Below are 57,671 nucleotides of genomic sequence, written 5' to 3'. Positions count from 1 at the left end.
TACGTTTCGACGACGACCTCGCCGACCAGCCACGTGGTGCCGATCGGCTACCACCCGGAGGAGTGGAACCGGTACGCCCGTCACCGCACCACCAAGCGTTCAGAGCGCGGCTTCGGGTACAAGAACGTCTTGATCTACACCCAGGGGGGAATCTCCGATTGGCCGAGTGCCGATCCGGCAGGACCGCAGCCGCCACGCCTTTATGTCAGCTCCGATTTCCGTACCGTGGAGGCGGATCCGGGCGGCAAGTGGATTTTCCTCAGCAACAACCGCACCTACATCGCCTGGCAACCGTCGGTCGGTCGTCCCGAGGTCGAGGAAGGCATGGATCCGCCGCGCGATGGGGGCGGCTTCTTCCTGCGGTCGAAAATCGATCTCGAGGATTTGACGGAAGCCGGCGAAACCTGCGTCCTGGAAGTCGGTGACGCCGATCTCTTCGACAGCTACGCCCAGTTCAAGCAGGACGTGAAGAGTCGCAATCCAGACTTCAATGGCCAGAAGTACTGGACCAAGGACGGCGATGAGATCAACTATCTGCCGGGTTCTTCTACTTATCAGTACAGCGTCAACGGCGAGTCCCCATTCACCCCCTCGACGGCCAACTGGCCGCGGGCGCAGATGGCCCATCTGCAGGACAACGAGCTGACCTTCGGCGACCAGGCCGCAACCTTCGATCCGACCGATTCCAACGGCGATGGCTTCTACCTGGAAGGCGACGTCGAGCGCCTCGAAGGCCACTTCCGGTTCGGTGATGGCGGCTGGGTGCCGCCGGACTCCGACGGTTTGGTGGTGTTGGGACCCCCGGACGTTGAGGTCCTGGAGGGGGAGGGTGCGGTCTTCCTGATCGCGGTCACCGGCGGCCAGCCTCCGTACCAATTCGCCTGGGAGTTTCAGGCCGCCGGCAGCGATCAGTTCGAGCCGGTGTCGGTCGGCGACGGCATCGAGGTTTTGCCCAGCGGCTCGTTGAGGATCGCTGCGGTCCTGCCGGTTCATCGCGGCAGCTACCGGGTGCGGGTCGAAGACGGCGACGAGGTTGCGGATTCGCGCCTGGCGTCGCTGACGGTCCGAGAACCGGTGCGGGTGACGGAGCTGCTCGATTCGGTGAAGCCGCTGGGCGGTCGCGCCCTGTTCTCGATTCGCGCCACCGGGGGCGACGGCCACTACGGGTTCTCCTGGCTGTTCAGCCCGGAAGAGGATGGCATCTACACCCGCCTGGACCAATCCGATCCGACCATCGACATCCAGCAAGCGCCGCTCCCGGACGGCGGCGAGATCTCGGTGCTGTTCATCGAGCCGGTGGCGCAGGATCACCTCGGCTGGTACCAGGTGATCGCCGACGACGGCATGCAGCAGGCGACCAGCAATCGCGCGACCTTGACCCTCGAGGAAGAGGCGCCGGCCCTGGAGCTGTCGTCGCCGGAGGACGCGGAGGGCCACGTGGGCTCGGCGGCGAGCTTCTCGGTGACGGCGAGTGGCGGCACCGGGGAGTACACCTTCACATGGTTTCGGCGCGATTCGGCCGGCGGCAGTTACCAGGCGATCGTGCCGGGCGGGGCGTTCCGGCTCAGCGGCGGTGGCCCCTTCTCGAAGCTCACCATCACGCCGCTGGAGGGCGATCATGCCGGTTGGTACAAGGCGGTGGTCGCGGACAGCGAGACCAGCGTCGAGTCCTCGGCGGCGCAGCTCACGGTGACGAGCCCGCCGGTCGAGGGGCCGCTGGCTTGGGACTCCTTCACCAACTCGGGGGCGGGCCGCCAGGTCGGGGAGCCCCTCGACGGGGTCGAGGTGCAGCACGGTCGCCAGCCCCTGCGGAGCTGGACGGCGGAGTCCTCGGTGATCTTCGGCAACAGCTCCGTGGCGCCCGTCGCCAGCGGCAGCCAAGAGGATCACGTCGCCAGTGTGCCGGTGCTCGCCAGTGACACCTCGATCGCGCCGGTGCTGACCTTGACCGCGGATGTCGTCGCCGGCACCCCGGGCCGCACCGATTGGGTGGCCGTCGGGTTCTGGGAGAGCGCCACCGGAGGCTTCCTCAGCAGCGCCGAAATCTGGGTCCTCCTGAGCCCGACGGGAAACGTGGCGGTCCATGTCCAAGGGACACAGTATGAGCTGTTGTCAGGCCACTGCGTCGACCTCGGGTGCGACTTCTTCCCCGGCGGGACGAACCGGCTGACCCTCGAGTACGACACGGCGAACGAGCGCGTCTCGGCGTGGGTGAACGGCGTTCGCGTGCTGGCCCTGGCCGAGCTGCCGGAAGTGGAGCTGCACCTGAACCACGCGGCCATCGACTTCAACAACCGCGGCTTGCCCGACCTGGCTCGGGTCGCGAGCTTCCGGTTGAGCGCCGAGCAGGAGACGGCGGTGCCGCCGCTGTCGATCTTCCCTCCCCAGAGCACCCAAGCGACCGAGGGTGAGAGCCCTAGCTTCTTCGTCACCGCCGAGGGGGGAAGCGGCGATTACAGCTTCCGGTGGCAGCGGAGAAGCTCTCCTGCGGACTCGTACTCGGACGTCAGCGGCTCCGAGTACGTGGTTTCGACGGACGGCGGTGAGTCGACCTTGACCATCGAGTCGGTCTCCCAGACCCACGCCGGGTGGTACCGGGTGAAGGTCTTCGACGGCATTCGAGAGCTGACCTCCGAGGGCGCCGAGCTGACCGTGTCCGAGGCGCCGGTCACGCTGCTGGCGAAGGACGATCCCGGCGACGGCGATCCGGGGCCGTTCACCTTTACGAAGCCGACCAACACCGGCGAGTACTGGCTGCGCCATCACCACGTTCTGAAGAACGATCAGCCCAATTCGGGCACCTGGGTGCTCGACCACTCGAATCCCTCCGTGGGGTCCCTGGATATGGGGTCCTGCAGCGTCTTCCAGTGCTTCTTCTACACCCCGCCGGAAGGATTCCTGGGAGGTGAAGTGACCTTCACCTACACGATGACCGACGACGGTACCCGGGAGTCGAACTCGGCAGAGGTCAAGCTGATCATTCCGGCGCACCTGCTGGCCAACCCGGATCCGGATCCGGAGACGCCGGAAGCGCTGACCTTCTGGTCCTACCAGGACGCCTACTGGATCTCCCATGCCGCCTTGCTGCGCAACGACGTTCCGAACGAGGACACCGAGATCTCATGGTGGTCCGATCCGCCGGGAGATCTCGAGCCGCGCTTCTGGGAGCAGGACCAGTCCTGGTACTTCCGCTACGACCCACCGCCGGGCTTCGCCGGCGGCGAGGTCGAGTTCACCTACAGGATGCGTCGCCGGAACACGACGCCGGAATCCGTCGAAGCGATAGTCAAGCTGCAGCTCCCGGCGGACCTGGAGGCGGTTCCGGATCCGGACCCCGCGGCGCCGCAGTCTCTGGCCTTCGACGTCTATCGGGATGTCTACTGGATTCCCCACGCGACCCTGCTGGCGAACGACATCCCGGCCGGCAATGCCTACATCTCCGACTGGATCGATCCCGAGGACGGCGTGATGTGGCCGGTGCTCTGGGAGGGTGACGGCAACTGGTACTTCTACTACGACCCGCCGACGGGTTTCGCCGGCGGCGAGATCGAGTTCAGCTACTTCATCGAGCGCCCGGACGTCGAAGGTCAGGAGTCCGAGGCCGCCCTGGTCAAGGTCCAGCTACCGCCCGATCTGGTGGCGAATGACGACTCGGTGGGCTTCGCGACCTACGCCGCGACCTACTCGTTCCCCCACGGGGATCTGTTGCTGAACGACATTCCGACCAGCGGAACCTGGGTCAGCTACTCCGGGCCGCCGACGGTCGGTGAGCTCGACTCGGTGAACCAGGTGTTCACCTACCTGCCTCCGCCGGGGTACCTGGGCGGGGAGGTGGAGTTCGACTACCGCATCCGGCGCCAGGGCGACCCGACGGAGACCGAGTCCGAGAACGGCAAGGTGACGCTGACGATTCCGCCGCCGCCGACGCCGGTGGCGCGCTTCTCGGCCCAGTGCCGTGGCCTCACTTGCCAGTTCGACGCCGGCGCATCAACCGGTCTCGGCTTGAGCTACCGCTGGTCCTTCGGAGATTCGACCACCGGATGCTGTCAGACCGCCCTGCACGACTACGGCTCCGTCGGCACCTACACCGTCGAGCTGGAGGTCACCGACAGCTTCGGGCAGACCGCGGAGTCCAGCCAACAGCTGCGGCCCATCGAGGCCCGGCCGGATCCGCTGTCGGTGGTCTTTCCGGGGCCGCTGGTTCTGTCGGCGGGCGATCTCTTGAACAACGATGCCGCGCCCCTCGGCGCCGACCTCGAGATCGGGGCGATCACTTCCTGGCCGACGCAGGGTCACTTGCAGATCGAGACGGCGACCTTCCCGGACGGGGCGATTCTCGCCCTCGAGTACGCCCCCCACGGTTGCACCGTCGACGACGCCTTCTCCTATCGCCTCTTGCTCGAGGGAGGGACCCAGAGCGAGGACGAGGGCTTGGTGACCGTCGACGTGTTGCCGGACGGTCGTCCGGCGGCGAGCTTCGCGGTGAGCTGTGCCGGCCAGACCTGCAGCTTCACGGACCAGTCGAGCGATGACAGCGGCTACGGCGTCTCCTGGGACTTCGGCGACGGCCACCACAGCACGGAACCGAATCCCGTCCACGAGTACGCCCCGGGCATCTACACGGCGACCTTGACCGTCGTCGATCTTTGCGAGCAGGCGGATTTCGCCAGCCGCGAGGTCGATGCGACGGGCGCGGGCTCGGGGCCCACCGAGCCCACCGTCTCGTGCCGTGGCCTCGAGTGCACCTTCGACGGCTCGGCTCTGCTGCACGGTGTCACCTCGCCGCGCCTCGAGTGGGCCTTCGGCGACGGTAGCCAAGGCACCGGCACCACGACGACGCACCGCTTCCCGTTGACCGAGGACGGGGTCTTCGAAGTGACCCTGGCCGTGACCGACAGCCTGTCGCCGAGTCGAGAGGAGTACGCGGTGACGGTGCAGGTCCTGAATCGCCGTCAGGCCCTCGTGCTCTGGCTCGACTAGGGCGGTGCGGTCGTCAGCACGAGGGCGGAAGCGTTCCATGTTCGATCCACGAACCCATCCCGTAGGAGACATGATCATGACGAGCAATCGATCACCCGTTCGACAGAGCTCTGCCGTGCAACGGCTCGGCGGCACCGCGGTGCGGCTCGCGGTGGTGCTGCTTCTCTTCGCCCTGCCGAGCGGCGCCCCGGCGGGCGCCCAGGAACCGGACCTCGAGGAGCATCACCGGCTGCTGCTGGAAGGCTCCGAGTCGGCGCGCGAAGGGTCCGATCCCGAACCGCCGACGGCGGTCATCGGCACGGCTGCCAATCCAGGCGACTGCGGCGGACTGGCGCCGGGGAACTGCCAGGCCGTGCCGGAGGACATCTACGGCGCCTGGATCCGTTTCGACAACGGTCAGGCGGCCTTCACACCGCGCCCCCAATTGCGCAGCGACATGGATCAACTGGGCTGCACCGACACCTACCTGAAGACCAAGTCTTCCCAGGCCGAGGCAACCGATCGCTGGGTCAAGATGCTGCTCTTCGCCGAGGCCTTCGGCGTCAAGGTGAGAATCGTCTACGGTCGAGACAGCTCGAGTAATCCCAACACCTGCTTCATCCGGTGGGTCTACCTGTTCCACAACTGAACCTCCCTTCGCTGAGTTCGAAGAGGGGTGTTCGTCGCAACCGGTGAAAGCTCTCCCTGAGCAGGAGGACTGTGGCATGAGAACGCGCGACCGATACACCGAGCCCGCCTCGACCCGGAGGTCTTGGAATCCGCTTTGTCTTTGGAGCTCCCTCGGGGACGAGAGGGAACGAGCCGTGATGCGAGGCTCCTCGCCCGCTTGGAGGGCCAGGTTTTCGACCGTGGGTGTCGCCATCGCCGTTGGGCTGGCGGTCGCCAGCGCACCGGCCTCGGCCCAGTCGACGGGCGATCCCGGGCCGGAGCACGAGCTGGTGGAGCGCGGCGCGACGCGCGAGGCGCTGACCTCCGTCGATAGCGTCAACTTCGCCAACGGCGGCGTGATCATCAACATCCCGATCGGAGTCCCGGTGCAGGTGGGCGGTGGCCTGAGCTTCGGCCTGAACCTGTTCTACAGCTCGAAGGTCTGGGATGTCGAGAGCAGCCGCCTGCAGGATCCGATGGACAGCGGTCCGGTTCCGCGGTCCTTCCCGAGCCGGAAATCCCGCGCCGGTATGGGTTGGTCGCTCAACCTGGGGGAGCTGATCCCACCGCGGACGCGCCCACTCAACACCAACGGTATCTACTGGCTCTACGTCGACCCTTCCGGCGGCAGTCACTACTTCTACGGCTTCGTGGAGGGGCCGGAAGATCCCGAGGTGGAGGTTTGGTACACGCGCGATTCCACCTACCTGCGGATGCGGCGGGAGAACGGCGACTACCACGTCGAGTTTCCCAACGGCGAGGTCCACGTCTTCGACGGCAACCTGCAACTGAGGAAGATCTTCAACCAGTTCGGAGGTCCCGGCGACAACCAGAATCACCTGATCATCGACTACGACCAGGAAGGCAGTCTGGACGTGCAGATCGTCGAGGACTGGCACGGCCGACGCTGGGAGATCCACTCCTCGCAGTACATCGTGCCTTGGAACAGTCCCGCCGTTCCGCCGGTGGAGGAGCGGACGATCCGGCAGGTCCACAAGGTGGTGGTTCCGGGGTTCGGGAACCAGGCGGCGGTCTACAACTTCCGCTATGAGGAGCCGGCTTTGGTGCTCGGATGTGCCTGGCTCGAGTACGATCCGGCGCAGCGCAGGGTCGTTCCTTTGCTGACTCGCATCGACCTGCCAATGGTCGATGGCGAGCGGCTGTTCTGGCAGTTCGAGAACTTCCCGGACGAGTCCGGGACCCACGGTGATTGCAAGCAAGGCCTGGTCAAGCGGGCCACCTTGCCTTCCGGTGGCTCGATCGTTTGGGACTACCGCAGTCTGGACATCCGAAGCCACTGCGACAACGGTGTCCCGACGTTCTACTGGGGCAAGAGTCCGGCGGTGCGGCGCCGTTGGTACTACGACGTCGGCGGAGGCGATCCGCTGGACACCAATCAGAACGACGACGGCGTCGGCCTGCTCGCCGACTGGGCCTACAACTACTGGGAGTCGCAACCGCCCCTCAACGGCGACGTGCACCCCCTGGAGCAGTGTGACAACAACTTCTTCGAACCGGCGTCCGAGACCCTCACCGTCGAAGAGATCACCCCCTCCGGGGATCGCATCTTTCGCCCCTACATGATCTGGCCCGGTCTCGGTGCGACGGCGACCGGAGCGAGCTGGGAGGATCACTTTCTGCCCTACATCCGGCACGGCATCGATCCGCGGGCCGGGGCGGAGTTCGATCGCGAGTTTCTCGAGGCGGTGCGCCTGATCGACAACGATCGATTCGTTTCGAAAGCGGTCTTCGATTGCAACGAGATGGGTCAGGCCTGCAAGCCCTTCAGCGTCGATCAGGTGCGCTACGACATGGGATCGCCGGTCAACTATGGCGACGGTTACCGCGGTGATCGCAACGCCCGCGTCGCCTCCGACGGCACGATCTATTTCGGGGCCGATCTCGGCGAGTGGTACCGCAAGACCACCGATCGCAGCGATTGGGACGGCTACGGCAACTACCGGCGCACCGAGAGCTGGAGCGATTTTCCGGGAGAGTACGACGCCGGCAGCTCGCGAGTGGTGACGCGGGACTACAACGCCCATCGCGGCTTCGGATATCCCCTCGGCGCCAGCGGCGGCCAGCTCGGAGCCTCCTTTCAGCCCTTCGGCTCGACGGACCCCTGGGTCCTGTCGACCTTTTCGGTGACCGATACGGAGGAGAACGGTCTCGGCAGCCGGGTGGAGACTCATTTCGACACCGACACCGGATTCCTCGAGCGCCAGCGGGTGTGGGCGGCGACCGGCTCTCTCTCCACGCTCAGTCGAGAGCCGAACGACGTGGTCACCGTTTTCGAGCACGACGCCGAGGGCAACCTGAACGCCGTGTCGACCTTTGGCGGCGATCGCCAGGCAGGGCTGCCGGATCAGGATCTGGCGGACTTGCCGCTGGCCTCCTGGGAGCATCGGCGGGAGAGCTCCTTCATCCACGGCTACCGGACCTACGAGGCCGAGGTCGGTCGCCATGGTGGCTCCGTCTTGCTCAAGGATGTGACGGTGGATCGCAATACGGGCCGGCCGGTCGAGAGTCGCGACGCCACCGGCTTGCAGACCGAGCTCGGCTACGATGCCTTGGGGAGGCTGATTCGCGTGACGCCGCCCTCGGATGCCGAAACGGTGGCGCAGTGGACGCCCCCTTCCGACACCAGCGGGCCGATCGTTACCTTGGTGCGCACCGCCGAGGGCGAGACCCAGCGGGAGAGGATCGTGCAGGACGGCTTCGAGCGCAACGTCCTGGAGCAGGTTCTGTTCCCCCTCGGGCAGTGGTCGTCGACGGTCCACGAGTACGGCCCCGACGGCCTCCTCCATCGCACCTCGACGCCGTTCTGGGCCGCCGACGGTTCCTCGAGCGCCGGCTGGACGGTGTACTCCGACTACGACCCGCTAGCGCGCCCGTGGCGGACGGTGGCTCCGGACGGCAGCGAGTCGCTGTTGACGGTGGATCGCGAGCACGCCTTCGAGACCTCCTCGAAGGTCGCGATTGGGACCATCGAAGACTCCGTGTCGACGGTGTTGTTCCAGGACAGCCGCGGCCGGACGGTGGCCGTGCGGGAGCACTCCGATGGCGCCACGCCGGTGACCACCACCTACGAGTACGACGTCGGTGAACGGCTGACCCGGGTGGCGATTCCCCGCCCCGGAGGCGGCTTCCAGGCGCGCCGGTTCGACTATGACAACCGGGGGTTCATGCGCAGCGAGAGCCATCCCGAATCGGGGGAGACGTCCTTCACGGCCTACGATTCGCGCGGCCAGGTGGGGACCCGGACCGACGCCGTAAATCGCCTCGGCTACCGGTATGACGAGTTCGGCCGCCTGGTTCAGGTTTGGGACGAGCCCGCCGGACGGCTGCTGTCGGAAGATTTTTACGGGCGCGACAACCGGCAGGGGGGTGACGACTACTCGCTCGGCAAGGTGGTGATGTCGCGGCGCCACAACTACCTCGCGGGCCAGCATCTGATCGTCACCGAGACCTATGCCTACGAAGATCCGCAAGGCCGACTGAGCGAGCTGAGGACCCGTTCGAACACCGGCTTCGATGTCGCCCAGGCCTTCGCCTATGACCGCTTCGGCAACCTGGATGAGCAGTGGTATCCCTTCCAGGATCTCCTCCCCGAGGAGGAGGATCCCGATCGCCGGCTGGTCTCGGAATTCGAGCAGAGTCGTCTGGTCGGGCTGACCACGGCCCTCGCCGGCGTCTCCACCGGAGTCGTCGACAGCGTGACCTATCACCCCCACGGATCGGTCGCGGCCCGTCTGCACGCCAACGACGTTTCGGACCGGGTGACCGTCGATGCCTCCGGCATGGGCCGGCCCGGCAGGATGTGGACCACCGGCGTGGCCGGCGGCGAAGACTGGGATTCCGGGTCCTACGGCTACGACGGGTCCGGCAACGTCAAGGCCATCGGCTCGACGCAGTCTTTCACCTACGATCGCGCCATGCGCTTGAGGACGGCTCGCGTCGAGGGCGTGGATCAGGCCTTCGGGTACGACCGCTTCGGCAACCTGGTGAACCTCGCCGGTCGGAGCCTGCCGGTCCAGGCCTCGACCAACCGCTTGCTCGGATTCGACTATGACGGTGCCGGCCGAGTGTTGACCGGTGGCGGTTTCTCTTTCAGCTACGACGCGGCGGGGATGGTGAGCTCGAGTGGCGATTACCGGTTCGTCTACGGAGTGGACGATGAGCGCATCGCCGTGATCGCGCCGGATGGTAGTGAGCGTTGGACCTTGCGGGATCCCCTGCAGCGGATCGTGCGCGAGTATTCGCGGCCACTGGGTGGTGGTTGGGTGGCGGAGCGCGATTATCTCTACGGCAACCGGCTGGTGGCCTCCTTGGGTCTCGCCGGCGGTTCCACTCCCGTCTTGGAACGCTATTACCACAGCGACCACCTGGGGAGCCCGCAATTGATCACCGATGGCGCCGGTGGCAAGGTCTCCGATCACACCTATCTGCCGTTCGGGGAAGAGCTCGATCCCGGCGCCGATGGGGAGCGCTTCAAGTTCACCGGCCAGGAGCGGGACTTCGCCGGTCTCGACTACTTTCACGCTCGCTACTACGGTCCGTTGCTCGGCAGATTCCTCAGCGCCGATCCGATCAATTCCGGCCGGCCGAGCACTCCCCAGAGCTGGAACAAGTACAGCTACTCCCTCAACAATCCGCTGGTTCTCGTCGACCCCGACGGCAAGTGCGCGGTGCCGGCGGGCCTCCTCGAAGGCCGGGTGGGGATCTGCGTCGAGTCGTTCATCGCGGCGAAGCGGATCGGCGGCTTCGGCTTCGGGGACAACCGGGGATTCGAGCCGCACGATCCGGACGCCACCTTCCGCAGCTCACTCCGCATGACCATGAACCCGGAGTCGGGCGAGATTCTCTTCTTTTCGGAAGAGGCTGGGGTGAGCGAAGTGGGGCTCTTCGGTCCCATCATGGGAATCCCTGGTGTCACGGATGTCCAGGGGACGATCGCTCCGGGGGAGGACGGCTCGCACAATCTGTCCGTCTCGATCACTGCGGACAACGGCTTCTCCGCCGTCAATTGGTTCGGCGAGATCGGAATTCAAGTCAATCTCAAGATCGATGGTCAAGGCAACGTCTCGGTCGATTCCTCGAGCACCACCAAGGGGTATCCCTCGATCGAGGGCTATGCCTATCGAATCGTCGATGGCAAGTTGGTGATCGAAACTCTCTTCCAGGTGAAGGAGAAAGATTCGGAAGATCTCAAGGGACTGATGGACCAGCCGTTGATCATCGAGTAGGGATGCGGGGGAACGGACCCCGGGCGGAGAAGCCGGCGACCGGGGTCGCGGACCCGACTGAGGGCGGCCCCGGGCCGGTGATGGCGGCCGGTGATGGCGGCCGCTGAACGCGGCCAGTGATCGTTGCAGGCCCATGCTAGTTTGATTCTCGGAATATCGACTTCTACCGGCTTGATCCTGCGGCCGGGAAGGAAATAGGCCGAGATGATTCGACGATTGGCCCAGCGACCGCAACGCACGCCTCGGCGCCGCGCCGCGCTCCTTTGCATGGTCGCGGTCTCGATGGTCGGCCCGTGGATCGTTGCCGGCATCGTCGAGGGTTCCCTGAACGACGAGATCTTCGTCAACGGTTTCGAGCAGGGCACCGTCCTGGGATGGTCGTCGGCGTTCGGCGCGGGTGCGCTGGTGCCTCCGATGATCTGCGCTCCGCCGATTGCCGCGGTGGATACCAGCGGCGCGACGACGGTCGGGACCGGCAGCCCCGGTAGCTGTACGGAAGCCGCTCTGCGCGCCGCCCTGGCGTCGAACAACGGCGCGATCCGCTTCGCCTGCGGGATGGCACCACACACCATCACCCTGGCGTCACAGCTCGAGATCGACTTCAATCTGGTGCTCGACGGCGGCGGCCTGATCACCCTGAGCGGCGGCGGCACGACGCGGATCATCGACTTCCGGCCGGCCTTCGAGCAGCCCCGCACTCTGACGGTCCAGAACCTGACCTTCCGCAACGGCTCCACGGCCAGTCTGCCGGGGACGACGACGGACAGCGGCGGCGCGGCGATCTACCGCGGCTCCTTCGGCACCCTGCGCGTCATCGCCTGCAATTTCTTCGACAACGTCGGCCCGGCGACCGGGCAGGACGTGGCCGGCGGGGCGATCTACTCGCGGGGCGCGACGCCGACCACCATCGTGGGCTCGGTGTTCCAGAACAACCGCTGCAGCAGCGGTGGCGCCTTGGGGCATCTGTTCGCCGATCTCGAGCTCTTCAACAGCATCCTCGATGGCAATCGGGCCACCGGCACCGGCGGCAATCCCGGCAACGGCGGCAACGGTGGCGGCGTTTACAGCGATGGCAACTCGCAGACCATGTCGGTGTGCGGGTCGGTGTTGTCGAACAACCTCGCCAACGCTCGCGGCGGCGGCTTCTTCCGGGTCTCGAACAACGGCGTCGGTCCGATGACCTTCGACCGCAGCACCATCCACGGCAACGAGGGCACCCTGCAAGCCGGCGGGCTCTATCTGCAGGGTCTCCAGGCGACGATCGACGACTCCACCATCTCGGGCAACCGGTCGCAGAGCCGGGGCGGCATGACGGTGTTCACCAATCCCGGCACCCAGACCCTCGACATGACCAACGTCACCCTGGCCGAGAACTCCGCCACCGGCAATCTCGGCGCGGGCATGGCGGTGGCCGACGGCATCACCGGCACCTTGAGCCACTTGACCATCGTGCGCAACGGAAATACTGGCGAGTTCTCCTTCGCCAGCGCCATCGCCGGCGGCGACGACCTGATCCTGCGGCGCAGCCTGGTGGTCGACAACGAAAAGGTCTTCGAGTTCGAGAACACCAGCTGTAACCGGACCCACGGCGGTCAGGGCAACATCCAGTGGCCGGCGGTCAACGCCGGCGGTCAGAACGAGCTCGCCTGCGCCACCGGCGTGACCTTCCAGGACGTCCCCCTCAGCCCGCTCTCGGATCACGGCGGTCCCACGCCGACGGTCGTGCCGAGCGACTCCAACATCCTCGAAAGCCTGAGCGGTTGCTCGGGCTCCGACCAGCGGGGCGTTCCGCGGGGGGCCACCTGTACCCCCGGGGCGGTCGAGCCTTAGACCGATCGCCCGACTTGAATCGACCATCGGAAACAGGAGACCTACTCGCCATGATTCGACAGCTTTTCCGACTCACCATTCTGTTTCTATTTCTCAGCCTGAGCGCCGAGGCCCGCTGGCTCGAGACCGTTCCGGTGGAGCTTTCTCCGGCCGACCGGGAAGAGATTCTCGCGGTCCTCGATCTGACGCTCCAGGAGGTGCGTTTCCTGCGCGGTTTCGGGGTTCCCAATGCCGAGGGTGTGGTGGACCGGCCCGCGGCCACGGTCAGTCGAAGGGTCGCGGCTCCGGCACTTCGGGTCGAGGCTGGACGCGAGATCCCCTGCTGGCAAAAGGCGGGAGCCTGGACCTGCAAGCCGGGCGAGGCGGTCGACATGCTCTATGTCCAGGTGCCGACGGACTGTCCTGTCAGGGACGCCTTGTTGAGGAGCGGTCGGGTAGAGCTTCGCATCCTCCGCTCCCAGGCGAGGTCCGCCTCGGAGGCCCTCAGCGTCGTCGAGTTCGCCTGCCATTCCAGCCTCCTCGCCAAAGAGGCCTGGTCCGCCGGTCACCGCCTGCAGTCCATCGGCGGCGATGGCGACGGTAGGTTCCGGCTCGACACCAGCCTGCCGGAGGAGTTCGAAAGCGGTTCGAGCTTCCATCTCGAGCAGCACTGTGATGTCGACGGCGTCTGCCGCTGGTATCTGCAGAAAATAGGTTCTTGGCACACCTGAGGTGAGGTGGCAGCTGTTCCGCTGCTGACCCTCGTTTCAGTCCTGGGACTCCCGGATCAGACCTAGCCGCAAGAGTCCTCCCGGCAGGGAACCGCGATCGGGTCTCGGAGTATTGACTTGAGTAAGTTTAATTGACATTATTGAATAATGGTCGACGTTGTGAGTATTACTTCCTAGTGCCCGATCTCGAGTGCGCAGACTCGATGGACTCAAGAGGCCAAGGATGATCGTCATCGTTGGGGAGCGCATTCGGAGTTCGCTTTTATACGGAGTTCTGCTCTTGTCTCTGGGATTCTCGGGATGGACCTCGTGCCTGAGTGTTGCGGCACAAGAAGCGAACGAATCGAGTCGTCTGAACCCAGTTGATAGAGCGTCTTCAGCCAGGGCACGGGCAGAAGCCTACCGGACGGAGCGCCGGCTTCGAGCCAAGCCCACTGAGGTTTTCGCCCCCTTCTACTCGACCGAGAACTCGCTCGATGCCCGGCTGATCGTCCTGAACAGCGTCACGGATCCGGTGACCTTTGAGCTCGCAGCTCTGCGTCTCGACCTCGGAACTCTTCCCCTCGGCAGCTATCGAGTCGAACCGAACCGCCACCTTGATATTCCTCTGGATGACTTGGTGAGCGTCAGTCCCGGCTTCGAGAATGGGACCCTTCGACTCTCATTTCTCGGCGACGCCAGCACGCTCCAGGCGTGGCTTGTTCTCGAGCAGGGTCTTCGGATCATGGAGTTACCCTTGGTTGAGCCCACTACCTCTGAACAAGCGCGGAAGAGCTACTTTTGGACGACGCCATCCGCTGATTCCAGTGCCCGGCCGATGGTCAAGCTTTACAATCGCGGTGGGCAGGCGATTGTGGCCTCCGTTCGATTCTCAAGCGGCCTGAAAGGGAAGTCTAAAGTTCGGACTCTCGTGCTCCAGGCCGGAGAATTGCGTAGCGTTGAGTTCGAGCCTGGAACAGGTTGGCTGACACTGAGTCACGACGGCGATCCGGGCGACCTATTGAGCAGCGCATATCTTCTCGGTCGGCGCACGCTTGACCAGGTGGCGGGTTCCGGTGCCTACGCGAAGGCGACGGTGTGGGAATCGCTGCCGATAGCGGCCCTGCGGAACAGAGAGGGTCGAGATCGTGGCACGGCCGTCCTCCTGTTCAATTCTGGGCTCGCGCCACTAGGTGTGACGTTGCAGACTTTGTCGTCCAGTGGTGAACAGATCGGTCGTCGCAGGCTCTCGGTCGCTGGTGAGAAAGTTGTTCAAGTCGACGTGGCCACTGCTCCGGGATCCCGGCTTCGTATATCCGGTGACAACACCGGTCTGCTGGTCGCTGGATCGACGATGAGCGATGGGTCTGGAACAAGACGATGGCTGACCTTTTTCGCTGCAGAAGAGGCTCACGCCAGTGGCCAGTACCCACTACTACCGTTGAAGTCTCATGACGTGACGCTCGATCTCGTCAACCTCGATCATCGTGATGCCTCAATCGTGGCCCAGTTCTACTGGCAGGGCGGGACCTACGCCTACGGGCCGTTCGGTATCTCTGGCGGTAGCGCCCGAAGGCTCTCTGTCGAGGAGATCGTTGCTGAAGGTGCGCCGGATCTCCTGGGCCGAAAACTCCCGAAAGATCTACCACGAGGCTTCCTCAAATGGAAAGTGCGTTCCGGACCAAGGGCGATGCTCGGGAGGGTCGAGGCACAGCTACGCGATGGCCAGGCTGCCGTCGGCTTCAACTGTACCGGCTGCTGCTGGGAGATTCCATATGGGTCCATCGAGCCGAGCTTCGTCGATTTCGAGCACGGTCAGTCGGTGAGTTTTCTGGCCTGTGTCAACTACGACACCTGCAGCGGCGAAATGGGGCCGTATCCTGCCTACTCGATTTCGACCACCGCCCCGTCGCCGTTCTCTTGGGACGGCTCGTCGGTGTCAGCCTCTGCCGCGGCCGAAGCGGATTTGAGTTTCTCCGCATGGCAGGAAGAGTTGCAGCCGCCCGACTGTTTCTCGTTCGACGTACCCTACGATGGGGTTGGAGTTGCCAGTGCCTGCAAGGCGTTGCTGAAGAAGGCCCACAATCCCACCCAGTTTTGGAGCGCAGTCCAGGCCTGCACCCACCAGGTCGGGAGCGATCCGGCAGGCACGAGGTGCGCTCGGTGTAGGTCGTGTTGTAACGCCCAGAAGGCGCACTCGACCTGCAAGCGGAAGTTTGCTCCGCTGGTGGAGAATGAGTACAGAGCCTGCGATACCATCTGTCTATCCGATCACTGTGGCTAGGCGAGTTGTCCCGGGGCGCCTGCGACTCAGGTCAAGTGAATCGAGGAGGTTCTGATGCTGCGAAGGCACCGAAAAGAAGCCACTCTCTTCTGGGGGACCTTCGTGACGCTTTGTCTTCTGAGTGCCGCGTGCTTGGCTGGGGCCGATCACGGCTGGGGCTCAGGTGCAGCTCATGGATCATTGTGGTGGCAGGACAGTCATGGCGTCTCTCGGGCAAGTGGTCTGTACGTCCTTGAGTATTCGCCCTACGGCGTGGTTCGAAGGGTTCTGGCCGGTGATTCGAACGACGCCTGGCAGGCTGTTGCTACCTGGACGCTCGATGGAAGCACCGGGCGTGAAACGCAGGACTTGGTGGATGACAGGTCCGGCTGGTCGGCGCGAGGCGAGCTTCGTTTCGGCGCCGAGGGTGAGAGCTTGGGAGACTTCTTCGATCGGGCCCATGATGAGATTTCCGACGACAGTCGGATGGAGCTTCGTCTCTCAACTCACAAGGGCGTCGAGGAAGTGATGTGGATCTCAGCGATGGAGCCCGATCTCTGGGCAGCTTTCTCTCGCGATCTGAGTTCGGATCAAGCCGATCGCATTGCTCATTCGATTCCTGCGGACTTTCGCCCGGCGGTAGTTTTCCTCGACGAGTGCATGACCAACTGGTTGGCCGAGGAAGGGCGGGATGTCGCCGAAGATCGAGGCCCAACAGATCTCTTTCGGGTTCTTGCCGAGATGTTACGGAGGACTTTCCCCGAAACCGAAACGTGGATCTCTCAGTCCGATGGGTGCCGTCTCGAGAAAGGCCGCAACCACCGTGGACGTGGCATTTTCGAGTCGGAGATCCTCGATCTGACGTCACGCTTCAAGACCGTCGAGAATGCCGACCCCTTGGCGGGTCACCACGTCGAAGAGGTCACCGGGCCGGGTGCGCGCAATGGCGAGGACCAATAGACCGGCTGGAGCGCTCAACTTGGGCATCTACCCGACCCCCTCACTCTCGGCGAGAGGCTACGGCCCTGCAGAAACTAGCCCGGTGAGAATGTCGACCTAGGCCCTGGCCTCGGCGCCCATCTTTCGCTTCGCCAGCAGCCGGCCGCGCAATCCCTTCCGCCATCCTTGCAGGCGTCGGTGCCACGACTGGGGCAGACTGTTCATCAGAGATCCCGTGAGGATCAGCAGGATCCCGCCAACCGATCCTGCCTTGCTCTGCAGCCAGTACCCGCCGATCAGCAAGGTCACGGTCCCCAGGAGACTGAGCCAGAAGGGGAGCAAGCCATGGCGTCGCTCCCGCGACCGCAGCAGGACCCACAGGTTGATCCCGAGGCCGGCTGCGAAGACCGGGACCAGCCAGGGGGTATAGGGGATCTGGGTCAGGCCGGCGATCCCGAAGGCGCTCGTGTAGGCGGCCCAGCAAAGCGGGCATTTGGGGAAAGCGGCGATCAGGAGCGCGAACAAGGTAGCGCCGGTGCTTTCTAGAGCCCCTTTGGCAATCCGTCGGACCCTGCTTCCGTCGACCGCTCGCGCCAGCGCGGCCACCTGATCGGTGATCTCGTCCACGCTCCACTGGATCCGGGAAAGGGTGTGCCGGGTTCGGCCTCGGTGATCGAGCACATAGGTTTCGACCCGATGTTGGTTGACGATGGAGGCGGAGTAGCCGACCTCGAGGCCAAAGTCATCTTTGAGCCTTTCGAAGGCGTCGGGAGTTGACCGCAAGGCCTTGAAGGAGTCGGAGAACTCGCAGCGTCGGTTTTCGGCGTAGACGCGGATCCGCGCCGGTAGGTCATAGGCCGGGTCGTAGGTGATGAGGGCCACATTGACCTTTCCCGCCAGCCCCATCTGCTCGATCCGCTTAGCCAAGATCCCGGTATTGCCCACCGTCAGCGAGCACTTGTTGATCGAGGTGCAGCGGGTATAGAAGAAGCTGACCACCGTCGGCTTGCCGCGGAAGAAGGCCTCGGCACGGATCTCGACGCCGTCCTGGTCTTCGAAGACCAGGCCCTCCAGGGGGATTCTTCTGGCCCGGGTCCTTCTAGGGTGGGTGGTCCGTCCCGCCAGCTTGGGCGAAGGGTCGCAGCAGGAGAAGTCCACCTCCCGGTGATCCGACTCGATGACCACGACCGCCTCGGCGATCAACTTCCGGACCTCTCGGTGGAAGCCCGCCGATTCCTGGGCGTACTCTGCGAGCTTGGGAAGTGCCGCCGCAGCGTAAGCGCCCATCCAGCGGAGAGTCTTGAAGACCTCTCGCAGGCCGGAGGTGGCCTGGGGCACCGGCCAGACGGGTTTGTAGGAGTCGAAGCACACCGCGTCGTCCTTCTGCCGAATGTTGACCACCGCCTCGAGGAGGTAGGGAGTGATCTCCGGGTGCGGGGTCTCGAGGCCCCGGATGGCCATGGCCGCTCCGGCGATGAGGTAGGGGCTGCGGGTGTTGTAGAGATCCTCCAGGGCGAAGATCAGAGCCTCGCGGGGTAGACCGGTCGCTTCGAAGGCGGCCAGGAGGTAGCCCCGCAGCCGAATGCACTCCTGGGTGCCGCGGCCCTGGTAGAGAGGGTGCGCCTCCCGGAGGAGAGGCACCAGCGCATGCTTTCGTTCCGGCGTCGCCCGTACTCGATCCACGAACTCGGCGATCTCGTCCTCGGGGGTGTGCCGGTCGAATGCGGGTGTCGCGGCGAGAACCTGCCGTTGCCCTCGCATGGACCCTCGCCTGATTTGCGCACTGGATTGCTCGCCGGGACGGTGCCGGCGCCGGCGCCTGAAGATGCCCGGCTCCCAGCCTCGGCGCCCCGAGACCGCCGAAGGCCTAAGGGTCGAGGTCATCGATCAGAGAGTTCAATTCGTCCAGCAGAGAACCAAAGGCATCTTCCTGGCGGTCTCCTTCGGTCGCTTCGGCCCGCAGCGCCTTGGCCTGGCTGGCGCGCTCCTGGAGCTTTCTCATCAGGTCGGTATCCTGGCGGATCCTGCTCAAGTCTTCCGACAGAGTGAGCTTCGAAAGCAGCACCGTCAACAGGCGATGGTCCTGTTCGTCGTCGTCCTTGAAGGCGGCGATCGACTCCTCGAGGAACTCGTCCGGATTCTGAGAATCGAGCGCATGGGCGCTGGCCTCCCGGAGCTCCGACGACAGGTCTTTGTTCTGGAACAGCTCCGTCAGGAGATCCCTGGAATCGGTATCGGAGCGCAGGGCCCGGATGGCTAGGCCCCGGACCTCTTCTTCGCCGGATTTCCCGGCGATGTCGCGCAACAGGTCGAGGTGGTCGTGGGGATCGAGGCTGAGGTAGTGGACGGCGGAGAACGGCGTCGTCAAGGCCCGTTCGGGGTTCTCCAGGCCGTCTCGCAGCTCCCGCTGCAGGAACTCGTCTTTCTGATAGGCCAGCAGATCGATCGCTTCCTGGGCGATCTCTGGGTCCTCATCCCGGATCAAGTTTCTCAGGCCCGGCAGAACGGTCTCCCGGAACTCCCGGAAGGCGGGGCCACCCAAACTGAACAGTCGGAACTGCGACATGGCCGCCTGGCGGACCTCGGCCGGTTCAGAAGTGTCGTCGAGAATCTCCAGCAGGTTCTCGATGAAGGCCTGGGAATGCCCCATGTAGGGAGCCACGAGGTGCATGACCTTGATCCTGATCTCGGCTGGCTCCTGCTTGTCGGAGACGATTCCAGCCAAGGCCTCATGGTCGTCGACCTGCTCGACGAATCGAGTCGATTCCAAGGCCGAGAGGCGAGTCGTAGTCTCCAGCTCTTTGTCCAGGATTTTTCGAATCTCTTGATCGTCGGCCATGGTCCTCGGGGAGGGAAACTCCGGTGGGGTGAAATGGAACGGAACGTTGTCGTAGTCGAACCCGACGGCGTGGTGTGGGTCGAGCCTGCCCTTGTAATCGATCACCTCCTCGAGGTCGGGGGTGGCCGTCGGCTTGGGAAGAACCTCGTACCCTTTTCGGGGCGTGGGATATTCCCCGTAAGGAGCCTGGGGCGGTCGGGGGTCGCGGTTGTCACCGTTCCAGGGCCATTGGGTTTCCTGGGAGTAGGCGCCGAAGCCCTTTTCCCGATCGGGGCTCTTCCCCTGGGGAGTGTAGCTTTCCTCTTCGGTGGGCGTGAAGCGGTTCCAGTAGTTTTGCCACACGGCCCACAGGCGATCGACATTCGAATGCAGCATGAAGAACACCGGGTCCTGAGGGGCGGTGGCGATTTCGGCGATCAGGCCCCGGAAGCTCCTGTGGCCGCCGCCGTGGGGATTGCTGAAGACCAGTCCGGGGTGCACACCGCGTTCGCGACCTTCCACAAAGAATAGGCCCCGGTACTTGCCATTTCCCATGGCGATGGCGTAGGCCTCCGGAGCTTTGCGGGTGATCAGCACATCGTAGCCGCCATTTTGGGTTACCGGCCATTGGTAGGCCGACCGCAGGAGCGCAGCCGATCCCGGGGGATTCCAGTTGCGCCAGGGGTTGTCGGAGGAAAAGAAAGGTCTGAATCCGCTGCCGCCGGTGACGACGTTCATGCGGCCGCCGAAACTCGACGAGAAGAGGCTGGGGGCGGGAAAGTCCCAGCGCCAGTAGTGGAGGGAAACGCTCGCATCGATGGCCTGGAGGTCGCGCTCCAGATTCAACAGATACAGCCGATGCCAAGGTAGAAAGTTCTCGTACTTGTGAATCTCGTCGTCGGTGTTCGAGATGTGCATGTCCGTGAACTGTTTGTAGAACTCATACCTGTCTTTTTGATTCAGGACGGCAAACGCACGGACAAAACGTTTTCTCTCGTCCGGGGTCAGGGTTTCGGCATCCTTGCGAACCCGCACCATCAGCGGTTCGGTTGCGATGGGCTCGGCCTGGGGGGCCTCGCTCGGTTCGTCCTCGTAGACGTTGAGCTCGATGTCTTGGTCCCAAGTGCTGGCGTTACCGAATTCACCCGCGATGTGGAAGGTGGTCCATTCGTCGTTTTTGCAGGTCAAGGTGGCCGTCGGGTAGACAGTCTCCCGCTGGGCATCGGTGAACACGATCCGCCCGACTCCCAGGTTCCGGGTGCGGAGAAAGAGCTTCGTTTCGCCGGTACCTTCGAGCACGCGGAGGTGGCAGATCGCAGGACCCCAGGCGACGTAGGGGATGTGCAAGTCGGTTTTCGGATCCGGACAGTTGATCTTGATTTCTACTTGCATGGTGCTCCAGGGTTTCGCGAGTGGATTCGAGCCCATGCGTCATCGTCGACACATTCGGCGGCAGCGTGCCGACGGATGGCCCTTTCCGTTCCCAATCGTTAGTATTATTTTCTTATATTAGTTCTTTCGAACTGCTCAGTCAATGTGCTGATCGGGCTAACCTGTGGGGCCCTTGGTCAGCCGACGGCTGGCCTGGAACCTCGGCTGGCCCCAGCTCTCAACCAGGCCGATGCGGCCCGCGAGATCCTGCTCCGCGGTGGTCGTCATGCGTTCGACGGTGGACTCCCGAAAGTCGAACAGGGGCGGCCAGTCGCGGTGGCTCTGGGGTGGGGCGAGGGAGACCACCAGGAGCTCCCGGCGGCGCACCCGGTCGGTGCGTTGGGAGCGTTCGAAGAGGTAGCCGGGGAGGCGCTCGAGGTTGAGGAAGAGCTCGCCGCGGAGGGATTCGCGGCGCTCGCCCTCGCGTGGCTCGGTCCGGCCCTTGGCGCTGGCGTGACCGAGGGGATGGGTGGAGTGGAGGATTAGCACTTGGCGGGCGCCGGCGGTGAGGGCGGCTTCGATCGGCACCAGGTTGGAGAAGCCGCCGTCGACCATCGCCTCTTCCTGGGGCCGGCCCGGGAGGCCGGCGACGCGAGTGGCGGGAAAAATCGGGAACGGCGAGCCGGAGGCCATGATCACCCGCTCGAGGACGTCGCGGTGGCGCAGGACGCGGGGATCGCCCACGCGGCCGTCGGCGAAGTCGGTGCCGATGGAAGACCATTGCGTGCCGGAGCCCACCGGAGGCGAGAGGTTCTTGGCGCGGCCGGGCGAGAACAAAAAGAGCCGAGTTCCGCCGGCGGGATCGTCGAGGACGTTGGTGGGCACGATGAAGTCGGCGGTGAGGCGCGCGGTCTGATCGTCCTGAGCGCGGTCGAAGCGTGCGATGGCGCCGGCGAGATAGTCCACCGCCTGGCGATTGCCGTAGAGGGCCGGGGCGACGGTGAGGTTCCACCACAGGAAGGCGAGCAGGGCGATGCCGCCGAAGCGGCTCAGACGACGGTGGACCAGGGTGCCGTTGGGGTGGAATGCGGCCAGGTAGCGCAAGCCACGGGCGAGGCTGGAGTCGGGCCAGCGCCAGGCGGCGCCGATCATGATCAGTGCGGCGGCTGCGGCGGCGACGAGCAGGCGGATCCAAAAGGCCGAAGTGAGCTCGAGCATCGAGAAGTCACCCATCGACATCAGAACGAGGGTGCCGTGGACCAGCAGGACGTGGACCACGGCGACCAGCAAGGCGGCGAAGAAGCCGCGCCGATCGGCGATGCGGTAGCGACCGTCGCTGGCGTGGACGAGGGTGATCAGGCCGGCGAAGACGAGCAGGGCGCCAAGGCTGACGAGCAGAGCGCCGAGGGGCAGGTCGAGCCGTGACGGGGCGGTCCAGGGCAGCAGGCCGGTGCTGGTCTCCTCCGGTCGCGTCAGGCTGAACACCACCAGGCTGAAGAGCAGCAGATAGAAGAAGGCGGTGGCGCCTTCCCCGGCCTTGGCAAAGCGCTGCGGCAGGCCTTCGGTGGCGACCAGGACGATGGCGACGAGGAGGAAGCCGGAAAAGACGATGCCGGCCTCGCCCCAGGCTTTGAACAGGTCGCCCAGCCAGCGGTGCAGGAGCAAGACCAGGAGGGCGGCGACCAGCGCTTCGACGGCGAAGGCGATGACCTTGCGCCGATGCCAGCGGGTGTGCGCGCGCCGCACCCGCAGCAGGGCGACGGTGGCGACGATCAGGAGCAGGTAGAGGGCGGTGAAGGAGAGGCCAAAGGGGGCATCGCCATCCTTCCAGGAGGAGCCGAAGAGGAACGGCACGAGAATCGCCACGGCTCCGCCGACGAGGAGGGCGACGGCCGGCCACAGCGAGCTTCGCTTCAGGGCCAGGCGGGCGCCCGGCTGGCGAATCAGGAGCTGATCGGCGGACACCGCCAGAAAGGTGGCGAGGGCGAAGATCAAGCCTTCGATCTCCGGAATGTGCTCGCGCAGATCGTCGCTGTGAATCGCTTTGACCAGCAGTGGAATCACGAACAGGAACCAGGCGGCGCCCATGGTCAAGCGGGTGCGCCAGGTGTGGTGATGATCGGCGCGGTGCGCGGTCTCCGGGGGGTGCAGTCGACTGCGGTTCGGAAACGAGGCGATCAGGAGGAGGGCGCTGAACACCAGGAAAGTGACCAGGACGCTGGCGTAGCGCAGCATGTCGCCGCCCGGAAAGATGTCGCCGCTGTTGAGAAAGCGGCTGCCGTCGCCCTCGCCCTTCATCCACAGCAGATCGGTGAGATTCCAGGGCCCGTTCTCGGTGAGCCGCGCCACGAAGTAGCCGAGTAGCGCTCCGCCGCTGGTGCCGACCACCGACTCGACGGCCAGGCTGCCGGGGCGCTCGCCGATGCTGCGGTTGCTCAGCAGCCCCTCGCCGTATAAGTGATCGACGAGGCGAGATTGGTATGCGGCCTTGACCCCCCCTCCAGGGAGCACCAGGGCGAGGCCGGGGTCCGGCGAGCGGCGCAGCAGCTCGAGGCTCTCGTCGACGCGAAAGGAAAAGGGGCGGGTACCGAAGTACTCGCTGAGCTCGAACAGCGGCGTCAGCGCGGGGGGCTGGGGCTTTTGGTCGAGGAGGTGTGCCAAGGCTTCCGGGAGCTCGGCGGTGGACTCGCGAAAGGCCGTCGTGCGCCAGAGGCCGGCGGCGATGGGAAAAGGCACCACCAGGTGACGTTCTGCAGGTGCGGCGGCGCCGGTTTGCGAGAAAGAAATCTCGGTGGCGTCCAGGAGACGCGAACAGAAGGTGTCTTCGGTGGCGACGGAGCTGGCGACGGAGCTGCCCAGGGCGAGCAGCTCGAGGTAGCTCGCGTCGAGATGCCAGGGAGTGACGATGCGCAGATCTTCGCGGCCGGCGGCGAGGCCGGCGACGAGCTCTCGGGCGGTCATGCTGCGGAAGCCTTGTGGGCTGGTGGATCTCCAACTCGTCTCGCCGCCGGTCGGCAGCAGGGCGACGACCTCGGCCGGCAGCGGAATCTCCCGCAGCCAGCGATTGGGGGCGAGAACGGTGGCGCTGGCGGGACGGCGCGAACGCTCCAAGACGGCGATCGCCGGGGTCTCGAGGATCGCGCCGTCGAGGGCTCCCGAGTCGAGCCAATCGAGCAGCTCATAGCCATTGCCGAAGGCCAGACGTAGCTCGAGGGTGCGAAGGTCGGTGCAGCGGCCGCGCTGGGCGAAGAGGTCGGCGAGAAAAGCGGTGATGGCGCCTTCGAGACGCTCCGAGTCGGCCGCCGGGCCGGGCAGGCCGAGGCGCAGGCTGTCGGGGCAGGGGCTGGCCGCCAGGTGCGGTGACAGGGCGAGCCCGAGGGCGAACAGCAGGATGGCGAGGCGAAAGGGCCGTGGCACGGCTCCGGAATCCTCCCTCGAGAGTTGATCGAGTCGGCTCGCAAAGATAGCAGGTGGCTCCTGCTCTGGCGGAGCCGGTGGAGGAAGGTGACGCGCGGTTTCGAAGCTGGGCTAGGGCAGGTCGCGCAGGGTGAGCTGATAGCTCTCGAGAAGGGTCCAGGCGCCATTCGATTCCTGGCCTTCGAGGTCGAATCGATAGTCGGCGGCGGGGAAGGCGCGACGCGACAGCAGAACCGAGAAGTTGCCGAGGTCGCTCAGCAGGAGGCCGTTGCCGAGCCACAGCAGATCGCCGTCGGGCTGTCGAATCAGCAGGCGGTAGGCGTCGTGGGCGCCGGCATCGGAGAGATTGAGGGTGACCGTGAAGCGGTCCATGGCCGCCGGGATCTCGAGCTCATTGCGTTGACCGCTGCCGCGCACGAAGCTGTCCGGAAACAGGTCCGCTCCGGGAACGAAGAGCTGCGGCGTCGGCGGCGTGCCGACGTCGGACGTCAGCTGGTCGAGGCGACGCGAAAGCTCGGCGACCTGATCCTGGGCGGACTCGAGCTGCTCGCCGAGCTCGTGCGTTCGGCGTTCCGTCTCGGCCCGGAGCTCGGCCTGCAGCTCGGCTCGGATCTCGGCGGGTGTTCCTGCCGTCGACGGACTGCTCGAGCTGGCTGCCCGGGCCTGTCGCTCCCAGCGGGCCGCCTCCTGACGGCTTTGAGTCAGGAAGAAGACCAAGGCGAGAGTCGCCACCAGGAGGGCCGCTGCGGCGAAGAACCAGGGGTTTTTGCGGAGCTCCCCGCGCGTCAGGAAGTCGATCACGTCCCCCTCGGGGGATTCCTCGCCTCCGTCGATCGGTGGCGGCGAGACTATTTCCTCGAGAGCTTCGTCCGACGAAGCCTCGAAAGCCGCCTCCCGAGTCCTCTCGCCGCGGCCGGCGACTTCGTCTTCGCCGAAAGACAACCGTCGGTCGAGGGCCTGCCAGGCGGCGAGCTTCTGCTCCTCCCACTGCGCCAGGGGCCGCTCCTCGTCGGGGGCTTCCAGGTCGGCCAGGTCGAGCACCGACTCGGGGCAATCGCCGCGGCATTCGGCGAGATGGGCTTGCACCTCGGCCGTCCGCTCCTCCGTCAAGCGTCCTCGGCGGTAGGCGACGAGCTCCTCGAGGCTCGGGTGGAGGTCAGGGTCCGTGCTCATCTCGCCTCTCGTCGTTCGCCGGCCGCAGCGCTTGGCGCAGCCGTTTGCGGGCTTGGAACATGTGGACCTTGACCGTGTCCTCGGCGATTTGCAGTACTTCGGCGATCTCGACGTAGGAGAGATCGCGTTCGAGCCAGAGCTGGACGCAAGCTCTCATCCGGGGTGGCAGGTCGGCGACGGCGGTGCGCAGGGCGTCGCCGCGTTCGAGGCGCAGAAAGTCCGCCAGGGGGTCGTCGCTGGCCAGCGTCGGAAGCTCGATCGGCTCGCCGTCGAGGGTGGTCTCGAGGGGTAGCTCGCGACCGCTCCGGCGATGCACGATGACCCGCAGGCGCTTGCGGGCGGCGTTGCGCGCCAGGCCCAGGAGCCAGGCTTCGAAGGGCGCTTCCCAGCGGTAGGTCGCGACGCTCTGATGAACGCCGACAAAGACGTCCTGCACCAAGTCCCTCGTCTCCTCTTCAGAAAAACCCCGACGCCGGAAGCTCCGGTAAAGGGGCCAATAGTATCGGTCGAAGAGGTTCCGAAAACCGGCTTCGAGGTTTACTCCGCGCTGCAGATCGCGGACGATCCGGGCGGTTGCGGACGGGTCTTCGGGGGCCGCTTCGCCGGCATCCTGGCGCAAGCCGCCATCCTGCAAGGAGACGAGAATCTCCCCATCGGAATCGCTCACGATTCTCCTGTCTCGCCTCCATTGGGGTTCGGGCTCAGCGGCGTCATCATAGCTTTCTACGGGCGACGAGAAGAATTCCTTGGCCCGCCGGTGTGCTTCTGCCGGTCCCTGGCGAGAGGGCCTTGGGCTCAGTCGGCGGCCGGCAGGCCTTCGAGCTGCTCCTCGATTTCCTCCCAAGCGCCCATCAAGCGGTCGATTTCTTCGCGGCGCTTTTTCTGCTCCGCTTCGAGCTTGTTCACCTCCTTGCGCGGCGTGCGGTCGAAGTAGGTCGGATCGCAGAAGAGCTCGTTGATCTCGTGGATGCGCGCTTCGAGCTTCTCGACCTCGGAGGTGATCTCGTCGCGCCGCGCCTCGAGGCGACGGCGTTCCTTGCGATGGCGATTCTGATCATTCTTCGAAGGGGCCTTGGAGGGCTTGGCCTTGCGTTTGTCCTTGCGCGCCTTGAGCAGCACGGTGTCGGCGTCGAGGTGGTCGTCGCCACAGTGCTCGAGGTACTCGTCGTAGCTGCCGGCGAAGTCCTGAATGCCCTCGGGCGTGATCTCGAGAATGCGCTCGGCGAGCTGCGAGACGAACCAGCGGTCGTGGGAAACGAAAATCAGCGTACCGTCGTAGTCCCGCAGGCCCTGGACCAGAGCCTCGATGGCTTCGAGATCGAGGTGGTTGGTGGGCTCGTCGAGGAGCAGCAGATTGGGCTTCTCGACCGCCAGACGACTGAAGACGAGGCGCGCCGCTTCGCCACCGGAGAGGCTGCCGACCTTCTTCTCCGCCTCGTCGCCGGAAAACAGCATCAGCCCGAGCTGGCCGCGGACGAAGCCGATCGGCTCCATCGGGCAGATGTCCCACAGCCAGCCTTCGACGGTTTGCTTGGGGTCGCCGAGGAGCTCCTTGTGATCCTGGGCGAAGTACCCGGGGCGGGCTTCGTAGCCCCACTCCGAGGTCCCCGCGTCCTGCTCGACGACGCCCATGACGATCTTGAGCAGGGTCGACTTGCCGATGCCGTTGGGGCCGAGGATCGCCAGGCGATCGCCGCGCCGTACCGTCAGCGAGACGTTCTCCAAGACCTGTTTCTCGCCATAGGCCTTGCTGATGTCTTCGAGGATCAGCACTTCCTTGCCACTCGGGCGGGTTTGGCGGATCTTGAACTTGGGATAGCGCCGAGAGCTCTGGGGTAGAGGCTCGAGGTCTTCGGTCATCTTGTCGATGAGCTTCTGCTTGCTCTGCGCCTGGCGCGCCTTCGACGCCTTGGCGCGGAAACGCTCGACGAAACGCTGGTGGTCGGCGAGCTGCTTCTCGCGATTCGAGATCTCTTTCTCGCGGCGGTTGCGCTCCTCGACCTTGGCCAGGCTGAAGGCGCTGTAGTTGCCGGTGTAGAGACGGATGGTCTCGTAGTCGACATCGGCGATGTGATTGCAGACGTTGTCGAGAAACCGATGGTCGTGGGAGATCACCACGGCGCAGCCCGGGTAGTCGACGAGGAACTTCTCCAGCCATCGGATCGAGACGATGTCGAGATGGTTGGTGGGCTCGTCGAGGAGCAGAGCATCGGGGTTGGCGGCCAGCACCTGGGCGAGGAGTACCCGCAGCTTGAAGCCGCCGGAGAGGGTCGAGAGCGGCAAGCGATGCTGGCTGGTCGGGATGCCGAGGCCTTCGAGCACCTCGCCGGCGCGTGCCTCGAGGGTATAGCCGTCGTGGCGCAGGATGATGTCCTCGAGCTCCGAGTAGCGATCCGCGTCGAAGGATTCGTCGGCCTTGGCGAGGAGTTTTTCCTTCTCGGCCATGGCCGTCCAGACCTCGCCGGCGCCCATCATGGCGACGTCCAGAATGGCGTGCTCTTCGAGCTCGAAGTGATCCTGTTTGAGGACACCCAGGCGTAGCCGCTTGGGGATCGAAAGGGTCCCTTCGCTGGCCAGTTCCTGGCCCGACAGGATCTTGAGGAAGGTCGATTTTCCGGAGCCGTTGGCCCCCACCAGCCCATAGCGGTTGCCGGGGTTGAACTGCATCGAAACGCCCTTGAAAAGGGTCTGAGGGCCGTAGGATTTGCCCAGCTCGGAGACGGCGATCATGGGCCTTCGACCCTATCAAGGGGGCTGGGCCGTCACCACCCGATGGACGGACCTGGAGGGGGTTCGCAGGCTGCTGGCGGGCAGGGCCGGTCGGTGGAGCGAATTTTGCACAAGTTTTGGTGCGACTCGACATCATCAGACGCCTTTTGGCGCTCGGTGTCCCTTTTTTGCGCCCATGCCTGTCCGAATTCGCATTCCGCGACCGAATCGCCGCCGGATTTTGCTCTGGACGGGCGGCATCGGGCTCGTCTTCGCTTTGCTCACCGGTTGGCTGCTGTGGCCGTTCTGGCAGCTCTCCGGCCAATTTGCCGACCACCACGCCCGTCAGCCGTCGCGGCTCTATGGGCGTTCGGCCCTGCTGGCGGTGGACGACCTGCAGAGCGCCGACGCCATCGCGAGTCGCCTCGACACCCTCGGCTACCGGGTCGCCGGCGACGGCGCCTTGACGCCCGGCACCTATCGCTCCGGCGGTGGCCGCCTGAAGGTCCGTCTGCGGCGCTTCCCGACGCCCGCCGGGACGGCCGGCGGCGAGGTGCTCGAGGCGACCTTCCGGGGCCGTCGCATCGTCGCCCTCGAGCTCGCCGGCGAGGCAGTGCCGTCGGCCCTCCTCGATCCGCCCTTGCTGGCTTCCTACTACAGCGATTCGCGGCAGGACCGGCGACCGGTGCGCGGTGCGGACCTGCCGGCCCACCTGGTGGCGGCGGTACTGGCGGCGGAAGACGACCGCTTCTTCGATCACGGCGGTGTTTCCGTGACCGGCGTACTGCGCGCCGCCTGGGTCAACTTCCGCGGTGGCGAGGTACGGCAGGGCGGCAGCACGCTGACCCAACAACTGGTCAAGAACCTCTATCTGAGCCCCGAACGAACCTGGCGCCGCAAGTCCCGGGAAGCGGTGCTGGCGGTCTTTCTCGAGGCCCGCTACGACAAGCAGCAGATCCTCGAGGCCTACCTCAACGAGATCTACCTCGGCACTGCCGGTGGAGTTCAGCTGGTGGGGGTCGGGGCGGCGGCTCGGGCCTTCTTCAGCAAGCAGGTGGAGGAGCTCAACCTGGCCGAGGCGGCGACCCTGGCGGGCATGATCCAGTCGCCGGCGCGGCGCGACCCGGTGCGCCATCCGGAGGTGGCGCGCCAGCACCGCGACCGCGTCCTGCGCCGTATGGCGGTTCTCGGCGAGGTGCCGGCAGCGCAGATCGAAGCCGCTCTCGGCGAAGAGCTGACGGCGCGCCCGATGGCTCCCCGTCAGCGGGCGGTGCCCTTCTTCGCCGATGCGGTGGCGCGAGAGGCGGCGGCGCGCTTCGGCATCGACGATCTGGCGGATCGCGGCTATGTGCTTCTCTCGACCCTCGAGCTGGCCGACCAGCAGCGCGCCGAGGAAGCTCTCCGCTGGGGGCTCGAGGCCCTCGAGGATGGCTGGGAGAAAGGTCGCAAGGTGGCGGTGCCGCTGGAAGGCGCCTTGGTTTCGACCGATCCTCGAGATGGCAGCATCCTGGCCTATGTCGGGGGTCGCGACTACGGTCGCAGCCAGTTCGACCGCGCCGGCCAGGCGCGGCGTCAGGCCGGCAGCGCCTTCAAACCGGTGATCTACTCGGCGGCCTTCGACGGTGGGGTGGCCTCGCCGTCGTCGATGGTCGAGGACGCTCCTCTGACGGTGCGCCTCGCCAATCAGCGCTGGTCGCCGCAAAACGACGACGGCAGCTTCAACGGCTGGGTGAGCGTGCGTACGGCCGTCGAGCGCAGCCTCAACGTCGCCACCGCCCGCCTGGCGCTGCAGGTGGGATTGCGGCCGATCATCGACCTCGCTCGTGGCCTCGGCGTGACCGCGCCGCTGCAGCCGGTGCCCTCCCTCGCCCTCGGGGCCTTCGAGGTCAGCCCGGTGGAGATGGCGACGGTCTATTCGACCTTCGCCGCCGGCGGCCGGCGACCGACCCTGCACGGTCTGGTGGCGGTGCTCGACCCCGCCGGCCGACCGCTGGCCGGCGAGCCGCTGGCGCCGGCGGAGCAGGTGCTGAGCCCGCAGGCCGCCTACTTGATGACCTCGGTGCTCGAGGGGGTCTTCGAGCGCGGCACGGCGCGGGTGACCCGGCAATGGGGCCTGCGGGATCCGCTGGCGGGCAAGACCGGAACCACCAATGGTCGCCGCGATAGCTGGTTCGCCGGCTATTCTCCGGATCGCGCCACGGTGGTCTGGGTGGGTTACGACGACAACTCCGAGACTCGCCTGTCGGGCGCCCGGGCAGCCTTGCCGATCTGGTCCCGCTTCACGGCGCGGGTGCGCCCCGCCGGCGGCTTTCCCGTCTTCGCGCAGCCGGAGGGCATCGTCACCGCCTTGGTGGATGCCGAGTCCGGTGGACTGGCGACCAACCGCTGCTACCGAGTGATCACCGAGGTCTTTCTCGAGGACCAGGTGCCGGCCTACGTTTGCGATCTCCACGGCGGCCGCTATCGGCGCGAGCCGCCGCGGGTGCGGGATCATCGTTTCCGCAGCTGGCTGCGACGGGTCTTCGGCGACGGCCGCTAGCAGGTTGCTCAAACTCATCGGCAACCTGCTTCCGGGCCCGGAAGGGCTGGGCGCCCCCGGCCCAGCGGCGGCGTAGCCGCCGCGACGGGAGAGGAGGCCCCAGAACCGCGCGTCTTGGGCCGGAGCGGGACGCGTACTCAGGGGCGCGTAGCCCCTCTCGGAAAAAACAGCTAGCAGCGCTGGAAAAGTTGCGAAGCGGACTTTTTCAGCAGCCTGCTAGGCCCCTCGCCGCCATCGGCGACAGCGATCCATGGCGCCGCTCTTCGCGTATGGTTAGCAGGTTGGATTTGCTGTCGGCGGCGCGGGGCCTGACCAAGCCGCCGTGTTCCATGCTCGTGAGAGTCGAGGAGAAGAGACCATGCGCCGATTCGAGAAGTTCGTTCTCGTCCTGTCCCTGCTGCTGCTCGCCGGTGTTGCTCAGGCCCAAGATACGGGCGCCGATTGCACCCTGACCTTCGATGCCGTCTGGAGCGCCGCGACCCATCCCACGGAGTTCCCGCCGGATCCTCACTTCTCGCCCCTGATCGGCGGCTCTCACAATGACGACGTGGCCTTCTGGGAGCCCGGTGGCACGGCGACGACGGGCATCCAGGTGATGGCCGAGTTCGGCAGCACCGGTCCGTTGACCACGGAAGTCAATGCCGCCATCCAGGCGGGCACCGCCGATGCCGTGATCTCCGGCGGCTCGATCCCCGTCTCGCCGGGGCAGGCGCTGGCGAATTTCCGCCTCGAGCCCAGCCATCCCCTGGTGACTGTGGTCACCATGATCGCGCCGAGCCCCGATTGGTTCCTCGGAGTGCACGGCCTGTCGCTGTTCGACCAGGGGAGCTGGACTGCCCAGCAGGTGGTCCAGCTAGCGCCCTACGATGCCGGAACCGACTCGGGAGTGAGCTACACCTCCGGTAACAATCCGACCGTTCCGCGCGGCGTGATCACGCAGCTCACCGGTCATCCCTTCGGCGGTAGCACCTCCCTCGGCACCTTCACCTTCAACTGTGCCAGCGACCTGATCTTCACCGACGGCTTCGAGAGCGGCGACCTCTTGGTCTGGTCCTCCTCCCAGTCCTAGCTCGGGCCATCCATCCCGCCGCCTTCGGCGGCTCCCCGGCGAGGCAGTCTCGCGAGGCCTTGAGCGACAAGGCCTCGCGCCGTTGTCGCCTGTCCGTCACTTGCGGTGACGGGGGGTCTCGTGAGAACATCTTCTGCATAGGCACTTACTCATGGATGTACGATGCGCGCCTTGGCTGTGAAGCCGCCGCGCGGTCGATCCAGGAGCGGGAAACAACCCGATCGGCGATCGCGAAGCGGTTACTTTTCTCACTGCGCAACGCCAGTGCCTTTTGATGACCTTTTCTTGCTCTTGCACACTCGATAGAGGGTGGCGTGTATCTCTCGTGCCGCCAGCCTCGCCAGTCTCCACGTGCGCAGACACGAGATGGATTGCATGCCCCAGATTTCAGGAAGGAGCACGAACATGAAGCATTTCTTGCGTTTCGGGATTCTCGCCCTCGCCTTGGCGCTGATCCCCACCGTTGCCACGGCGGCCCCGCAGCCGATCAAGATCGAGTACGGCGGCTCTTACGTGCAGTGGTTCCCTCAGACCGACTACAAGCTCGCCCGTCTCACTGTCGGCGGCCCGGACTGCCTCTCGGACACCTACGAGTTCCGCGCCGGCGAGGCCATCTTCTTCGAGATTTTCGACAATGAGGGACGCCTGCGGCCCGACGGCACCTACACCTTCGACCTGACCCTGGCGCCCTTCATCAAGGAGCGTCCGGAGGAGATGGTCGCCGGCGGCGACGCCCAGCTCTGCCGCGGCCGTGAAGGGCTGCCCGATCTTTCGGTGTTGACCTCCACCGGTTACGTCACCATCTTCCGCGGCAAGATCGCCTATCCGGAGGAGCAGGAAGATCGCTTCGTCGCCGACACCACGCCGGCCAGCGAGTCGGCCCTTGTGGACGGTGGCCTGGGTGCCGTTTCCGGCGGCCTGGTGGGTGATTTCGATCCCAACGAGGTCCAGTCGACCCACGCCGCGGATCAGGTCATCCTCGACGACCTGATCGTCGACGGTAGCGCCTGCATCGGCTTCGACTGCGTCAACGGCGAGAGCTTTGGCTTCGACACCATCCGGCTGAAGGAGAACAACCTGCGCATCAAGTTCGACGACACCAGTGTCGCCGCCAGCTTCCCGCGCACCGACTGGCAGCTCACCGCCAACGCCTCGGCCAACGGCGGCGCCAGCAAGTTCTCGATCGACGACATCTCCGGCAGCCGCACGCCGTTCACGGTCGAGGCCAACGCCCGCAGCCACTCGCTCTACGTCGACGACGGCGGTCGGGTCGGCATCCGCACCTCGACTCCGTCGACGGAGATCCACGTCATCGACGGCGACACCCCGACGCTGCGTCTGCAGCAGGACGGTTCCTCCGGCTTCGCGCCGCAGACCTGGGACGTGGCCGGCAACGAGACCAACTTCTTCATCCGCGACGTCTCGAGCGGCTCGACGCTGCCGTTCCGCATTCGTCCGGGCGCGCCGACCAGCTCGATCTTCATCGATGTCGACGGTGACGTCGGTCTCGGGACCGCCTCGCCGGACGAGGAGCTGCACGTTCTGGGCACCGGTGGCGACACCATGGTCAAGATCGAGGAGACCAACGGGACCTCCGCCCAGCGCACCCTTCTCGAGCTCGAGAACAACGGTCGCGTCGAGTTCCGCCTGACGGACAGCAACTCGAGCAGCGAGTGGGTCTTCGCCAACGCCAACAACGGCAACGAGTTCATCGCCACCAAGGGCGGCACCGGCGTCAACGAGATGGTGATCAATGCCACCACCGGTGACATGACCATCGCTGGCGACTACTTCTCGGACACCTGCGGCGGCTCGCCTTGCGCTCCGGACTACGTCTTCGAGCCCGACTACGAGCTGATGCCGTTGGCCGAGCTGGAGAGCTACATCAAGGCCAACAAGCACCTGCCGAACATTCCCTCCGCCGAGGAGATGGCCGGTCCCATCAACATGTCGCAGCTGCAGCTCAAGATGCTGGAGAAGCTCGAGGAGCTCACCCTCTACACTCTCGAGCAGGAGCGCACCATTCTCGAGCTTCGTGAGCGCCTGGCCGCTCTCGAGGACGGCGAGTAAGGTCGAGCTCGATCGGCTACGCGGTCGAATGACCGCGTAACCTTCTACGGCCGCCGCCGACTCTGCTCCGATGAGGGCAGCGTCGCGGCGGCCGTCGCTATTTCGGCGGTTGGGGCTCTTTGATCGCGCCGCGAGGCTGTGGCATCCTGGAAGTGAATATGTGCGTACCGAATATTCTCCTTCAGCACTCGCGAATTCGGGGGCACGATGCGCTTTGAGACCGGCACCTTCCTCGGCCGGGGCGGCATGGGGGAGGTCTACAAGGTGTGGGATCCTCGCCTCGAGCGCCACGTCGCCCTCAAGGTGCTGCGCGCCTACAGCGAGGAGGCCGCCGGGCGGCTGATGCGCGAGGCGCGCGCCCAGGCCCGTCTCGATCACCCCAACATCTGCAAGGTCTACGAGGTCGGTGAGGATGCCGACCGGCCTTACATCGCGATGCAGTGCATCGAGGGGGCACCGCTCGACGAGGTCGCCGAGAGCATGACCCTCGAGCAGCGGGTGCGGGTGATCGCGCAGGTCGCCGAAGCGGTTCACGAAGCCCATCGCACCGGCCTCATCCATCGCGATCTCAAACCTTCCAACATTCTGATCGAGGAGGAGACCCTGCGGCCCTATGTGGTCGATTTCGGCCTCGTTCACCAGGAGGACGGCACCTGCCTGACGGTCGAGGGAGCGGTGCTCGGGACGCCGCCCTACATGGCGCCGGAGCAAGCCGACGGTGGCAGTGCGGCGGTCGATCGGCGGAGTGACGTTTACAGCCTCGGGGCGACTCTCTACGAGCTCCTCACCGGTCAGGCGGTGTTCGCCGGCAGCGCGACGGAGATCCTGTTCAAAACCCTGCATCAGGAGCCCCGATCGCCCCGGGTGCACGATGGCCGTCTGCCCGCCGATCTCGCCGTAGTGGTTCTCAAATGCCTGGAGAAGCAGCCCGAGCGGCGCTATGACTCGGCGCGCTCGTTGGCGGCCGACCTGTGGCGCTTTCTCGATGGTGAGCCGATCCTCGCCAAGCCGCCGAGCCTGGCCTACCGGCTGGTCAAGAAGGCGCGCAAGCATCGCGCCTTGGCGGCGGTGGTCGCGGTTGCCGGTGGCGCCATCCTGGTGTTTGCTTTTCTCGCCCTCGAAGCGCGCTGGCGGGGGCAGCGGGAAGCCGAAGCGGCGCAGCGCTTCACCGCCGAGGTCAAAGATCTGGAGTGGCTCCTGCGGGCCGCTCGGATGAGCCCGCGCCATGACATTCGTCCCCAGCGGCAGGCGGTGACCGAACGACTCGCGGCCCTCGAAGGACGGGCTGCGTCGGCGTCCGATGGACTGCGCGGACCGGCCTCCTACGCCCTCGGTCGAGGCTACCTGGCCCTCGGCGACCTCACCCTGGCCCGCCGTCATCTGGAGGCGGCCCAGGAACGCGGCTACCGGCCACCGGAAGCGGCTTACGCGCTGGGCGTGGTCTACGGTCGCCTCTACGAACAGGCGGCGGACGCCGCCGCGGCGATCTCCGACCGCGCTGCCCGGGCGACGACCCTGGCCCAGGCCGAGGCCGAGCTGCGGGCTCCGGCCCGGGCCCTGCTCGAGGCCAGCCGCGGCAGCCTGGGGGGCCAGGCGTCCTACCTCGAGGGCCTGATCGCCTTCTACAGCGACCAGATGGAGGACAGTCTCGAGTTCGCCGAAGTGGCGGTCCGGGAGGCTCCCTGGATGTACGAAGCGCACCTTCTGCGGGGCGATGTTTTGGCGGCGGCGGGGGACGCTCTGCGCATGGCCGGGGATCGGGATGCGGCGAGCGAGCGCTTCGGTCTCGCGGGCGAGGCCTACGAGCGGGCCGGCGAAGTGGCGGCGAGCGCCGCCGAGGTGCCGCTGCGCCTCTGCGAGCTGTGGGCGAAGCGCATGGAAATGGCGGTCTACGGTCGCGGCGACGATACGGCGCCGTTGCTCGAGGAAGGACTGCAAGACTGCCGCGCCGGGCTCGAGATCGATCCCGACTCGGCGTCCATCGAAAGCGCCATCGCTTCCCTCTGGACGGTGCGGACGGTCCAGCTCGAGGTGCGCGGGGAGAAGCCCGCGCAGGCCTGGCAGGAGGCCGAGACCCACGCCCGGCGGGCGGTCGATCTCGATCCCGAGAACTCCCTGGGGTGGATGCGCTTGGCCTCCGTCTACAACGACCAGGCGCGATTCCGCATGCAGTCCGGCGAGCAACCCGCGGTCGAGATCGAGCAGGCCCTGGAGGCGGTCCGGCGAGGCATTGCGGCGGCCCGCAATCCTGCCTTCTTGCTCAACCTCGAGGGCATGATCCTCAACCGTCGGGCCCGTTTCGAGCGCTCTTCCGGAAACGACCCGACGGTCGACCTCGCCGCCGCCATCGGCGCCTACGATGCCGCCCTCGAGGTCGACCCGAGATACGGCTATGCCCTCAACAATCTCGGTCGTGCCTTCACCGATCGGGCGCGTTGGATCCGCTCCCAGGGGGGTGATCCGGAAGCCGATCTGGCGAGTGCCGTCGGGGCCTATCGCCGGGCCCTCGAGATCAATCCCGAAAACGCCTTCGCGAGCAACAACCTCGGGGTCGCCCTGATGGACCGTGGCCTGGTGGCGATGGAGCGCGGACGCGATCCGCGGCAGGACCTCGAAGAGGCCGATGCCGCCCTCGGTGCCAGTCTCGAGGTCAACCCCGACTATGCCTCGGCGCACAACAACCGCGGCATGATCCGGCTCAATCGGGGGCGCTTCGAGAACTCCCGCGGGCGCGATCCGTCGGCTTTTCTCGCCGCCGCCATCGTCGCCCTCGATGAAACCGTTCGCCTCCACGGACGGGCTTTTCAGCCGCACGTCAACCTGGGCCGAGTCGAGGCCATTCGGGCCCGCTGGAACGCGGCCCAGGGGGCCGACCCGCTGCCGTCCCTGGCGGCGGCTCGGCAGCACTACCGGGAAGCCCTGGAGCGCAACCCGCGCTACGCGGCGGGGCTGGCGGAGCTCGCCGATGTCTGGGTGATGACGGCGCGTTGGGCAGTGACGGCGGAGCTTCGCCGGCAGGCCCACGAGGCGCTCGAGCGGCGTGCCGCCGAAGCCCTCGCCATCGACCCCAGCTCGGTCGCCGCGCGGCGGGCGTTGGTCGCCGGCGCCCTGCTGCGGGCCGAGGCGCCGGGGGCGCCGCGGCGAGAGCTCCTCGAGGCTGCCGACGGGGAGCTGCGCCGGGCCCTCGGTCAGCGCTCCTCGGATGCGCGCTGCGGTCTGCTGGCGGTGCGCCTCGGCCGCCTGTGGGCGGAGCTCGAGCCGGAGCGTCGCGAGAGCCATCTGAGGCGCGCCCTGGAGACTCTGGCGCCGGCCCTCGAAGGCAAGCCCGGCGATCCCGAGCTGCTCGCCGCGCGCGGTCTTTTGGGCGCTGATCTCGGTGATGGCGAAGGCGACGCTCTCGAGGATCTCAGCCGCTCCCTCGAGCTCAATCCCCGGCCGCTGGTGTTCTCTCCAGACGAGCTGATGGCGGCGCGGGATCGCTTGCTGAGTCGCCGGGGTGCGTCTCCTTCGCCGAGCTCGGCGGCGCAGGTCGCGACCGGTCCCTGAGGAGAATTCGCCGGCGGTCGGCATGCTATTTTGAAGTGGGGGTATGGCATGCCGCTGCGCTTGGTTCTAGAGCTCGATGGGAGGCGTTTACGCCGTCCTCTGGTAGACGGCGAGCTGGTCGTGGGCTCCGATGCCGCGGCCGATTTGTGCCTGTCCCATCCCAGCGTTTCCCGCCGCCATGCGCGTTTGACGGTGACCGTGGACGGCGTCGAGGTCGAAGATCTCGGCTCCTCGAACGGCACCCGGATCGATGGCTCGCGGTTGCTTCGGTCGGTCGTGGCCGCGGTCGGTCAGAAGATTCGTTTCGGCGCCGTCGAGGGCTTCCTCGAAGAGGTCGACGGCGATGATCTCGAAGCCGCCGTTCGACTGCCCGAGATGTCGCCCGCGGTCGCCGATCCCTTGCCGGTGCCGCAGAGCACCGCGACCCTGGCGCCGGCCCAGGGCTTCCTCGTCGGTGAGCTGCCGGCCCTCCTCGAGCGCCTCGCCGCCGGCCGCAGCCGCCTCGACTGTGCCCAGGAAGTCGGTGCGGCCCTTTTCCGCTCGCTGCCTTGCTGCGCCGTGGAGATTCGAGATCAGGCGGCGGGACTGCTCTTCCGCGGCGAGCGACCGCTCGAGGAAGAAGTCCCGTCGGCCGAGCTTCTGCCGGTGGCGGTGACCGCTCAGGGCACGGCGGTGGAAGTGGTTTTCTTCCAGGCCGGCGTCGCCCGCGCCTGCCGCACCGTCGTCGGCAGCGCGGCGCACCTGGTCTCCCTGGCCGAGGGTCGGCGAGCGATCGGCGAGCGCCCGCAACCGGTCCCGCAGGTCTCGCCGCCCTCGCCGCCGAGTCTCGACCCGCAGGTCGTGGAGATCTACCAGCGGGCTGAGCGCGTCGCTCCGGGACGCATCGGGGTGCTGATCCGCGGTGAGTCGGGCACCGGCAAGGAAGTGCTGGCCCGTTACCTCCACGACGCTTCCGGTTTTTCCGGCCCCTTCGTAGCCCTCAACTGTGCCGCCTTGCCGAGCGATCTCCTGGAGTCGGAGCTGTTCGGTATCGAGAAAGGTGTCGCTACCGGTGTCGAGGCGCGGGCCGGCAAGTTCGAAGCGGCCCACGAAGGCACCCTGTTTCTCGACGAGATTGGCGACATGGCGCCGGCGACGCAGGCCAAGATTCTGCGCGTGCTGCAAGAGGAGGAGGTCTTTCGCCTCGGCGGCAGGTCACCGCGACCGGCCCGGGCGCGAGTCCTGGCGGCGACCCATCAGCCCCTGGAGGAGATGCTGCAGTCCGGTGCCTTTCGGCGTGATCTCTTCCATCGCATCGCCGGTTGGGAGGTGACGCTGCCTCCCTTGCGGCGGCGACGGGCGGACATCGCCAACCTCGCCGTCACCTTCCTGGCCGCTGCCGCCGCCAGCCGGGGCATGCGGCCGGCGGGAATCTCGAAGGCTGCCCTCGCCGCCCTCGAGGCCTATTCCTGGCCCGGCAACATCCGCCAGCTGCGCAGCGAGATCTCGCGGGCGGCGCTCTTTCTCGAGGACGGCGATCTGCTCGACCGCGAGGCCCTCGGGGATGCCTTCCAGAGTCTCGACGGAGGGCCTCGGGAGGGGCTCAAAGCGGTTCTCGAAGGGGTGGAGCGGGACGAGATCTGCCGCGCCTTGGCGGCGGCTCGTGGTCAGGTACCGCTGGCCGCGGAGCGCCTCGGCTTGGCCGTGTCGACCCTCTATCGGCGCCTCAAGGCGCTCGGCATCGAGGCCTCGAACGAGACCGCGTGAGGACTTCCGCGGGTCGCTGTGATATTCGTCTTTAGCGATAGGTTCTAGCAGGAGAACCGCGCTTCTTGGGCCGGAGAGGAGCTCTCTGAAACAACAGCTAGCAGGTTGCTGAAAAAGTTCAGGTTCGAGGACTTCCGGCCCGTGTGGGACCCCGAGCCCAGCGGGCGAGGCGGCGCCGAGGGCGCCGAGGACGGGGGTGAAGGCGCGCGACATGCGCGTAGCCGGGCCGCGTAGGCCTGAGGGGGGCGCCTTTTAGCCCCCCTAAATAAACAGCAGGTGCTGAATAAGCCGCCACGCGGCTTTTTCAGCAACCTGCTAGGGGCCGTTAGGACTGCGAGGAGGCACGATCATGCGAAGGCTCGGGCTCATAGGACTCGCCCTACTGCTGGCGGGAGGGTTGTCGGCGCAAGCTCAGGTGCTCGCCAGCGGCCAGTTTCCCCTCGGTTTCACCAGCGGACCCGGCTCACCGAACTTCAACTCCGCCATCACCCTCGCCGGCACGGTGCCGGCGGATCTCGGACCCACCGCCGGAGGACGCCTGGTGCTCAGCCTGCGCGATGTCGGCCGGCCGGATCAGTTCTGCGACCCGGACGATCCCAGCGGCGGACTGTTCGACGGTTGCGCCACCGTCGACTGGCCCTTCCCGGGGCGCCGCGGCATCAACCTGGTTCGTCTCGAGCTCGCCGACGGGGTGCAGGACTTCCATCTGCGTATGGACGACACCTTCTCTGCGATTCCCGAACCGGACGGTCCTTGAGACCACAGTGGCGTGGGCGGGTCCGCCCACTTGTGGCAGGGTGATCTGGCGGCGAACATCGTCGCCGGTAGCGCCCTGCTGATCGACTTGACGATGAGCAAGCTCGATCCTCCGAACGTCACCATCGCCTACGAGCTGCGGGTCGAGGCCGCCAACGGCATTTTCGCCGACGGCTTCGAGTCCGGAAACCTCGCCGCCTGGTCGGCGACGGTGCCTTGATGGCTCCTGAATCGGCATAGGATAGGGCCATGAGCGACAGCTACAGCGACACCCTCGCCTCTCTCCGCCTCCCGGACGTGGACGGGAAGGATGTGCTCCTCGGCAGTCTGTGGCAGGACCAGCCGGCGGTGCTGGTCTTCTTGCGCCACTACGGTTGAATCTTCTGCCGCGAGCACGTCGCGCAGTTGCGCGACCGGCAGGACGAGTTGGAGGCGATGGGTGCCGCGGTGGCGGCGGTCGGTCTGGGAGATCGCTCCTATGCCTCGGCCTTTCGTGCCGACACCGGCATCACCTTTCCCTTGCTGGTGGACGAACGCCGCCAGGCCTACCGCGCCGTCGGCCTCAAGTCCGCGGGCCTCGGTCACCTTCTGAAGGTCGACAATTTCCGAGCCCGGTCGCGGGCCAAGTCCGCCGGCCATGCCCAGCACAAGCTGGGCAAGGATCCGCTGCAGCTCGGTGGCAGCTTCGTCTTCGCCGCCGGTGGCGGCGATCTCTATGCCCACGTCAGCGAGACCTTCGGCGACAACGCCCCGATCGAAGATCTGCTGGCGGCGCTCGGTTCCTGATCGGCGCCGGTCGTAGCCTCATCCGCCGGGCTTGTAGATCGCCAGGAAGGCGGCGACGCCGCCCAGCAGGGGCACGCCCCACCACAGGGCCTTGGCCAGGTGAGGCGCTCGCCGGATGATGGCGATCAGAGCACCCATCAGCAGCCAGAGAGCCATCTTCAGCCACACCCATAGTGGCCACGGGTAGCCGTCGATCACCCGGATGCGGGTCAGATGCCAGACCAGCAGCAGGCCGCTGGCGAAGAGGATCACGAGCGCGATGCCGTGGCTGGCTCCGGCCAACCTGCGGGCCTTGTCCCGGGAAGCGCTGACCGCGTCCCCGGTGTGTAACTGGTGGTAGATCATGGCGCCGAAGGATGTGAACAGCAGGAAGCCGCCGAAGAGGTGGAGGACGGTGCTCAGGTCATAGCTCATCGAACGGTAAGCCTCTCGCGGGTCGCCGGCGCCGGCGGACGCCGATGAAACGTTCATCGCTTGGGGTCGAGGCATCATACTTCGCAGCCGGAGCTGGCGGCGGGAGAGCTTCGGCCGCGCGCCTGCAAGGCTGGAAAGGTGCTCTGCGGAGGGCTATTCTTAGGGCTTTGGAAGGATCGCGACGGTTCGGTCGAGGGCCGGGACCGGGGGAGGAGCGCATCGACGGAATGAGGGGGGAAGGCACCCAGAGCTCGCTGCTGGCGGGGGACGATCACGATCGTCTGCGCCGGCGCCTCGACCGTGTCGTACGGCGGGTTTGTCCCCCCTGGCTGGCCGGCCAGGAGGACGATCTGGTGCAGGTGGCGATGCTGCGGCTGGTCGACGTGGTGTCGGCGAGTGAGCAACCTCGACAGTTCAACTCGTCTTATCTCTACAAGGTCGCCTACAGCGCTCTGGTGGACGAGATCCGTCGTCTCCGGCGGCGTCGCGAGGTGGCCCTCGACAATGACGAGGGAGAGCCTATGCCGATCGAGAGCCAGGCCGTGAATCCGGAGGGCCGGATGGCCGGCCGCCAGCTGGGAGACGAAATCGCCGACTGTCTCAAGGGACTGATCGCACCGCGGCGCTCCGCGGTGACGCTGCACCTGCACGGTCACAACGCCGGCGAGACGGCGGACCTGCTGGGCTGGGGCCTGAAGCAGGCGCGCAATCTCATCTACCGCGGATTGGCCGACCTGCGCACCTGCCTGCTGGAGAAGGGAGTGGCGCCGTGAGCGGCGAGCTCGAGCGCTGGCGCCGCGCGTTCCAAGACCGCAGCGCTGGTGCCGACGACCAGCAGGTGCCGGCGGACGAGATCTGGCAGGCGGTGCGTGGCGAGCTGCCGCGAGACGCCACCCAGGAGATGATCGATCGCACCATCGAAGATCCGGACCTCGCCTGGGAGTGGCGTTTGGCCCGTGAGCTGGAAGCCGAGCGTCAGGCCGAGGAAGGTAGGAGCGTCGAGGGCGCCGCCGGTCGCGATCGCGTGGTGCCGCTGCGGAGGTCGAGCTGGCCGCGCGCCCCTCTGATCGCGGCGGCCCTCGCCCTGGCGATGTTGTCGGCGATCTTCTTTCTTCGCCCGGCGGACGAGGAGCCGATTTTCCGAGATCCCGGCGGGCCCGTCGTCGAGTCGATGCTGGAGAGTGACGAGGCGCTGACGGCGGCGGCCGCAACGCTGCGCTGGACCGGGCCCGAGGAGGCCCGCTACACGGTTTCGGTACTGCGCGCCGATGATCTCAGCGAGCTCTTCCGGAGCGCCGACCTCGCCGCCACCGAGGTCACCTTACCGCCGGAGCTGCTCGCCGATCTGCCGGCCGGCTCGGTGCTTCTGTGGCGGGTCGAAGCGACGCTACCGGATGGCTCGCGGGTGGCCTCTCCGACCTTCCGCCAAGCGCTTCGACGGGCCGAGTGAGCAAAGGCGTCCATTGCCTTCGTTAGTCGACTGGACAGGGGAGGAAGCAAGCCCGAGGGCAGCCTCCTTCCGGTCGCTCCGGCGGGCCTCGACAGCTCGCCGGAGGCTAACCAACTCTCAAGAGAAAGAAGGTATAGAGATATGAGCTTTGCAACCCTCAACGAGCGTTTCTCGGCCGTCGCCCGTGGTGTGCTGATGCTGGTCGCGTTGGTGGCTCTCTCATGTTCGTCCTCGCCTTCGGCGGCAGACGAGTTCGTCAACCCGACCCACGACCAGTTCTCCACCGGCTACGCGGCCGTTTGGAAGCAGGCCAGCGGCGAGAGCCGCATCGCCTCGACCAGCTCGCTGCCGGACTTCTTCGCCGAGAACGCGGTTTACGAGCAGCAGGGTTTTCGCTTGGTGGATATCGAAGTCCAGGGCGGCACCAGCCTGTACGTCGGTCTGTGGCATGAGCTTCCGGCCGGCGCGCGCTCGGCAGAGGCGAGGATTCTGGTTGGCGTGCCCTTGAGCTCCTTGCACCATGCCGTCGCCATGCAGGAGGCGCAGGGCTATCAGGTCGTCGACTTCGAGATCTACTACGAGTTCTCCGATCGCAAGGCGGCCGTGGTGCTCCATCCGGGGTCCGCCATGCATCGCATCCAGGTCGACGTCACCGACGAAGAGTTCGGCACCGCCAACAGCAACAACCGGCCGCTGGGCTTTCGTCTGGCGGATCTCGAGAGCTACCGCATCTCGGGGGAGTCTCTGTTCGCCGCCGTCTGGGTTTCCGAGGCCGGCCCGAGTCATCCCATCGCCAATACGGATCTCCGCTGGCAGAACGTCAAGGAGCTGAGCGAGGTGTTTGCCAACGACTTCCACCTGGCGGACTTGGAGATCAAGTCTTGGCACTACTGCGACGACAAGATCAGCGCCTTCACGGTGCTGTGGGAGCGTCCCGGAGCGCCGACTTCGGTGTCCTTCCCGATCGGCTGGACGGAGCTGGCAGCGGCCAAGGACGCGCCGCCGGGAACCGAGGAGCTCGAGCCGGTGAGCTGGCTGCTCAACGACATCGAGCTGCTGTGGCACGCTCCCGGTAGCATCGAGTCCGCGTTGGGTCTCGATCACGACGGTCCGCTGATTCCTCCCGAGGAGGACTGAGCTGGGCAGGAGGACGGCCGGCGCGCGCCGCGCGCGGTAGGATTTCGGGCAGGGTCGGGGGCTGCGATGGCTCCCGCCTCTGCCCGTTTTACTTTTTCCCGCCTGCGGGACCGCGCCGCGATGGTCAGACGATTCCCTCAGCTTATCGCCCTGTTCCTGGTGGCTCTGCCGCGACTGGTCACGGGCCAGTCCCTCGAGGATTGTGAGGCCGCCTTCGCGGCGAATCCGGAAGGCTGGAATTCCTGCGCCTGCTTCTACCGCCTCGGCACGTCGATCCTCGGGCGCGATGCGGTCCGCCAGCGCTTGACCGACCTGCTCGAGGAAGATCCGGCGCGGCCCTGCCCCCACTTCTATCTCGCCAGTGTCGACTTCACCGCCGGTGACGACCCGAGCCGCCACTATCGCCGTGCCGCCACCCTGTTCGAGGCGCGGGATCAGCCCAAGGGGGCCTACTACAGTCATGCCAGCCTGGGCCGCTGGCTGCGCGGTAAGGGGCGCTACGAAGAAGCCGTCGCCGAGCTCGAACGGGCGGCGGCGGTGGCGCGCCGGCTGGACGACCCGCGGCTGTTCAACTCCAGCACCCTCGAGTACCTCAACCTCGATCTCGCCCGCGGCGGCGATCTGGCCGCCATCGAGGAAGGCTTCGAGGCGCTGCACCGGGAGCTCGACCCGGACGACTGGCCGGAGCTCGAGATGGCGGTCACGGATCAGCTCGCCCAGGTGCGCTTCCGCCTCGGGGATCTCGAGCGGGCGCAGCAGATGCTCGACCGCCAGGCGGAGCGCTATCGCGACCGCGGCGACCTCTATGGCGAGGCCACGGCGCGCTACGAGGCGGCCTTGTGCTCGCTTCAAGACCTGCCGCGGCCAGCGGTGCAGGCGGAGGCCCGCCGGCGCCTCGAAGGCGCCCTCGAGGTGGCCGTCGAGGCCGGTAATCTGCGCACCGAGGTGGCGGTGCGCCGCAAGCTCGGGGAGCTCACCCCAGGACCGGCGGGCCTCGAGTCGCTGCGCCAAAGCCTCGCCATCGCCCGGCGCCTCGACGAGCCGGATGCGCTCTACCCGACGCTGCTGGCATTGGCCGAGCGGATCGCTCCGCAGGATCCTCCGGCGGCCCTTCAACTGCTCGCCGAGGCCGATCCCGGCGAAGAGACCGCCAGCCTGTTGGCGACCGGCTGGCTGCATCGTCTGCGCGCCGCCTGGAGTCTCGAGGAGCCGGTGGAGGCGCTGCAACGCTCCCTGCTCGTCCTCGACGAGATCGAGCGCCTGAGGCTGCGTCAGTCGGTGGCGCGGGCGGAGTACTTCTCCCTCTGGCTGCCGGCCCATCAGTGGTTGGTCGGAACGCTGCTCGGCCAGGCCGCCGGCGAGCCGGCGGCAGCGATGGCGGCGGTGAACGAGGTGCGCCGCGTCGAGCTGCAGGATGCGACCGCTTTCGATCAGGCCTTCACCATCGGGGAGCGCATGCGCGGCCGAATCCTGCTCGAGAGCCTGGGCCCGGAGCCGGCGCGCCGAGGGGCCCTCCTCGAGCTGGCGGAGGTGCGCCGCCAGCTGGCCTCGGACGAGGCGCTGTTGATCTTTCAGCTCGGCCTGTGGCGCAACTTCTATGGCCGCTTCGAAGGCGGTGCCTGGCTGCAGGTCATCGATGGCTCCGGTGAGCGTCTCTACGCCCTGCCCGACAGCGCGCGGCTGGCCCCCGCCATCGAGCACTTCGCCGGCCTCTTCGCGGCCCGCGATGAGGGGCAGCGGGAGGTCGCCGCGGTGCTCTTTCAGCAGCTCCTCGAAGCGGTCGTGGACGACCTGCCGGAGGCTGTCGATCATCTCGTCCTGGTTCCCGATGGTGCGCTTCACGGCTTGCCCTTCGCGGCGCTGCCGATGGCCTCGGGCGAGCCCCTGGGGACTCGTTTCCGGATTTCGCGAGTGCCCTCGGCCACCCTTTGGGGGCGCTGGAACGGCGCGCCGAAGTCGTCCCATGGCGTCCCCGCCCTGGTGGTGGCGGCGCCGACCTTCGAGCCCTCTCCGGAGGCTGAGGGGGCGGCCTGGGCCGAGCTTCCGGGGGCCGCCCGCGAAGGCCGGGCAATCGTGCGCCGGCTCGGTCGCGGCAGTCGTTTGCTGAGTGCCGAGGAGGCTGTCGCGCCGGCCCTGCAAGGGGTGATTCCGGCGCCCTTCTCGGTGCTCCACTTCGCGACCCACGCGGTGGTCGACGAGCGCCGGCGCCAGCGGTCCGGTGTGGTCTTGGCGGGCAGTGGCGACGCCGCCCTGCTCGAGCCGGAGGAGATCGCGGCCCTCGACTTGGAGGACAAACTGGTGGTCCTGGCGGCCTGTCGCACCGGTTCCGGTCGAGTCCTCTATGGCGAGGGACCGATGAGCTTGGCGCGGGCTTTCTTCGCCGCCGGAGCGACCACCGTGGTGGCGACCCGCTGGCCCTTGCGGGACGACGAGTCGGAGACCTTCTTTCGGCACTTCTACGATCACCTCGCCGCCGGCCACCAGGTCGCCGAGGCGGTGCGTCGTAGCCAGCGTGAGCTCTGGCAGCGGGGAGCACCGGCGGCCGCCTGGGTGGGGCCGATGGTGCTCGGCCGGGGCGCGGCGCGTCCCTTCCCGGACGGCCTTCCCAGAAGCCCTGGGCGATGGCTCTGGCTGGCTCTCGTCCTGCTGCTCATGGGCCTTGCCGTCGCTTGGCGGATGCGGCGCCGCCGGTCGCCGTCGATCCGAGGGAGCTGAGCCCCCGGATCGACGGCCTGCGGTCTTCACTGGACGACGATTCCAATCGCCCGCTGGACGTCGTCGTCGGCGACATCGCGGCGTAGGGTCTCGAGGTCTTGGCGCAGCTCTTGGCTGGCCGCGGCGGCGAAGGAGCTCAACAGGCTCTGCAGCTCGGTCACCTGTTGCGCGCTGACGACGGCGCGTCCACGCTCGACCAGCGTCTCCAGGGTGCCGCGGTGCTCATCGAGGGCTGCCCGCGTCGACTGCAGCAGATTCGGCCGGGTGAGCATGATCTTGAGCATCTCGAAACGGTGCTCCTCGAACAGCTCGGCATAGCGCCGACCGTGGCTGGTGCGCGGCAGTACCTGGTCCCGGAAGCGATAGCCGAGGCCGAGCAGGGTGCTGTCCTCGGGGAGCCCGCGGGCCGCCTCCGCAAAGGGGCAGTCGCCCGTGCACTCGAACAGGTTGAGGGTCAGGTCGAGCTCCAGGAGAACGTTCTCGATGGTGTTGGCATAGCCGTTCGCGCCGTCGCCTGCGAAGTTCAGGCCGACGATGCGGTTCTCGTTGTCGAGCACCGCCGAACCGGAATCGCCGTTGTTGCTCCAGATGGTCGACGGGCTGACCGGCGAGATCATGAACTGCTCGTCCATGGTGACGGGACCGCAGACGAAGTTGCCGGCCGGCACGTTGAGGGTCAGGTTGACCATCGAGATGCGGCCGAAGGTGCGGCCGGTGGTGCGCCCGCTCTTTTGGACGATGGTGCCCAGGGCCGGGTTGCCGGGGAACGCCGACGGCGAGCCGATGTCGCGGATCTCGTTCCAGGTGAGATCGAAGTGGCTGTCGACCTTCGAGCCGTCGACGGTGCTGTTGGCCGGGTCACAGGGATCCGCATGGCCGCCGATCTCGCCGACGATCTCCTCGAAGCCGCAGCCCGGGGAATCGCCGCGGGAGACGTGGCGGGTGATGGTGCCGATCGGCGCCTGGTTGAGGTTGAGGTCGCGGTTGCAGTGGGCGTTGGTGACGTAGACGAACTTCTCGCGGGTCGCGTCGCAGGCCTTGAAGCCCAGCGTGCAAGCGCTGCAGCGCATGGTGCTGTAGGCCGAGTTGCCCATCTCGACGGGCAGCGTTTGCTGCTCCGCGTGGCAGGGCTGGACGCAGCCCGGGAAACCGTCTTCGAGGCGAATTCGGCCGGTGTAGCGGACGCTCACCGGAGCGCCGTCGAGGAAGGGCTCGAGGGCGGGAGCGAGCTGGTCGTCGCGCACCAGCACCTGGAGCTCGGCGTCCTTGCCGTCGGCGGTCAAACCGACGCCGAAGCCCTGCACGCCGGGCAGCGCCATGATGGTCCGCGCATGGCGTTTCTGGATGGCGGCGAGGTCGGCGACGCGCTCCGCGGGAATGATGTTCTCGACGTGTTGCGGTGTCGGCTTGGCGGGCGCCGCGGTGAGGTTGCTGGTCACTGCGGCCAGGCCGAGGACGACCAGGGTCAGGGCGGCGATACAGAAAGCGGTACGAGTTTTCATCGGATCCTCCTCGGGGATTTCTCCCCGTCGTTTGGCTCGAGTGAACCCTCCGTGGGGAGGGCGCTCGGGATGTCTGGAGGACCTAACGAAAGTAGCGGTCGCGGTTGCTCAGGGGGAGGCCAAAAAAAAGGCGGGAAGCGAGCCCAGGCCCGCTTCCCGAGGGTGCGACCGGCCGCCCGATTTCGGCCCGCCGCGGAATCGCCCGGAGCACTACCAGGAGAAAAGGACGCCCTTGTAGTCCTTGCAGCCGGCGAAGGGAGCGCAGATCTCGATCTCGTAGGTGACCTGCTGCCGGTCGACGTCGATGCAGAGCTCGACCTCGGCCTTGAAACCGAGGGCACCGCCGCCGATCTTGATGCAGGGATTGGAGGGATTGATCGTACCGCCGCCGATCTTGATGCCGGCGAGGTAGACCTGGAAGGTCACCTGGGGAATCGTCAGGTCGACGCAGTAGTCGATCTTCAGGGGGCCGATGCTGAACGAATTGCAGACCTGGGTCAGGGCGCTCTCGTGAACCTGGTGACTTTCGATGTGTTTGAGTCCGGTGGCCATGGATCTTTCCTTTCCGATTTCGGCCCCGCGGGCCGAAGTGTTTGGTGCTGGCGACGCCGCGGTGGCGCCGTCCTACCCAGCCATCGCAGAACGGGCCGAAGAGGAGACGGAGGAAAGAGACTTTTCTGGTCGAAAAGCGAACGGGCCCGAGCCGGTGATCGGCTCGAGCCCGTTGTCAGGCCGCGGACCGGCGGTGCCGGTGCGGAAGGGTGGGGCTACTCGTCGGGACCGACGAAGGTGAAGTTGCCCATCGCGATGCGCACCGGCCTGCCCTCGGCGAGGGCCCGCGTATCGCCGAGTTGATCGACCGCCTGCAGGTAGTGCGGGTGGCCCGGAGCCAGATGCCAGAACTTGCGGACATCGATCGATGACCCCGGCGGCAGGTTGCCCCCGTCCGGGGTCTCGAAGCGCACTTCGAGCTCGCCGACGAAGGTCGGCGGCACTTCGCCCTCGGCGGTCACCAGATGGTAGGCCTGGCTGGTGCTGCGCAGGCCGCCCATGATTCGGTGCTGGAGGCGCTTGCTCTCGCTCACCAGGGCAACCCTCGAGCCCTCCGGGAGGTTGCGGCAGTGGGCCTCGAAGCTGTAGTGCTCCGGCCGCCCGTCCTCGTTGTAGTACTTGAGGGTCGGAGAATTCGACTGCGGGACGTCGACGTTGTGCCAGCCGGCGGCGCCGTTGTAGTGCACCCACTCCTGGGTGTTCCAGTTGCCGCCATCGTTGGAGGGGTTGTTGTCGAAGAACTCGCTACCGGCACAGCTGATCAGGCAGAAGTGGCCCGAGCCCGGCGGCGTGAAGGCGAAGGACTCGGAGCTGGCGGCGCGCTCGCCCGGGTGTACCGGTTTGGCGCCTTGCAGGGTCTCGAGGGGAGAGGTCTCCTTGTCGCCGTTGAAGGTGAACATCTTGACCCAGGAGGTGCGCGGCGGTGCGAAGCCGGCGTCGCTGTAGTACATGCGCAGCCGGGGCTTCTTGATCGGCACCTCGATGCCGATGCTCTGGGCGCGCCCGTAAGTGTTGTTCTTGAGTCCCGGCTCCGGGTCGTAGATGTAGACATTCCACTGCTTGATGAGCTGGCTGACGGTGAGTGGCGCCTTGCCGTTGACCACCACGTCGGGGCTCGAGGTCACCGGGTCGTCCTTGGGGATTGTGCCGTTGTCACCGAGGTTGCCGCGCACCAGCAGTCCGTACCAGCTGCTGAAGGCGTAGGCGGCGGCTTTCTGGCTGTCCGCCGGCTTCATGCCGATGGCGGCCTGAATGTCGAGGGCGAGGCGGTCCTTGTCCATCTTGGTCACCGCCCAGTAGGTGTCGGCCCACAGGGAGCCGACGTTGGTGGCGAGGAGCGAGAGACTGGCCGGAGGCGCCATCGCATCCCAAATCTTCTGGATTCCGATGGTCGCCGGGTCCCCGGCATTGAACGACTTGAGTCCGATTTCCCAGTAGTTGGTGGTCACGCTTGAAACTCCCTCCACGAACAAATGTCGGAGCTCGACTGCCGGCAGTGGAACGCCCACTCGACCGGTGCCAACCTCACCCCGGTCATCGCAGAAGGGCCGGTTTGGGAGACAACGAAAATTGGATTGATCGCGGCGGCGAAGAGACGCCGCTTGGGAGAGCCCCCTCTCGGGGGCCTTTCGGCGGCGCCGCGGGCCTCGCCAGGTAGCCGCGGGATGGCTTGGCGAGGCCCGTCGAGGAGGGCTGTCCGGTCAGCCCCTGCGGGATTTCCGGGAAAGGCTGTGGATCGTGCCGTCGTCGTAGATCTTGGGGTCGTCCCAGTAGATCTTGCCGCCCTTCATCGCCACCGCGAGGCGGTAGTGCAAAGGCGAGGTCTGGCCCGAGAAGTCGAAGATCAGGGGGCCGGTCACGAGCTCGTGACCCTTGGGGTAGGGCTTGGGAAAGAGCACCTCGATGCCGTCCGGAGGGGTCGGCCAGAAGTCGTCCTCGGGCGGCACGTGATGACGGCCCTTGAAGATCTGAAAACCCGCGAAGCGGGGTAGCTCCGGCGTTCCCCGGACCTCGAAGCGTAGAACCTTCGATTCCGAGGGCGGCATGATGTTGCCGGTCGAAGTCACCTGCCAGCCGGCGGAGGCCGCCGAGCAAAAGTAGCTGAAATGCGCCGTGAGCTGGTCGAAGTGGACCGTGGTGGTGAGGTTGCTATCGATCTGGAACATGGATTCGGTTCCTCGCGGTAGGGGCTGATGAGTGGAGATTTACCTATCCACTCTTCGTGATTTCCTGCGCCGGCAGGACATCGTGCTGGCGGTGCGGTGCTGCCGATGCCGTGGATGGCGGGCGGCATGCCGTGGCCAGGCCGGGCTCGGCGTAGCCGAGGGCGTCGAGGCGAGCGATCAGCGGTCGGCCCTCGGCCTCCCTGCCAAGGCAGCGCAGGGCGTCGGCCCAGGGCGCCAACAGGCGGGGATCGCTGCTGCCAGCGGCGAGGGGAGCGATCGCGTCCAGGGCTTTGGAGAAAGCCGCCGGCGCCTGGGAGTCGGCGCTCAGTCGACCGAGGAGCAGATAGGTCTGGCTGAGCCAGCGGTGTACGGCGCGATCCTGGGCTCGGTCCGCGGCCTGCGATTGCAAGATCTCGATGGCCTTTTCGAGGTCTGCCCGGGCGCCCTTTCCGCCGCTGTCGGCGAGCAGCGCGCGGTGATAGAGGCCGACGGCGTGGGTGCGCCACCAGGTGCGCGGGGAATCGTTCGCGAGGATCTCTGCGAGGAGGAGGCGCTGCTGCCGCCAGGCCGCGGCGGCGCCCTCGATGTCTCCTCGGGCGAAGGCGGCGCGGCCGCGATGGAGATGGCTGGTGGCGAGCTGAAAGCGCCAGTCGGCGTTGCTCGGATCGTGCGCGACCAGGCGAGTGAAGATGTCCGCAGCGCGTTCGAAGGAGCGTTCCGCCGCCGGCCAGTCGCCGGTCAGGGAGCGGTGGCTGCCGAGGCGGTTGAGGCTGAGAGCGAGGAGCTGCCGCCGCCGAGGGTCGTCGTCCTCGGCGCCGGCCAGTCGCTGCCGTTGGTCGACGTCGGCCGCGAAGTGATCGCCGGCGGCGGCCAGGCGGCCGAGGTCTTGGAGCACCCGACCGATGGCGTTGTGGGTCGCGGCGAGCTCGGATCGGGCCTCGCCGTCTCCGGGATCGGTCGCGACCAGGCGGCGGTCGAGCTCGAGGGCGGCGCTGAGCTCGCCGAGGGCGCCTTCGAGGTCGCCCTCGGCTTGGCGCAGGGAACCGAGATTGCTGTGGGCATAGGACAGCTCGCGCTGCCAGTCGCGGCGCTCGGGATCGAGGGTGACGAGCTGCCGGGAGATCTCGAGATACTCCTCGAAGGGGCCGCGGGCGGCCGCCAGATCTCCCTTGCGCCAGTGAACGAAGCCAAGCCAGAAGCTCGCCTGACCGAGCTCGAAGAGGCGCTCTCCGTCGTCTGGATCGAGGCGGACGAGGTGTTCCGCGAGGGCGCGGGAGTCGGCAAAGGGTGCGACGGCATCGGCCAGCTTGCCCTGACGCACGAGCACTTCGCCGATCTGGTGAAGCACCCGCGAGCGGCGCAGCAGCTCCACTGGGCTGAGCGCACTGGGCGGCACGGCGGCGAAGTACTCCGTTGCCTGAGAGCCGACGTCGTCGAGGAGATCGAGGCGCCCGAGAGCGTCGAGCTTGTCGCGTAGGTCGACCACCATGAAGCGCAGCAGCTCCTCGGCCTGCCCTTGGCGGACTTCGGCGCGCTGGCGGTCGCGCTGCGCACGGAACCCGAAGACGGTGGCGACCAGAGCGGCGATGATCAGCGCCGCCAACGCCAGGGCCGAGAAACCGACCGCCAGACGGTGGCGCAGCACGAAGCGGGTCCAGCGGTAGGTGAGACCGGCGGCATGGGCTTCGACCACCTCACCGTCGAGAAAACGGTGCAGCTCTTCGGCCACCGCTCGGGCGCTGCCGTAGCGCTCGCTCGGCCGCTGGGCCAGGCAGCGCAGGATGATCGCCTCGAGCTCTGCCGGCAGCGCGGGGTGGAGCTGGCGCGGCGTGGTGAGCTCATGCCTTCTCACCTGGCGCAGGATCTCGAGAGTGTTGTTCCCGGCCACCGGCAGATCACCGATCAAGGTGACGAAGAGAGTGACGCCGAGGCTGTAGACGTCGGTGCGCCGGTCTGCCGCGGCGGACGGTTCGGCGAGGCATTCCGGAGCGATGTAGTAGGGCGAGCCGGCGAGCGTCGGCGTGGACCGCGGATCGAGCCGATCGATCTCCTGGGCGAGTCCGAAATCGCTCACCAGGGCGCGCAGCTCACCATCGAGGTCACGTTCGATGAGGATGTTCGAGGGCTTGATGTCGCGATGCAGCAGCCCTTCGCGATGGGCGGCGTGGAGACCTTCCGCGGCTTGTGCCAGCAGCTTGACCTTCTGCTCGAGGGCGAGGGCCGGCGCGGCGGCGGCGAGGCTCTCGCCGGCGACCCGGCGCATGGCGATGAACGGCCGGCCCGCGAGCTCGCCGTGGTCGTAGATCTCGAGAACGTTGGGATGGTGAACTCGCGCCTGGGCCCTGGCCTCTTCGAGCAGCCGATGGTGGACCGTGGAGTCTTCGAGGGTGAGGAGCTTGAGGGCGACTTCGCGGTCGAGCTGGCGGTCGTAGGCGGCGACCACCTGTCCCATGCCGCCTTCGCCCAGGACGTCACCGAGCTCGTAGCGCTGCGCTGCCGGCAGGCTGGTGGTGGCGAGCTCAGGATCCGAGTCGTCCGGCTCGGCGAGGAGACGCAGCGCGGCGGGGACTTCGAGAAAAGAATCGGGAATCGCCGGGGCGTTGCCGGATGTGGGCTCGGATGAGGTGGCGGTGCGCCGACTCGTTGGCTCTGCCTTGGTGCCCGGCCGGAGGGCTTGCGCCCTCGGCCCGATGATCCCGAGATCGGCGAAGGGCGGCAGGCTCATGCGCTGTCTCGCAGCTCGCCGTGGAGCCAGGTGCGAACCGACCGCCAGTCGCGGACCACGGTGCGAGGGGTGACGTCGAGCACCCGTGCCGTCTCTTCAACCGACAAGCCGGCGAAGTAGCGCAGCTCGACCAGGGACTGATGGCGGGCGTGGCGCTCGGCGAGTCTGGTGAGGGCCTGGTGGACGGCCAGCACCTCCTCCGGCCGTCGCGCCAGCGGGTCCGCCTGGTTGGCCACCGCCGGCTCGATGGCGAGGGTTTCGCCGGCGCCGCGTTTCTTGGCCAGTTGGCGCCGCGCCTCATCGGCCAGGACGAAGCGCATCGCGCGTGCCGAGACGGCGAAGAAATGGCTGCGGTCACTCCAGTCGACGGCGCTGTCGAGGAGCCGGAGATAGGCCTTGTGAACCAGGCTGGTGGCGTCGTGGCGAGAGTCCCGCCGGCGCTGCCTGAGGACGCCCCGAGCCAGGTTCTTGAGCTCGTTGTAGAGAATCGGCCAGAGTTGTTCCTGCGCCTCCGTGCTGCCTCCGCGCCAGGCGTGGAGCAGACGGGTGACCTCGCCGTGCGGCCGGCTCGAGACCTCCATGGTTCCTCCCTTCCACCGACGGGAGGGCGAGGCACGGTACGAGCCGCGACCAACTCTCCCGATGAATGACACTCCAGGGCCCCGAGACGGGGCATCGTATTCAGCCGGACGTGACCGCTTCTGGAGAATTCATTTCATCGAGATGATGAGCACTTAAAAGAGCGTAGATGAACTTCTACACCTTTGATTCTGCGAGAGATGCCCGGCGCGACGGGTGCGGTGTCGGCGGGCGGTCAGGGGGACGGAGGGAAGGCCTCCGTGTCGAGCCAGAAGGCTGCGCAGAGGCCGGCGCCGAGGGCGAGGGCGACGAGCTGCCAGAGGGCGAAGGGAAGCCCAGCTTCCGCACCGGAGTCGCTGCCGGGGAGCTGCGACAAAGTGGCCAGCAGGGTGACCGATAGGGTCGCCAGAAGCAATAGCCAGGCGCGGCGCCGGCGTTGACGCTGGCGGCCGAGGCGTTCGACGACGCGCTGCGAGAAGCCCTCGTCCGGGAGGTCGTCTTCGGCGAGGAGCTGATTCAGCCAACGATCTTCGTTCATCGCGCTCTCCCGGCGCTCGGCGCCTGGTGCATCTGCTTCATCTTCGCCTTGCCGCGACGGATCAAGGACTTGACCGTTCCCAGCGGTAGTCCGAGGCTGCTCGCCACCTCATCGTGGCTCAGCTCGTGTTGGTAGTGCAAGAGGATCGCCGCTCGCTCCTCGCGGCGCAGGCCGGCGAGCAAGCGCTGGACGGTCTGGGTCGCCTCGATCGCCGCGGCATCGCCGGCGGTGGCTGCCGGCTCCTTCGCCTCGGTTGCTGTCGTCCACGGCATGGTCGGGCGCCGCCGCCGACGGCGTTCGGCGGCGACGAAGCACTGATATCCGATGCTGAACAGCCAGCTCCGGAAGCGACCCTCGCCGCGGAAGCTCGAGAGGTTGCGGTAGGCCCGCCAGAAGGTCTCCTGGGCGAGGTCGTCGGCGCTCGCCGATGGCGAGCCGCTCAGGCGGCGGAGGAACTGACGCACCGCCCCCTGATGGAGTCCGACGAGCTCGCCGAAGGCCTCGTGATCGTCCGCGTCGCGAACCCGCTCGACCAGCCGTCGCTGGGCCTCCTCGGAGATCATTCGCGGTTGCTGTTGCGGGTCCAGAAGAACAGGTAGACGAGGCCCGTGGCCACTGGCACGATGCCGAAGATCCAAGCGATTCCGCCGACGAAGAACATGAAGACGGAAAGGGTCAGGCCGGTGGTGACCAGCAGCATGCCGCGGCGGAAGTCGTTGCGTGCCCGGTGCGCCGGAGTGAGCAGGTTGTGCAGCTCCGGCGGTGCGTCCTCGCCGCTTTCGAGGAGCTTCTGGAGGGTTCGTTGTTGCTCGATCTTGAGCCGTCCGAAGACGATGATGAAGGTCACCAGGACGATGGCGGTGGCTGCCAGGCCGGCCAGCAGGGCCCAGTATTCTTGCGAGATAGTCATCGAGTTCTCCGAGGTTGAGGTGCAGGCTTCGGGCCGTCGGTCAGCGCGAGGCGGAGCCCGCTTCGGGCGCCGGGAAGGTCACCGCGGGTAGGGTCACCGAGTCCGGAAACTCGCCCTCGTGTCCGCGCAGAAAGCGACCGACCAGGGGCTTCATCGGCGGCCAGTGGCTGTAGAGATTGTAGAGAGCCCCGTGATTGCCGCCGATCACCTCCACCAAGTGGCCGTTGTCGAGCGCCGCCGCGACCTCGCGAGCATTCTCGATCGGGGTGGCGGTGTCCCAGGTGCCGTGCAGGATGAGGGTGGGGGCGCTGGAGCGGACCGGGGTGCGGAACTGCTCGCCGAGGTCGGCCGCCGGCCACAGGTCGCAGAGGGTTGAGTACTCGAAGTTGAGGTCCCCCAGCAAGGCGATGGCCGGGCTCGCCTGGTAGCGCCGCCGGCGCTCGGCGGAGATTCCCGAGGCGCAGTCCATGGAGTAGTGCATGGGGTCGTCGAGGCGCAGATTGCGCAGCGCCAGGGCCGCCCGGGCCGGCAGCGAGAAGTCGCCCCGGTGCATCGCCAGGATGAGCTCCGGCCAGAACTCCGGAGTGCTCCGCCGACCGGCGCGGTGATCCGCCACCAGCGCCACCACCAGTCGGTCGACGACCACGTCGAAGCTCTGGTCGTTGCGCTCCAGGCTCACCCGAGCGGGTTGCTGCTCGAGGCGCTCGAGGACCTCCCCGAGGGCGGCGATCAGGCCGCCGGCCGGCAGGCGATCGTCGAAGCGCCCGGAGGCCTCGGCGACCGCCGCGATGCGCTCGAGGGTGGCGAGGGCGGCGGTGGGATCGTCCCAGGTGTGATCCGGGCCCTCGATGCCGTAGAGCATCGCCCGATCGACCCGCTCCGGATAGCGGCGCATGTAGTGCAGGGCGAGATGCGAGCCGTAGCTGCCGCCGACCAGGGTGATGCGCTCGTAGCCGAGGGTTTGGCGCAAGGCGTCGAGATCGGCGGCGTTGGCGTCGGTGTTGTAGGCCGCCAGGTCGACGCCCTCGGCGAGCCAGTGGTCGCGGCACTCGGTGAGCATCTGGCGCAGGTTGCGGCTCAGCTCTCGCCGGTCGAGGGGTTGGTCGGCGGGTAGGCGTCGGCGTTGCGGGCAGTCGAGGGCGGGGAGCGCTTCACCGCCGCCGCGCTGGTCGAACAGCACGACGTCGGCGAACTGGCGGTAGAGCATGAGCTCGTCGAAGTTCTCGGATTTCTCGGCGCGCCGGATCCAGGACGATCCGGGCCCGCCGGCGAGCAAGAACACCGGTGCCGCCGGTCGCTGGGCGGTCGAGGGTATTCGATAGTAGGGCAGCGACAGGGTACGGGAGGTGTCCTTGCCGCGGCTTTCGGGCACCTTCAGCCAGCCGGCCTCGACCTCGGCGGTGCGGCCGTCTTCGAGGGTCAGAGTCTTGGTTTCCGGCTGGGCCGCGAGCGGCGGGCCGGCGGCGAACGAGGACGTCGCCAAGGCGACGTAGACAAGGGAGTGTCGAATCCAGTTCATGATGCTCTCCACGAAGATGGCCGAGGATTCCCGGCGCTGTTTCCTAGTGGAATGGTGTCCGGCGGCGGCTGGATTCATCAGGTCTTCGATTTCGGCTCACGGTCTTCCTCGAGAAGACCACTAGAATGACCACCGAGGGGCCGAGCCAGGGACTTCGGGTCTCCGGAGGATCGAGCAATGCGCAAGTTTTTTCTCGCCAGCACGCTGTGGGTCTTCGCGCTGCCGCTGGCGGCGGATCTGGACTTCGACTTCGCGGGCCATCACTACCGCATCGTGACCACCGGCGCGCCTTGGGCCACGGCTCGGGCGAACGCCGAAGCGGCGCTCTACCGCGATCGCACCGGACAGCTCTGCATCATCAAGAGCGAAGCCGAGAATCAGGCGGTGTTCAATTCCGGGGTGGCCGCCGGCGTCGACACCATCTCGAACGATGGTGGCGGTGGAATCTACTTCTGGCTCGGTGGCACCGACAACTCGGGCGATCTGCCGGCGGCCTCCGAGGGCGAGTTCTTCTGGATCGACGGCACCCAGTTCTGGCAGGGCGGACCGCCGCCGGCGGCGGGCGGCACCGGAACCGTGTTCCCGGGCGCCTTCGAGCGCTTCAGCGCCCGCGAGCCGGACGACTTCGGCGCCGGCCAGGACTACGCCGTGATGTCGATCAATGGCTGGGTCTTCGGAGTCGCCAGCGACTGGAACGACGTCGCCGGCACCAGCTTCCTCGACTACTGCATCGAGTGGGAGTTCGAGGTCCTGTTCGCCGATGGCTTCGAGTCCGGCGACACGGTGGCGTGGACGAGCACGCAACAGGGGCGAAGTCCAGATCGCCCGACTTCGGATTCGGAGTAGCGGGCTCCTTCGCGAGTCGAAGCT

Annotated in this window: 38 protein-coding genes (1 of these 38 running past the window's edge); 21 read left to right on the top strand and 17 right to left on the bottom strand. The window is 66.7% G+C overall.

What is annotated here, in order from left to right; translation table 11 throughout:
* The 7 genes from AAF604_06765 to AAF604_06735 form a co-directional block, all read left to right on the top strand.
* Positions 1 to 4,980 carry the 3' portion of a PKD domain-containing protein gene (locus AAF604_06765; GenBank protein ID MEM7049341.1) on the top strand. The gene continues 1,458 nt to the left of window position 1, outside the view, so only the last 4,980 of its 6,438 coding nucleotides appear in the window; its start codon lies beyond the left edge, outside the window; it ends in the stop codon at positions 4,978 to 4,980.
* 76 nt (positions 4,981 to 5,056) lie between these two features.
* A complete protein-coding gene (locus AAF604_06760) occupies positions 5,057 to 5,608 on the top strand; it encodes a hypothetical protein (GenBank protein MEM7049340.1) in 552 nt (183 codons plus the stop codon).
* Between the two features lie 220 nt (positions 5,609 to 5,828).
* Entirely contained in the window at positions 5,829 to 10,874 is a 5,046-nt protein-coding gene (locus tag AAF604_06755) for an RHS repeat-associated core domain-containing protein (protein MEM7049339.1), read from the top strand.
* 204 nt (positions 10,875 to 11,078) lie between these two features.
* Positions 11,079 to 12,704: a hypothetical protein gene (locus tag AAF604_06750; GenBank protein ID MEM7049338.1), complete on the top strand. Its 1,626-nt coding sequence runs from the start codon at positions 11,079 to 11,081 to the stop codon at positions 12,702 to 12,704.
* Positions 12,705 to 12,754: 50 nt separating this feature from the next.
* On the top strand, positions 12,755 to 13,414 hold the full coding sequence (locus AAF604_06745; GenBank protein ID MEM7049337.1) for a hypothetical protein: 660 nt from the start codon (positions 12,755 to 12,757) through the stop codon (positions 13,412 to 13,414).
* 223 nt (positions 13,415 to 13,637) lie between these two features.
* Positions 13,638 to 15,677 carry a hypothetical protein gene (locus AAF604_06740; GenBank protein ID MEM7049336.1) on the top strand — a complete coding sequence of 680 codons (2,040 nt, stop codon included), beginning with the start codon at positions 13,638 to 13,640 and terminating at the stop codon, positions 15,675 to 15,677.
* A gap of 54 nt (positions 15,678 to 15,731) precedes the next feature.
* Positions 15,732 to 16,616: a hypothetical protein gene (locus AAF604_06735; protein ID MEM7049335.1), complete on the top strand. Its 885-nt coding sequence runs from the start codon at positions 15,732 to 15,734 to the stop codon at positions 16,614 to 16,616.
* 96 nt (positions 16,617 to 16,712) lie between these two features.
* Here the strand turns inward: AAF604_06735 and AAF604_06730 are convergent, their stop codons facing one another.
* From AAF604_06730 to AAF604_06705, 6 genes are all read right to left on the bottom strand, one after another.
* Complete coding sequence (locus tag AAF604_06730) at positions 16,713 to 18,356, bottom strand: SCO family protein (GenBank protein MEM7049334.1); 1,644 nt, start codon at positions 18,354 to 18,356, stop codon at positions 16,713 to 16,715.
* 106 nt (positions 18,357 to 18,462) lie between these two features.
* Entirely contained in the window at positions 18,463 to 20,805 is a 2,343-nt protein-coding gene (locus AAF604_06725; protein MEM7049333.1) for a tyrosinase family protein, read from the bottom strand.
* Positions 20,806 to 20,961: 156 nt separating this feature from the next.
* A complete protein-coding gene (locus AAF604_06720; protein ID MEM7049332.1) occupies positions 20,962 to 24,201 on the bottom strand; it encodes a hypothetical protein in 3,240 nt (1,079 codons plus the stop codon).
* Positions 24,202 to 24,312: 111 nt separating this feature from the next.
* Positions 24,313 to 25,374 (bottom strand): zf-HC2 domain-containing protein, encoded by a 1,062-nt coding sequence (locus AAF604_06715; GenBank protein ID MEM7049331.1) that lies wholly within the window; start codon positions 25,372 to 25,374, stop codon positions 24,313 to 24,315.
* Positions 25,358 to 26,041 carry a sigma-70 family RNA polymerase sigma factor gene (locus AAF604_06710; GenBank protein ID MEM7049330.1) on the bottom strand — a complete coding sequence of 228 codons (684 nt, stop codon included), beginning with the start codon at positions 26,039 to 26,041 and terminating at the stop codon, positions 25,358 to 25,360. Before AAF604_06710 ends, AAF604_06715 begins: the two co-directional genes overlap by 17 nt.
* A 128-nt stretch (positions 26,042 to 26,169) precedes the next feature.
* Complete coding sequence (locus AAF604_06705; protein MEM7049329.1) at positions 26,170 to 28,104, bottom strand: ABC-F family ATP-binding cassette domain-containing protein; 1,935 nt, start codon at positions 28,102 to 28,104, stop codon at positions 26,170 to 26,172.
* 175 nt (positions 28,105 to 28,279) lie between these two features.
* On the opposite strand from AAF604_06705, the gene AAF604_06700 reads away from it, so the two are divergent.
* The 9 genes from AAF604_06700 (at position 28,280) to AAF604_06660 (ending at position 40,595) form a co-directional block, all read left to right on the top strand.
* Positions 28,280 to 30,622, top strand: coding sequence for a PBP1A family penicillin-binding protein (locus tag AAF604_06700; GenBank protein ID MEM7049328.1), 2,343 nt, complete (start codon positions 28,280 to 28,282; stop codon positions 30,620 to 30,622).
* 358 nt (positions 30,623 to 30,980) lie between these two features.
* On the top strand, positions 30,981 to 31,691 hold the full coding sequence (locus AAF604_06695) for a spondin domain-containing protein (GenBank protein ID MEM7049327.1): 711 nt from the start codon (positions 30,981 to 30,983) through the stop codon (positions 31,689 to 31,691).
* A 405-nt stretch (positions 31,692 to 32,096) separates the two neighbouring features.
* Entirely contained in the window at positions 32,097 to 33,761 is a 1,665-nt protein-coding gene (locus AAF604_06690) for a hypothetical protein (GenBank protein ID MEM7049326.1), read from the top strand.
* Between the two features lie 207 nt (positions 33,762 to 33,968).
* Entirely contained in the window at positions 33,969 to 37,307 is a 3,339-nt protein-coding gene (locus tag AAF604_06685; GenBank protein ID MEM7049325.1) for a protein kinase, read from the top strand.
* 48 nt (positions 37,308 to 37,355) lie between these two features.
* A complete protein-coding gene (locus AAF604_06680; GenBank protein ID MEM7049324.1) occupies positions 37,356 to 39,053 on the top strand; it encodes a sigma 54-interacting transcriptional regulator in 1,698 nt (565 codons plus the stop codon).
* 349 nt (positions 39,054 to 39,402) lie between these two features.
* Positions 39,403 to 39,810: a hypothetical protein gene (locus AAF604_06675; protein ID MEM7049323.1), complete on the top strand. Its 408-nt coding sequence runs from the start codon at positions 39,403 to 39,405 to the stop codon at positions 39,808 to 39,810.
* 12 nt (positions 39,811 to 39,822) lie between these two features.
* Entirely contained in the window at positions 39,823 to 40,029 is a 207-nt protein-coding gene (locus AAF604_06670; GenBank protein ID MEM7049322.1) for a hypothetical protein, read from the top strand.
* Between the two features lie 29 nt (positions 40,030 to 40,058).
* Positions 40,059 to 40,187 (top strand): hypothetical protein, encoded by a 129-nt coding sequence (locus tag AAF604_06665; GenBank protein MEM7049321.1) that lies wholly within the window; start codon positions 40,059 to 40,061, stop codon positions 40,185 to 40,187.
* Positions 40,188 to 40,595: a peroxiredoxin-like family protein gene (locus AAF604_06660; GenBank protein ID MEM7049320.1), complete on the top strand. Its 408-nt coding sequence runs from the start codon at positions 40,188 to 40,190 to the stop codon at positions 40,593 to 40,595.
* Positions 40,596 to 40,613: 18 nt separating this feature from the next.
* Here the strand turns inward: AAF604_06660 and AAF604_06655 are convergent, their stop codons facing one another.
* Positions 40,614 to 41,009: a hypothetical protein gene (locus AAF604_06655; GenBank protein ID MEM7049319.1), complete on the bottom strand. Its 396-nt coding sequence runs from the start codon at positions 41,007 to 41,009 to the stop codon at positions 40,614 to 40,616.
* Between the two features lie 227 nt (positions 41,010 to 41,236).
* Here AAF604_06655 and AAF604_06650 point away from each other — a divergent pair, with 227 nt between their 5' ends.
* The 4 genes from AAF604_06650 (at position 41,237) to AAF604_06635 (ending at position 46,311) form a co-directional block, all read left to right on the top strand.
* Positions 41,237 to 41,782, top strand: coding sequence for an RNA polymerase sigma factor (locus tag AAF604_06650; GenBank protein MEM7049318.1), 546 nt, complete (start codon positions 41,237 to 41,239; stop codon positions 41,780 to 41,782).
* Positions 41,779 to 42,459 (top strand): hypothetical protein, encoded by a 681-nt coding sequence (locus AAF604_06645; GenBank protein MEM7049317.1) that lies wholly within the window; start codon positions 41,779 to 41,781, stop codon positions 42,457 to 42,459. Before AAF604_06650 ends, AAF604_06645 begins: the two co-directional genes overlap by 4 nt.
* Positions 42,460 to 42,600: 141 nt before the next feature.
* Complete coding sequence (locus tag AAF604_06640; GenBank protein ID MEM7049316.1) at positions 42,601 to 43,596, top strand: hypothetical protein; 996 nt, start codon at positions 42,601 to 42,603, stop codon at positions 43,594 to 43,596.
* A gap of 120 nt (positions 43,597 to 43,716) precedes the next feature.
* Entirely contained in the window at positions 43,717 to 46,311 is a 2,595-nt protein-coding gene (locus tag AAF604_06635) for a CHAT domain-containing protein (GenBank protein ID MEM7049315.1), read from the top strand.
* A gap of 26 nt (positions 46,312 to 46,337) precedes the next feature.
* On the opposite strand, the gene AAF604_06630 is transcribed toward AAF604_06635, so the two are convergent.
* The 10 genes from AAF604_06630 to AAF604_06585 all read right to left on the bottom strand — a co-directional run bounded on the left by AAF604_06630 (position 46,338) and on the right by AAF604_06585 (position 56,801).
* Positions 46,338 to 47,813, bottom strand: coding sequence for a hypothetical protein (locus tag AAF604_06630; GenBank protein MEM7049314.1), 1,476 nt, complete (start codon positions 47,811 to 47,813; stop codon positions 46,338 to 46,340).
* 210 nt (positions 47,814 to 48,023) lie between these two features.
* Entirely contained in the window at positions 48,024 to 48,365 is a 342-nt protein-coding gene (locus tag AAF604_06625; GenBank protein ID MEM7049313.1) for a hypothetical protein, read from the bottom strand.
* A gap of 215 nt (positions 48,366 to 48,580) precedes the next feature.
* The gene (locus AAF604_06620; protein ID MEM7049312.1) at positions 48,581 to 49,813 is read right to left on the bottom strand and encodes a hypothetical protein; all 1,233 of its coding nucleotides are present in this window, start codon (positions 49,811 to 49,813) and stop codon (positions 48,581 to 48,583) included.
* Positions 49,814 to 50,065: 252 nt separating this feature from the next.
* Complete coding sequence (locus AAF604_06615; protein MEM7049311.1) at positions 50,066 to 50,530, bottom strand: hypothetical protein; 465 nt, start codon at positions 50,528 to 50,530, stop codon at positions 50,066 to 50,068.
* A 43-nt stretch (positions 50,531 to 50,573) separates the two neighbouring features.
* Entirely contained in the window at positions 50,574 to 53,255 is a 2,682-nt protein-coding gene (locus AAF604_06610; protein MEM7049310.1) for a protein kinase, read from the bottom strand.
* Positions 53,252 to 53,836, bottom strand: a complete 585-nt coding sequence (locus AAF604_06605) for an ECF-type sigma factor (GenBank protein ID MEM7049309.1) — start codon at positions 53,834 to 53,836, stop codon at positions 53,252 to 53,254. Before AAF604_06605 ends, AAF604_06610 begins: the two co-directional genes overlap by 4 nt.
* A gap of 233 nt (positions 53,837 to 54,069) precedes the next feature.
* Positions 54,070 to 54,372, bottom strand: coding sequence for a hypothetical protein (locus AAF604_06600; GenBank protein ID MEM7049308.1), 303 nt, complete (start codon positions 54,370 to 54,372; stop codon positions 54,070 to 54,072).
* The gene (locus AAF604_06595) at positions 54,369 to 54,935 is read right to left on the bottom strand and encodes an RNA polymerase sigma factor (protein ID MEM7049307.1); all 567 of its coding nucleotides are present in this window, start codon (positions 54,933 to 54,935) and stop codon (positions 54,369 to 54,371) included. Before AAF604_06595 ends, AAF604_06600 begins: the two co-directional genes overlap by 4 nt.
* Positions 54,932 to 55,282 (bottom strand): DUF6249 domain-containing protein, encoded by a 351-nt coding sequence (locus AAF604_06590; protein MEM7049306.1) that lies wholly within the window; start codon positions 55,280 to 55,282, stop codon positions 54,932 to 54,934. Before AAF604_06590 ends, AAF604_06595 begins: the two co-directional genes overlap by 4 nt.
* 40 nt (positions 55,283 to 55,322) lie before the next feature.
* Complete coding sequence (locus AAF604_06585; GenBank protein MEM7049305.1) at positions 55,323 to 56,801, bottom strand: alpha/beta hydrolase; 1,479 nt, start codon at positions 56,799 to 56,801, stop codon at positions 55,323 to 55,325.
* 177 nt (positions 56,802 to 56,978) lie between these two features.
* On the opposite strand from AAF604_06585, the gene AAF604_06580 reads away from it, so the two are divergent.
* Positions 56,979 to 57,647, top strand: a complete 669-nt coding sequence (locus AAF604_06580) for a hypothetical protein (GenBank protein MEM7049304.1) — start codon at positions 56,979 to 56,981, stop codon at positions 57,645 to 57,647.
* The last annotated feature ends 24 nt before the right edge of the window (positions 57,648 to 57,671 follow it).

This window comes from Acidobacteriota bacterium, from assembly GCA_039028635.1.
Lineage (GTDB): Bacteria > Acidobacteriota > Thermoanaerobaculia > Multivoradales > JBCCEF01 > JBCCEF01.
This window is presented reverse-complemented; position numbering and strand designations above follow the sequence as displayed.

Bases quoted from the DNA above. Each gene is read 5' to 3' on its own strand.
- AAF604_06760 (MEM7049340.1), top strand. From the start codon at position 5,057: ATGACGAGCAATCGATCACCCGTTCGACAGAGCTCTGCCGTGCAACGG.
- AAF604_06750 (MEM7049338.1), top strand. From the start codon at position 11,079: ATGATTCGACGATTGGCCCAGCGACCGCAACGCACGCCTCGGCGCCGC.
- AAF604_06745 (MEM7049337.1), top strand. From the start codon at position 12,755: ATGATTCGACAGCTTTTCCGACTCACCATTCTGTTTCTATTTCTCAGC.
- AAF604_06740 (MEM7049336.1), top strand. From the start codon at position 13,638: ATGATCGTCATCGTTGGGGAGCGCATTCGGAGTTCGCTTTTATACGGA.
- AAF604_06735 (MEM7049335.1), top strand. From the start codon at position 15,732: ATGCTGCGAAGGCACCGAAAAGAAGCCACTCTCTTCTGGGGGACCTTC.
- AAF604_06730 (MEM7049334.1), bottom strand. From the start codon at position 18,356: ATGCGAGGGCAACGGCAGGTTCTCGCCGCGACACCCGCATTCGACCGG.
- AAF604_06725 (MEM7049333.1), bottom strand. From the start codon at position 20,805: ATGCAAGTAGAAATCAAGATCAACTGTCCGGATCCGAAAACCGACTTG.
- AAF604_06715 (MEM7049331.1), bottom strand. From the start codon at position 25,374: ATGAGCACGGACCCTGACCTCCACCCGAGCCTCGAGGAGCTCGTCGCC.
- AAF604_06705 (MEM7049329.1), bottom strand. From the start codon at position 28,104: ATGATCGCCGTCTCCGAGCTGGGCAAATCCTACGGCCCTCAGACCCTT.
- AAF604_06700 (MEM7049328.1), top strand. From the start codon at position 28,280: ATGCCTGTCCGAATTCGCATTCCGCGACCGAATCGCCGCCGGATTTTG.
- AAF604_06695 (MEM7049327.1), top strand. From the start codon at position 30,981: ATGCGCCGATTCGAGAAGTTCGTTCTCGTCCTGTCCCTGCTGCTGCTC.
- AAF604_06690 (MEM7049326.1), top strand. From the start codon at position 32,097: ATGAAGCATTTCTTGCGTTTCGGGATTCTCGCCCTCGCCTTGGCGCTG.
- AAF604_06685 (MEM7049325.1), top strand. From the start codon at position 33,969: ATGCGCTTTGAGACCGGCACCTTCCTCGGCCGGGGCGGCATGGGGGAG.
- AAF604_06680 (MEM7049324.1), top strand. From the start codon at position 37,356: ATGCCGCTGCGCTTGGTTCTAGAGCTCGATGGGAGGCGTTTACGCCGT.
- AAF604_06675 (MEM7049323.1), top strand. From the start codon at position 39,403: ATGCGAAGGCTCGGGCTCATAGGACTCGCCCTACTGCTGGCGGGAGGG.
- AAF604_06665 (MEM7049321.1), top strand. From the start codon at position 40,059: ATGAGCGACAGCTACAGCGACACCCTCGCCTCTCTCCGCCTCCCGGAC.
- AAF604_06655 (MEM7049319.1), bottom strand. From the start codon at position 41,009: ATGAGCTATGACCTGAGCACCGTCCTCCACCTCTTCGGCGGCTTCCTG.
- AAF604_06650 (MEM7049318.1), top strand. From the start codon at position 41,237: ATGAGGGGGGAAGGCACCCAGAGCTCGCTGCTGGCGGGGGACGATCAC.
- AAF604_06640 (MEM7049316.1), top strand. From the start codon at position 42,601: ATGAGCTTTGCAACCCTCAACGAGCGTTTCTCGGCCGTCGCCCGTGGT.
- AAF604_06635 (MEM7049315.1), top strand. From the start codon at position 43,717: ATGGTCAGACGATTCCCTCAGCTTATCGCCCTGTTCCTGGTGGCTCTG.
- AAF604_06630 (MEM7049314.1), bottom strand. From the start codon at position 47,813: ATGAAAACTCGTACCGCTTTCTGTATCGCCGCCCTGACCCTGGTCGTC.
- AAF604_06625 (MEM7049313.1), bottom strand. From the start codon at position 48,365: ATGGCCACCGGACTCAAACACATCGAAAGTCACCAGGTTCACGAGAGC.
- AAF604_06615 (MEM7049311.1), bottom strand. From the start codon at position 50,530: ATGTTCCAGATCGATAGCAACCTCACCACCACGGTCCACTTCGACCAG.
- AAF604_06610 (MEM7049310.1), bottom strand. From the start codon at position 53,255: ATGAGCCTGCCGCCCTTCGCCGATCTCGGGATCATCGGGCCGAGGGCG.
- AAF604_06605 (MEM7049309.1), bottom strand. From the start codon at position 53,836: ATGGAGGTCTCGAGCCGGCCGCACGGCGAGGTCACCCGTCTGCTCCAC.
- AAF604_06600 (MEM7049308.1), bottom strand. From the start codon at position 54,372: ATGAACGAAGATCGTTGGCTGAATCAGCTCCTCGCCGAAGACGACCTC.
- AAF604_06595 (MEM7049307.1), bottom strand. From the start codon at position 54,935: ATGATCTCCGAGGAGGCCCAGCGACGGCTGGTCGAGCGGGTTCGCGAC.
- AAF604_06590 (MEM7049306.1), bottom strand. From the start codon at position 55,282: ATGACTATCTCGCAAGAATACTGGGCCCTGCTGGCCGGCCTGGCAGCC.
- AAF604_06585 (MEM7049305.1), bottom strand. From the start codon at position 56,801: ATGAACTGGATTCGACACTCCCTTGTCTACGTCGCCTTGGCGACGTCC.
- AAF604_06580 (MEM7049304.1), top strand. From the start codon at position 56,979: ATGCGCAAGTTTTTTCTCGCCAGCACGCTGTGGGTCTTCGCGCTGCCG.